Raw genomic sequence first — 55976 nt, forward strand, 5'->3', positions numbered from 1 at the left:
CGCATACACTATAACCAGAGTCGTCCCCATTCTGCGCTGGGCTGGATGACCCCATTCGAATTCGCCGAAAAATCTGCCGGTTGCCAGAATAAGCAACCAACCTGAAGCCGGTTATTCCTGATTATGCATGGATCATATTCGGGGTCAGGGTCAAAATTAATAACTTTATTTTAAAAACCTGACACCCTCAGGGGCAGTTTTTTTACTCATGCAAAATACACACTCGGTAAGGTGCCAGTAATGGTTCTGAGTCATAACATATTGAGATGCCGCTTGTGCAGAAACAAACGAACCGAGAAAAAGCCTTTTCTCTCTTGCTGGTAACATCGGACATTCTCCACGGTGCAAAGTGCAACGCCCATCAATTTCCGGTGCACTTATAGTGTAAAATTGAAAATCAAAACTTGTCATGTAACCTCTTCTTAAAGTAGGATAAGATAAGGACTATGCAACCTAATGACATGAAGAAACTGCCAGTGGCAAGAAATAGTAATTGTAGAGAACTCATTTTTCATCTAATTCTAGTCGTAATATAAAATCAGTTTTTAAATTGATTGTCTTATATTCAGATTTGAGAGATTGATCCACAAAAAAAGGTTGGTAGACGTCTCTCAAGATTCATACAGCTTGGTTCATTAACAATGACTTGTTGTAGAAATGCGGCATTCGCTAAAAAAAGGGACGAGTTAACCTCGGGCAATTGCTTATATATGAGCACTTTATTACGCTTCGTTTAAAAATATCGCTCAGCATTTTTATTATCTGTGTGAACATTTTTCGGATGTTGTGCCAGGCTTGAAGACACCTGAACACAACGGAGAGTGAGATGAATAAAATTGCCTGGGCAGCGATGATGTTGCCTTTAAGCTTCGGGGCCTATGCTGAAACTGGCGGATTCGAAGCGGGGAAAATCCCACCTACGCAGCATAAAGAAGATGCTGGCTACAAAGGATCGGAGGACACCGCAGAAACGCCAGTGAAGCTCATCAAAGACTTCAGACCAAGTGGCTACGCTACGCTGGAAGGCTATATTGTTAAAAAGGTCGAGGGCGATACCTATCAGTTCCGTGACAGCACAGGGACTGTAAACATCGATGCACCTCCCGCTGCTTTCAGAGGCAAAACCTACAATGCTGAGGATAAGGTCCGCGTCAGCGGTAAAGTCTCTGGCAAAGGCGAAAGTGCTCTTCTCAAAGTTACACGGATAGATGAACCTTAATTAGCATACGAGAGGCCCTGCTGCAGTTCTGGGCAGGGTTGAGCAGCCTCACAAAAGTCAAAACTAAATGACTAAATGTTTATCCACAAAAACTTTTACTTCCCAGCCTAAAACTATCCGCTCACCGGATAATTTCATTAAGACTTTCAATTAGCGCCCTTTCTTCCTGCCAGATGCCTTGGATTACATAATGGCATAACTGTTACTCAATCACTGCTAATCTGACTGTCCAAACTGAATACGTGATTTTGATTGTTAAACGTGCTACGAAGGGAGAGAAAACTTCAATCACTAAAGCCGAATAGTTTAAAGTGTCAGGGCTCTGTCCGTTTAGGATCAGCTGTCACAAAAAATAGCTATAAACTTAAATAATATTTAATCATTGCTCAATCTCACCGCTTCGCATGCAATCCCACTATTCCGGTCTAAAATAATTTCATCGCTACCACTTTCCTGTGATATCGATAAAACTCCGTTTGATCATTATTCGCACTGTTTGTGCAAGCCCGGCTCGCCACCAGCTCCGGGCTTTCCTTTTAAATGGGTGTTCCTCATATGCCTATGTTTTTTATCCTGTAGTAAATTTATAACAAGCATATTGCAAGGTTTTAAAGGGGTTATCAGCATCAGAAATAGTTTACAGACAGTGAGCGCTTTGCATCAACTGATGAGGATTTAGCCTTTTAATAGAATTCTTTCCGTACCAGTGCATTTTGTAAGCGTGAAGTGAACTACTTGAACTGACCGTTAGACAATGAAAATGTTGTATGGGATTCTGTTTTCAGGCAGTTACCTTATGCACAACAACATTAATTTCAGAGTCGCTACTGCTTGGCGGCTGATTTTGTGTACGCACGCGTCAATAGTGGAATCATTGCTTACAGTTGAATGCTTGGTGTCTCAAACCAGAAACTACGATTGTCACCCCACAGTTTCCCGCAATTCACTCACTCGCAGTGCGATCTTTTTTCATTCATGGTCTACATTTGTCTGTAAATGAAATGCCTCCTTTAACGAGAAAACAGGTCCATATGAGAAACCTGACGATTCCTGCAATAACTACTGTGCTTTTGCTATCAATAATTTTTCTGGTACTGGCACAATGGATTTCCATGATGTGGTAAAACGTCTTATCATGGCTGCACAATAAAAAAGATAAATGTTTATTAGACACTCTCCGCACAGGCTGAACTCAAGGGCATCCTGTGCTTTTTTTTATAATGCCTGTACAGTTCATTAAAAGGCTATTTTCATGCTGTAAACGCTCGCGTCGAATCAATTCAGTTAATGGCATAGGATCACCCACCCGAAATGAGTTATCACACGTTGTGAGCGTCTGTCTTTTGATCTCTCCGGTACCCCAGACTGAACCACCTACTTCCAGTCATTATTTAACGTCAGGACATCAACTGATCTCACACTTTATTGCCGCTTCGCTAGCGTTTAATCAGTTCCAGTCTATTTTCAATAGGTCGCCTTTTACTTCCCTGTGTAGACGACACAACTCTTGTTGGAAATGTTTGGCATAAATTGATGCCGCCCGGGTGACTGGACTCTCCCGGGCATTTATTTTCTGCATCAGATTGGCGAACTTTCTTGCCCTCTTATGACTAAGACCTCATGCGTCACAACACCTACAATAGCTACCTCTTCGAGCAAATCTTCTTCCAGAATTAGTCCTTCATCCGTTATTACACGGTGCGGATTTTTGTAAAAGTTCCCCCACTCATACATCCCTGACATATCCAGCAAAACAGTATCCCCATCTCCCGGTCGGAGTTGCTCATCAATAATGCAGGTTCGCCCCTGAAACTCGACCACATAACATGTTGAGCTTGTGGGCACTAACCGCTGCAGAGGATTTAGTAAAAATGTCATCTCGCAACGGGCAGGTCCGACAAACGGGTGGTATAGGCCGGCGACAGCATTTCCCGCTTCATAGCCCATGCCTTCTGCACGCCTTGTCCTGCAAACCATAATTTCCCCTTTCCACTCTGGTTAAGGCCGTCAACAACGCGCATCAGCGCTTCACTGTTTGCCTGCGGCTTGAATTCATCAAAGAGATTGAGCCGGGAAACGCCCTGGCTGTAAAAGTCCCCGAGCATAACGCCGGCTTTCATAAAACGGCACCCATCCAGCCAGATGCGGTCCAGTGACTCCATGGCCACACGCACGATGTCCCTCGTGTCATTTGAGGGTGTCATCAGCGTGCCCATAGCTTGGTTACCGTAAAATGTCTCGCCTACCGCATGTGGACTGGTGCGCACAAATACGGCTATCTGTCTGCAGTACTGCCGTTCACTTCTCAGTTTTTCAGCCGCCCGCTCTGCGTAGGCACACACCGCCTGGCGCATATCCTGATATTCCGTAATGCGGGAACCAAACGATCGTGAGCACACAATCTGCTGCTTCGTGGGTGCAAACTCCTCAAGTCCTAGGCAGGGTTCGCCGCGCAGCTCCCGGACGGTTCGCTCCAGTACGACGTTGAAGTGTTTACGGATGATATAAGTGCTCTGCTCTGACAGGTCTTTGGCGGTGACGATGCCCATCGCATTCAGCTTCTTGCTGATACGGCGGCCCACACCCCAGACATCCTCAACATTTACCAGGGCCATAAGCTTTCGCTGGCGATCAATATTCGACAGGTCCAGCACCCCACCCGTCTTCGTCCATTTTTTTGCCGCGTGATTGGCGAGTTTGGCCAGCGTCTTAGTGGGCGCGATGCCTACACCCACGGTCAGATGCGTCTCCTGCTTAACGCGGGCACGAATCAGACGGCCGTAATCCTCCAGCACGTGGCAGTTACGAACACCTGTCAGGTCCAGAAATGCCTCATCGATTGAGTAAATCTCAACGTACGGCGCCATATCCTCGAGCGTGGTCATGACCCGGTTGCTCATGTCGGCATAAAGGGCATAGTTCGAGCTGAACACCTGCACTTTATGCCGTCGGAACTCGTCTTTAAGCTTAAAGTAAGGCGCCCCCATGGGAACATTGATGGCCTTGGCCTCTGCAGACCTTGCGATGACACAACCATCGTTATTACTGAGCACCACAACAGGCTTGCCGCGCAGGTCAGGACGGAACACCGTTTCGCAGCTGGCGTAAAACGAATTCACATCCACGAGGGCAAACATTAGCGACCCATCGTCTTAATGGAATGTCTTACCACGCCGAAGATTTCAAACTGGTCCGGATCGGGTATGGGAATAATAGCGTGTGCCGCATTCATCGGCTTCAGGTGCAGGAAAGGTTTGAGCATCAGCTGTTTGACCGTGAACTCTCCGGAGATCGCAGCAACGATGATGTCACCCTGCTCCGCTTTGACAGAACTGTCGACCACCAGCATATCGCCATCGTTAATCCCGCCTTCAGTCATGGAGTCGCCGCTGACCCGGATAAAATAGGTCGAACTGGGATGACTGACCAGCAGGCTATTGAGGTCAAGCCGCTGTTCAACATAATCCTGTGCCGGTGACGGGAAACCACAGGGCACGCGGGCAATGAAAAGCGGCAGCTCTAGCACGGCGCGGATTTCCGCGGGTCTGAAAAACTCCATAATGATGATCCTGATAATTACTGTATATATAAACAGTAATTGCAAACAGCACGATCGATCAAGTCGCCCGATGCGTCTTTTTGAGAAAGCGTTGGTAAGAAAGGTAATTTAACCGGGAAGTGCGGGAAGGTAAGTATGGCTGACCGGAGGTGCGTTAAGCGAAATTGCGCGCGAACCTGATGAAATTTCCCCCCGATAAAATTCCAGTTCAATCACAGCCGCTTCGGTTAAGTACCTTAAAATTGCATTGATATCCAGTCATTTAAATGACTTACTGGAAATTACTGGAGCTTTATCGCTTTTTTTAACACATCCTACCACTCTGCGTTAATTGTTCTAAGGTATGTGTGCCAGTCATTAACTGGCAGCACAGCAAACAGGATGCGTTTCAATCGAGAGAGACATTCCTTGGCCACTGCTTTTAGCCCGCTTTATGCGGGCTTTTTTTATACTCATCAGCCCGATACCACCCTAAACTCAAAATGAAAATTTTCCCGTTATCTGACAGAGACCTCTTGAGAATTTTCGGTTACAAATCAACCTCCAGAGTGGTTGGACAATCAATTGAGCAGCGTTACCGCACCTAAGGTCCCCCTCTCTTTTTACCCTGTGTAAAAGCCAGCAAATTAAAAATACGGCTCCGCTTTTAGATAGGTGTGAAGTGCACTAAACTTTGCGAGAAAAGTATGTGCTCAAGGACGTGAAAATGAAGTGTTACGCTCTGTGGGTGATTGACTATCACGGCAGTGCGTCCATTTCGTTGGGATGACGAATGGCATATACCGGCTTTTAAACAGCCCACCTGTTCTGATGCAATCAATTTCACTGGGGTGACTTATGGATGTTTCACCAAAATTCGTTGTCGTACTGAATGTTGTGGCCATTGCAGTGTTAGTAATAGGCTTGTCGAAGCATCTGAACTGGTTCTGAAATGCCTGACACTGCGTCTTGCAGGTACGAAACTTCAGGGTAATTCGTTGCTAAGAAGGTTCTTCGGCTCAACGATTGTTAATGAACGCAGAAGGGTGTCATCGATTCAAATTCTTGTGTTCAGACTGACAGGAGATTGAATATGCGATACCTGATCATACCAGCCGTCACGACAATGTTAGTTATGATAATTGTGTTTCTGGCACAAACCCATTGGGGATCCACGCCCTGGTGACTCGACGCACCCGGGCGGGTAAAAAAAATAAAAAAGCAGTTGTCAGCACTCTGCATGAACTGGACTTAATTCTGGTTCATGCTTTTTTTGTCAGAGCATCACTCCCTGCGAACTTAAAGATCTTATCGGCTTAGCCATTTGGATTGAAGAGCTGGAACACCCGTTCCTCACCCTCCCTGGTAGAGATGTCGCGGAATGTCGTCGTATGCATCTCGATCCACTTGTTTGCGGCGCGTAACGTGTAGTGCCAGTTGAGTCGTTCAAGCTCTCTGACGAAGTCAGCGGTGCTGATTGTGTAGCGCCCAAGTGCATCGCGTTTTACCGCCTGCCTGAAGGCCATCAAAATTTCGTAGTCACGTGGCATTTTACGCCCCTAATAATACTGTTTGTGCATACAGTATTATTGAGTTAGGTAGGCGGTTCAAGCCGTTCCGTTTAGATGTTTGGAAGGAGGTTGATTGTTAGAGTAATTTAAGAGCAGACTAGGTTTCGAATGGGGAGAGGCTGGAAAACGAAGGACATAAATGTGCCGCTATTGGCTCGCAAGACTGTCGATGACAATGTCTTTAATCATTTCATTCGCATAGCCCAAGAAAACAGAGGATATCGTAATCATCCAGCCTTAAGCCAACTGTCCTGAACAAATGAACTATGCTGAGTAGTCGTGTACTAAATGGCATGGCATAACAGAACTGAGGCTCACAAGTCCTCATTAACTAACTAAACGACAACAAGGATTTTGATTTATGGATGATGTGGATTTGGCTCAGGAACGTGAAGAAGCGCATTTAGCGGCCTCTTTGTCTGCCCGTAAGCCGCGCCTGGTAAGCCGAAATGGTAACTGCATCTGGTGCACTGATGAGCCGATAGTAGCTAATACTGCCTTCTGTTCCGCTGAGTGTGGCGAGGACTATCATAAGCACCAGCGTGAAATGAAGCAGAGAATAACTGGTGAATAAATATCTTGAGAAGAATTCATCAGAAACACTAACATTCACCTGTGTTGCTTATCACAGGTTATCTGCCATGCGATTCAAAAGCACTATCGTTAAGGCGATGCTTCACTGCCAGCAGGAATGATGTCGCATTGAACGGTAAATATTCTGGTAAGCGACTTTATGCCCTATGGAAAGGGCTTAATTGGGTTTGACCAAAATTAAAATAAAAAATTAATTTAACTGATGAACTTTGACAGATTAAATATTAATTCTACGCTTAATTAGCAACATATCGTTGCATTACCATGGGAAGGAAACAATGAAAAATTTATTAGGCGGGATGTTCATCGTAGCGAGCTTGATTACACTGGCCGGATGTCAGCATGAAAGCCCTGCGGTAGGTAACGATGGCCGCCCACATGCCCCAAGTAATGAGTCGGTACCTGGTGGGCCATTAGGTAAGGGCCCGGTCGGACAACCACAGAGTTAATACAGACCCTTTGACTACAGTGCTTACCGTATGAGTGTGTTTGTTATGCAGGAAAAGCCAACTTCCCTACTTTGGTGATTCGACTCATCATTACAGGCCAGAAATAATTATAAAAGATTATCAAGACACACTCCCCACAGACTGCAGTTAAAAGCAATCTGTGCTCTTATTACTTTCGGTTTGGCAATTTTTCAGTTGCATACTAAGCTGGTCACGTTCCCGTTCCCAACGGGACGCCATCAATTTAAGGCATACCTTCTGCCGCCCGGAAATCCATCCGGGCTTTTTTTCTTCCACCTTGTTGGCTAACCACGACCATGATGCAGTTCATCACTACCGTCCTTTTGCTGGTCTTTAAAGGATATAGTGGCTGCCGACTACACGCTCGATAGCAATTACCTAAAGTCTACACTGATTTATTTTAAATGATTCATGTCTTATTTTAACAGGTTTTTCTTGATAGATGAGTGCAATACCTTCCTGAAAAGTAACACTCCTCCAATAGCAACGATTTAGTGTATTTTGCCACCGCTGCCATACTCCTAAAACCACTGTGGTTTAGTCCAGTTTCCCACTGTCCATCTCGATAATAAAAACTGCCAAATTAATTGACCAGACTAAAAATTGTCTTCAAAGACAACTGTTTGAGACATGAAAAAGCAACCCCTATTCAGTTAAATGACCAACTGACAATTCGCCTAACAAAAATCATTTTTATGAAAGTTCATTGGGATATTATCCCCTTTATTTAGACATCGGAAGAAAGATATTAAACCACTCACTTGGAAATGACATGAAATTAAATAAAATTTTAAACCCCGTGATTGCAAGTATTTTATTGTCTTCACAGGCTATGGCTTATGATACTCATAACTATCATACGCTGTCTCTGGGCCTTCAGAAAGGTAACATTAAGGACTATGGTGATATTCAGGGCTTAAACTTCAAATTTCAGTATGAATCATCATCGAGGTGGGGGGTTGTGGGCTCAATTACGACGCTTAATAATGACCAACAAGGTGAATATCGTGCATGCCAACGCTATAATAAAAATTGCTCACCAAAACAAAACCAGAAATATATAGAGAAATACAAATTAAAACACCGATTAGACAGGAATGCAGAATATTATTCCGCCTTAATTGGTCCAAGTTATCGTATAGATGAGAGATTTAGTGTTTTTGCGATGGCAGGTGTGTCTCATACGAAAGTGGATAACTCGTTAAAACTTGGTCCAGATCACAAGTCACTACAAAAAAACGGATCTGACTCTTCAAATCAGTTTGCGTACGCTGCGGGTTTGAAATTTGATGCTACCAGAAAGATCGCAATTGCGATTGGATATGAAAGTTCTCAGGCTACATTCAATAAGCAAAAACACCGGGTGCGTAGTGAGTTCATCGATGTAGGATATCGTTTCTAATATCTGTATCATTCCCGTGTAGGGTGGGCATTATGCAAGTTTTATTCAGGAAAAGAAGGCCAATCTGCCGAGTCACTTTTTTTCAGATCGTACCTGTAAAGATCCGCAAGATATTTGTTGAATGCCGTCACCCTGCATTTCTCACTTTCTTTTAAACCATATACACCCTGGACCACACTTAAAAGGCGGATTTCCCTTTCTGCCTGTTCGAGTAAGCATTGTTTAAGCCATATTTTTTCTTCTTCCTTCATAATCAGAGCATCTTCTAACAAAACTTTCCAGCTAAAAACACCAGCCTTGCTGACATTCATACGTTTACCCGCTGCTGGCTGGACTGTAAATGCCTGCCATATCTCGTCACTAATGACTTTCACATCATCTGGCCAGCTGTTGCTTGATTGGTATCGTCCTTTTAAATCCATAATAAAAAATGCATTTGCGCTAATGCTGTAAACGAATGTCATCATTAATATCCCAAAGCCTGCCAGTAAAATTCATTTTCATTACTTCCTAGAAATACCTCAAAAAAATCACAACCCATCTTTCGAATCACTCCATTCCATTTACTTTTACCTGAACCACCTTTGAAAGTTATTTGTATGGATAAACAGTCCTGAGGGAAGCGCACTGGAAATTTTATAGAGGTAATACTTTTCAATCTTTTACCTAATCCTCCCTGAATTAATAGCCCGGAGTTTCTATCAGAAAAAATCCAGGCGTGTTCATTGCCTGAGATTTGGGTCTGAGATCCAAGCCACGTGAGTAGATTTTTATCTTTGAGGTTATCTCTGCCCCAGCATTTTCCTTCGATATTACCGTCAGGAAGTAGTTTGCACTCACCTACTTGTAATCCTTTTGAAATTTCCAGAATTCCATCTATTTCCCCGCCCTTCTTAGAGAGAAATTCCTTATCGCTTTCAGCACGTGTATAACTTTCTTGATTCAGAACCCATGAAGTTGCCTCACTGTTCCATACGACCTCAATGAGCTGACCTTTCATCACATCGTCCTTTTGGAGTTCGTTTAGGGTACTAGTGACAACAGGATAAGGAGACAAATTATCAATTAATAATGTAGAAGATGCCGTGTTTGAAGTTTTGGCTCGAAAACAAACACGCATGCCATCTGTTAAAGATTTAATTGCAGGGTTGAATTGCACTTTAAAATTGTTAACAGACCCCGCATCCATACCCTGAGTTAACTTCCCCTGCTGAATGGCTGACACCAGCCCATCTGCGGGCAGAAAGGGCGCACTGGATGCCTGAGTGATGAACGTTGTATCTATGGACTTTGCTCCATAGGGAACGGTGATCACCCAGGCTGCCACGTGACCAGCATCAGGTATGGGGGTGAGTTGCGAGCCCGTGGCAGCAGAAATACCATTTTTTTTACTCACCACACATACACCGGAGCGAACTGTCGCTTGAGCGTTACCCGCATTATTCGGACCGCTGTAAGCCACGGCGGGGTTTGCGGCATTGTAATAGGGCAGCACAACCGGCCCGGAGTCCACATCTCCATAGGCAGCCTTAAGCAGGTAGTTAATGCTATGCCCGGGCGTGGACGGAGCGGTAAGACTGAACGTTTCCAGGCTCACTTTTAAACCCTGCTTCAGGACGGCCATCTTGTTTTCCGCCAGAGAGGAGTAAGGTGTTCCGTCCGCATTTTGCAGACTGTAGATCTGCCCTTCACCGATAACGATATCCATTGGCGGCATGATAGCCGGCTTACAGGATAACCCCTGCATACATGTATCAGTGCCGAGAATGGCGGAAGCGAGTTTCGCCAGCCCGATCATCGCAAACTTATTGGTGTTAAGCAGGTCAGTTTCGAGCGGAATGGCGCCCGGATAAACAATCTGACGATCCATAGTGTCTCCTAAAAAATCACCACCTGTTCGGGTGGCCATGACTGAAATTATTAGTCTGAGTGCAGAAACTACTGCAGATGCACCCAGACGATCGTGCCTTCCATTTTCACTGCTGCGACAGCAGCGTATATCTGGGTATCGACACCTGCGAGATCGGCTCAGGTGGAGGCTCTGCTTCATAACAAATTACTGAACGACCACATGTCACCCGTGGTAGGGGCCGAGCACCAGGTATTAAAGATTGTCACCTTCGTGAATTACGACTGTATGTACTGCAAACAACTCGAACGCAGCCTTGATAAGTTGCTCAAGGCGTACACCCAGGTTGCCGTCACCTACAAGCTACTTTCGTATGGTACTGAAGCCTCAACCGCGGCTACACGAATGGCCCTGACGGTCTGGCCTGAGCAACCAGAGAAATTCCATGCTTTCTACCAAGCGCTGATGGCCTATTCGGAGTGGCGGATGATGCGCGTATTCACTCCGCGCTCCGCATTGCTGGAGTGAGGCTGAATAAGTTCAGTCCAGGTACGTATCACAACACCGATCTGAACAGGGAGTTGTTGAGGAGGCTCTAGTATTCAGGCTCGCCAACAACGTTCATTGCTGACCGCGTTATTTCTGGGGCTGTAATGAAAAGTTGAATACAGCAGTAGATAAGGCGTTGTAGGAAGTGTGAATCGATCTTATGGTTGAGTGGGAAATTTCAAGTGCCATTCCCTGGCAAGCGATCCCTTAGCAAATCAGGCAGACGGATTAGACGGGCGGCGGCTGACGCTGCCTCCTTTTCTTCCTGCTTCTACGGCCCTTTCAGGGTCATTTTTGAAGTTGCCTCCACTGGCTCGGCCTCCGCGTTTACCAGCTTCTCTTGCTCGTTCCGGATTGTTGGCGAAGTTTCCTGCGCCACCTCTGCGTTTTGGTTCATTCATAGTCAGACCTCATTTCAGGGTTCCATAAGATTTAAGGACCAGCCACTTGCAAAGAAAATTTTATTCGAGAACTATGATTTTTCCATAACAATAGCAACAGAAATAATTGATTTAAATCAATGAATTGGCGTTGCTTTAGATGTCAGTGTGTATGGGGGGTGTAGGAAGTAGTTAGGCTCGAGGATAAAAGTGCCCGGAACTGGTGGGTATCCGGGCTGGCACAATTCTGAACCTAAAATTTTAACTCACAGCAGCATCATCACAGGTATTACTAAAGGCTAAATAACTATAGTTTGTATACTGGAATAAGCATGCGAAGCGGTAAAAATGATGAATCACAATGCACTTCTAAAAAGTAAAGATTGATTAATTTGTTCTAAATTAAATAATAACCTAAGAAAATCGATTTTAAGCCATGGCAAAAAAAGCCCCCCGTTATAGAAACGGGGGGTGAAAGGCTCAATAACAAATGGATTTCGTAACAATATTCATTTTAGTCGGCACTTGCAGAAGTGCAATTTTTTTATAAAAAAATGTGTTTTTCCTATTGGAATTTGATGCGCATTGATTCAATCTCTACTCAGTCATGGTCCTCCCATCTTAGAGAGAAATGTGTGTCTATTTTGAGTAAAAAGCTTGAGCGGAATTTCGACGACGCATGCCAGATCATAGGGCAGGTCGCCATTCAGAAAGCCGCGCGTGGAGAAGAAACAAGTCGCAAGTTATTAGTTGAGGAGATAAGTAAACTGGCTTCACGATATAAACTGCTGACAGGTGAGGAGCATCTGGCCATGAGAATGGCAATTGAGTCACTTGAACATCCAGTATAAGGAGCTCAGCTTTTTATGCTTGAAATTGTTGAGATGCTACTCTGATTGGTGATCTTAATTCATATGGCTATCACGCTGTAATGATTTTAACTTGTTGATTTTTAATCAAGCATTTTATTGTATGAGCAATGCAACATCTCATCGAATATTACCATGCCATTTTAAATGGCGAGAATGGAGGCGTCAGTGGCTAATTTGATCGAAAAAAATATGCAGCATACCCTCGAATCAAATCATTTCGTTACTTTGACGTCGCAACAACTAAAAGTTTGTTCGCGTGATGTGACATCGACCAAAAGCAATTTAGCATGGTCTTTAAGCTTGATTTCTCATGAGTCGTGACAGACATTGCTTACTTATAGCTGGCTCAGTTATGTCACTGAGCGCCTAACTGACCTTACTTAAGCAGAGGACAGTTAACCCTTTCTATTAAAATGATGCTGGATGTTCGACGTTACATCATTTCACACATCAGGCCTATTCATAAATGATCAACCTCTTTTCATAGCTCAGAATTGATGATGGATTCGGCTACACTTGTGTATTTTTCGCCGCCTTAGATCGAAACTGTCAGGTAGGGCCAAAAGACGAATTCCTCTCCGTTTTTTTTTTCATTTAGATATTTAAGTGGCTGGTAAAACTGCAGCGGTTCTATTTTATGCATCAGTATCTTAACCATAATGTAAACCATTTGATTTCTTAAACATGAGCTCATTATGTTTTGTTGAGCAGTCATCTTTATGAACGGCTTTGGTCTTAGCACCTCTGAGTCAACGAACTCTGTTACAGGTAAAGCTGGATGTCTCTTTTGAATTCCTTTACGCAGTTCGCACAAGGCATCGATCCAACCGTCACACGACTGGTGCTGGGCAGTTTTGAATTTCTGGATTTAGAAGTTCCGGAACGCATGACCATCTCCGGCATACAGAAGACGGTGCAGCATCAACTGATAGGTGGTCGGCGCATCATCGATGTGCTGGGTACCGAATATGACCCCCTGACCTGGTCTGGCATTTTCACCGGATCGCAGGCGGGTGAACGCGTCAGCGCTCTTGAACGGATGCGGGATGCCGGGCATCCAGTGGTGCTGACGCTGGATGACTACCGTTTTACCGTGGTGATCACTGCCTTCAGCCCGGTCTATGAGTTTGTCTGGCGGCGGCCTTACACCATTGAGGTGGCCGTCGTCAGCAATGATGGCTCCCCGGATAAGGTGGATGCGCTGACCGGCGCACTGCGGGGGCTGATCGACAGTGACCTTGGCCGTGCACTGGGCCTGGCTAATCTGATTAACATCGATGCCGTTACGCAGGCCGTTAAAGACCTGCATCAGGCTGTTAAGCAGGTCACCGACATTGCCCATGCCACGGTCGTGCAGATTCAGGCGGTTGTCAGACCGCTGATTGCTGCCCGTAACATCATTCAACATGAGCTTGCGCTACTGGAAGCCGCTGCAGGTGAAATTACTTCACTGGGCGGCCTGGTGCCAGGCAATCCCATTGCCAGTACCGTCAGCAATCTCCTCCTGCAGTTAGATCACACCACGCGCATTCCTTCTCTTTACCGTCTGCAGGACGTGCTGGGGCGGCTGAATAAAAACGTGAACGCAGGCCAGACGGCTTCGGGCGTCCGGGCGGTGACGCTGTCGGGTGGTAACCTTTATCAGGTGGCGTCAGAACAGTATGGCGACGCGTCACTCTGGACCAGCATAGCTGATGCCGATGACCTGTCCGATCCGCAATTAAGCGGCATTCACACCCTGAACATCCCTACCAGCCCGACGAGTTAGCTATGGATATTAACCATCCCATCATTGAATCCAGCGCCCGCTATGTCAGCGGGCGTTGTCTTTTAAACGGCACTGACGTGCCATTTGTATCATTCAGCGTCGAGAGCAATGCCTTTCGCGGCGCCGGGACGTTTGATCTGACGCTGGCCATCTCAGCACTGCCGGCGGCGATGCAGCTGCTGAACTGGTGGGCGGTCCAGACGACTATTCGGGTTGAGCTGTTCATCTCGATCATCACCCAGTCAGGCGTGGACGAGAAAAGGCACATCACGGGCAACATCGATACCTGGCATTACGAACCGGCGCGGTTTGAAATTTCGGCGGAGGGCCGCGATTTCACCGCAAAGCTGATTGATACAAAGACACCCGGTGAGAGCTTCAAAAACATGACCAGCTCCCAGATAGCTATAACGCTGGCGCACCGTCACGGCCTGAAGCCGATTGTCACCGCAACGACGCAGCGGGTCGGTGAATTTTACCAGATTGATACGGCGCACCTGACGGGAGAGAAGACCGAGTGGGACCTCATCACGACGCTGGCGGGAATAGAGAACTTATCAGTGTCTGTTGAGGGTGACAGCCTACACTTTGGACCAAAGCGTAGCCTTTCCACTCATGACAGTTATGTTATCCGCTGGCAGCCACCAGGCGTGCAGGCGTATCCACAGTGCAATCACTCAGACGACCTGTCATTTTCACGCGCACTGACCATTACCAGAGGCGTGACGGTTGAAGTCCTGAGCTGGAATGCGAAGCGCAAAAATAAGCAGTTAATGGTGTCCTACCCGCGGCCAAAAAAAACACCGCACCCGGAAAAGCTAGGTCCGAGACGCAGGTCTACAGGGTCATCCGTAACGGATTGACGCCTGAGGATGCCCTTGCACTGGCACAGTCGATTTACCAGCGATAGTCCAGCACGAGATGACATTCAGCGGTTCAACCGCAGGTGACAACCTGCTCATGCCAGATACGCCTGTGCGTATTGAGGGCACGCACAGCCCGTTCGACCAGGTTTACCACTGCGATCGGGTGCGACGTACGCTGAGCTGGGAAACCGGCTACACCATGCATCTGTCCGGTAAAAATCACAGCCCGGCACTGGCGGCCGAACGGTGAGGGCGCTGCTGAATATCATGGCGGCCACGGCGCGCCAGAGTGAGGCAGGCGAAAGCGGGACGCGACAGGGCACTGTCACTGCTTATTACCCAGATAACTATGCCGTGAAGGTGCAGCTGCAGCCAACGGGCGAAGAGACCGGTTGGACATCCAACCGGGTAAGAGCCATCCGGCTCGTGGCGCCGCGCTGCATCCGCAGCGGTCGGCAATAAAAAAAGCCCGTGCAAAAGCACAGGCCTGAGAGGGTTAAGCCGGGTCGGGTGCCGGCTTGTCTGTTACGGGTGGCGGCATGGCGCGGATACGCCCCTGCTCATCCGTCCAGCGGAGTTCGCTGTTGATGAGGCCGCGGCGCTGTATCTCGTTAAACAGGGTTTCGTCTGACAGGGCGCGAGCCTTGTGCATGCCCACCAGAAAATCTGCAGAGGCTTCAGCCAGCGTGGTGGCACCAAAGTCACTGAAGATGGTGACGTGGCCACCGGATGCCTCGCCCGTCCATTCCGCCAGATACTGCAGGGCCAGCCGGGTCGCATCAGTAAGGTCACACACCATGCGCTGAAGGGCACTGGTACCCGCTTCGTTATCCGCCAGTGTCTGCACCACGGTGCGGTGGCCGGGTTTGATCACCAGCAGTTCCGCACCTATCTGGCGCATCTTCTCCTCGAGGTCGAGGATGTCAGTGCGCCACGCCTCGATGGCTTTACCGGTGTGCTCGACGTAACGCAGGTCGGCATCGTCTTCCTCAGACATGATGGCCGAGGCCGCGCCCACCGAGATGGGCGCATCGCCCAGCTTTTTGCCAAACAGTACCGGCACGCGGGCGACATGCAGAATGGTCTGCTGGTCGCTGCGGGACTGCCAGTGCTCGACGTTAAGCCAGGCCAGCTCCGCCAGCGGCGGCCTGCCGTTCATAAAGCCCCGTTTGTCGCCATAGACAGGGACAAAGGTGATTTTCTTCAGGCTGGTGGTGCCTTCTTCGTGCATCTGCCACTCAACCGCGCCTGTGGTCTCATTGCGCTTCTCACGATAAACACGCCAGCGACCGGGACTGAGCACCCTGACCTGCTCGATGTCTTTGACGCTGAATTCGTTTTCAGGGTCACGCTCACTCACGGTCTCGACAAAGCGCAGCAGGGTGAACGTCTCCTGACCGTTTACGCGTTCGGAGTCATAATCCAGCAGGCTGTTGGCCGCCACCTTCACGAAGTATGGCCGCAGTCCACGCTGACGCTCCTCCGCCAGTGAAAGTGACTTATCCGCTGGTGGATGCTCAACCAGAATGCCGCAGAGACCGTAAGCCATGGCCTCTTCACAGATGTCCGCCAGGAAGGAATGCAGGTTGGTGCCCTGCAGATCGATATCCGTGAACATCTCCCGGATGCGCGCCGGCACGACCTTTTCATCCCAGGTCACCGGGCGGGGAAAGGGTTTGCCGCTGAGCACCTCCACCGTGCGTGAGAACGCCGGGAACAGCGTGGCCACCGCCAGGCGGTTCTTATAGAACGCGTCCTCTTCATTGGGCCATCGGGGCAGGAACGTTTTGCCCGCGAGGCGCATGGCGGCTGTGCCACCCAGGAGTGCGGTGATCATGGGCCAACATCCGGCCATTGACTCAATTTTTGGCGATCGCTTGCGGACGTCGTTGCTCATGGTGGTATTCAGTTATGCAGAGAAGGAACGGACCGTAGTGCCTTTCGGCTGGAACAGTTCGGTAATGGCCCAGACCAGCGCATCGAGGCGGTCGGGAGATTTTCTGGCCGTGGCGGGTACATACGCCAGCAGCTGGTTCTCGAGCTGGTACAGGTTGCCACGGTGGGCCACCCGGCCCTGCTCATACAGAGCGGAGATAGGTTCAGCACGGGCAAACTTGCCTTTACTGGCATGGACGCGAATGATGCGCCCGCGAAAGCCTGCATTACGCAGCGTATCTTCGGCCATGTCACCGCCCTGATTGGTGTCAATGACTATCGCTTCAGCGTGATGCTCTTCATATGCCCGGATGGCCCGCTTTGCCCAGCCGTTAGGTGAGTACTTGCCGGAGTAGTCTGCATCCGCGGAGAAAAGCCTGTCGTTGCCGCGGCCATAGCTGCTCGCCACGACAATACCGGTTTCGTCACTCTCTTCACTGTTGGTGGCCTGCGGGTCGATGGCTACAACATTACGCGATGGCTGCAGTGCGATATCCAGCGCACGTGCGCCGGAGACCATCGCTTCAGTCCAGAGTGCCCCTTCGGCGTTGAATCGCCGCGGTCGCTGCATGTACTGCGCTTCAGCGGTGCGCCGGTGCGAAAACAGGGAGACACGGTGTGACTCGTTATGCTTGTACGGCCACAGCCAGCCGTCAGGCAGGCCATGTTCGATCGGTATCGCGTGTGAGTTTTCCGGATACTGCGCTGAATAGGCCTCGCTGTTATCAATCAGCACAGGCAGGTTCAGGTGGTGCCAGCTCTCACCACTGCCGCCCCGCAGCAGGTAGCCGCTCAGGTCGTGATAGTGAATGCGCTGCATGATAACCACGATTGGCGTGGTCTCGATGGCCAGACGGGAACGAATGGTTTCGTTGAAGCGTGTGTTGACCCCGTCGCGGATGATTTCGCTGTAGGCGTCGTCAGGCTTTACTGCGTCATCAATAATGAGCGCGCCCTGCCAGCCAGGCTCCATATGTCCGGCACGAAAGCCGGTAACCTGGCCTGCCGCAGAGGAGGCGTAGACCCCACCGCCGTATTCGGTCCACCACATCGCTTTACTGTCGGCATCATCGCGCAGCGCCATCGGCCACATGGCCTGATAGGCAGACGACTTAACGATGCTGCGCGTGGTCGATGAGTTCAGTAACGCCAGGTTGTGGGAATACGAGAGGTGCATGAAGCGGGCGCGGCGGTTCAGCGCCAGCCCGCGGCCCATCATGTTGATGGTAGCCAGTTCAGTCTTGGTGTAGCCCGGTGGAACGTTGATGATAAGGCGCGGTATCTCGCCATCAATGACCCGGTCCAGCGTCTGCTGTATGACCTGGTGGTGTGGCGCGACTATCATCCTGCTGCCGGTGCGCTGCTTGAAGAAGTAGCGGGCGAAGTACATCACGTCTTCTTCGCACTCTATGTGCCTTGCAGCGGTCTTGTAGTCAGCAGTCGTCATCCTCTAGCATTTCCCGGCGCGCCTGCCGGTATTCCTCGCGGGAGAGCAGTTTAACCTCAACCGGGCCACCGTCTTTGCCCGTCAGCGCATGAGTGGACTGTTCGCGGAAGGCCTGCACGGCGATGTGCTTACCCAGCAACTCCAGATTCTTCACTTTGTCCGGCCACTTAATTTTTTTTAGGATGTTTTCAGTGGTGGTTTCGTCGAAATTGGTGATGGTCGTCAGCACGTCCAGACCGCTCAGAGTTGTGCGCCACACCTTAGGCCACTCGTGGACCTGTTTGAGTCCGCAATCATCCTTCAGTATGTCGAGCACATCCATCTCATCAATCTCAACCAGACGGCGCAGCACGTAATCTGCATTTATGTCTACCCTTTCATTGCGCGCTGATTTAAGTTCAATGATGCGTTTTGCGATGTCAGGTTTTGACAGGTTCTCGGAACCGATGCGGTTAGCAGTTTTTGGGCTGTAACCTGCCCGAATAGCAGCCTGCGAGGCGTTCAGATCAAATAAGTACTCGCGACAAAACATGTCTTGTTTTTCAGTGAGTGACATCCGAAGCCTGCCGCTTTGAAAAACTTCCAAAAAATAATTTAACTTTAATCATATTTTCAGAACGTATAAAAGCACAATAACGGACTAAGGAGTTTCGAACATCAGGGTCGAGGAGGCTCCTCACTTGGAAATTCAGTGTCTGCGTCATCATCATCTTCGAGTGGCCGATCATTACCTGGGGAAATATCGAAGGATATCTGAATTTTATAAAAAAAGGATTGTTCAAACATTTAATCCTCCACCTCTGAGTATCATAACGAAAGTATACTTACGATAACCAAGAAGAATCCTGTCAATCTTAAGCCAGAGACAGGCGTACCGAAGTTTAACTGAACCTGAATTGTCACTTCGCTAAACCAGATTTGATATAACTTTAAACAACTGCTTTTAATTACCGATTCCCACTCAACCTCTTACGATAGTAAATGGCTGTATGTAGACGACTCTTTATTCTAAAATTGGCGTGATTTATCACTTTTGCCCAACGGGGGTCGACGGTGTTACGGTTATACGCCTTAAGTGCATCCAGTAAAGTGCACCACTGACGTGCCTGGTAAGATTTGTCATCTCCCAGATTAAGTCGCATATGCTGTATGGTAGAATCAACCTGCTTTTTTGCTTCCGAAAGACCCAGACCCAACTGATGAGCTGCGGCTGTTTTTCTTATCTCAACAACGTAAAATTCCAGATCAAATCCGTTTTCTTTCACAAAGCCTACCCCTCACTGCTACTGGTTTCGAATATTAATAGCAGAAGAAATCACAAAAGAAAGCGAAGCGGTAAATTTAAATTTAATCGATTTAAACTTAAGTGTTCAATGTACGCCTTTTGACAGAGGCATTTTACTCCCTAGGAATTAATTAGTTCAGCATTCTGCATTGACAAACTTAAACCTTAAAGAATTGATTTAACTGTAAATAACTTAAACTATTCTCTCTAATATCGGCAAGGCTCTTTTTATGAAATAATGCTGCAAGTTATGGAAGAGTTCCTTAGGCAATAAAATAATAATGTACAATTGATGCCGTGTTGTATAACTTTGAGCCGCGGTTATAGCCGCAAGTAACGAATGATGCTTTGCATCGCCTCTGAAGGTGTAGTGATTTCCACTTTTAGAGGTTATTTTTTAATTCTTATAATTGATTTTTAAGTTATTTTACTAAGCGGATTTAAAAAGATTAGACCTCGCCGTTATAATCACACCTACAAACTTTAAGTTCGCTAAGAATCCTCAGCCGCATACTGGATAAGATACCGGTTGTCATAAATTTAAACGAGCCGCCAGAAGCGGCTCATTAATGCTGGCTCATAAGTTATGATTTACCATCATCCTGCTTGCCATCACCTTCATCAGGTAACGGTTCGTTATCGCCCGGCTTAGGGTTAACTTTATCTGGATCTGTATCTGGTTGTTCTGACATATCTGCCTCCAGTCACCCCAAATGGGTAAACTTTATATTAGCTGTTACTTCGACCACCTAAGTAATTCAGAGGCAGAACTGCGAGTGCGGAGAAATATTAAACATTGTTTGTTCCAGGCGTTTGGCTTATTCCCCCTGAGTGGCGTAGCGCTGTAAACAAAGTCATGGTAGATGCCGCAACAGCTCAAATCAGCGTTTGTTTTAAAGGAATTCTTTTCGCACCCAGTTACAATCTGGCCTGTCCGGTTGATAATTATTCAACACATCAAGGTTGATCGTTTTCTGCTGAAGTATAACTGTTTGCTCAACCGGCATGCATGATTTTGAATCCGATCTGATGTCGCCGTACAGGTCCAGACAACTGTTCCATGAGGCAGAAAGGTGAACGTATTCAGCAGCAATATCATCAATCAAAGACATATCGATCTCACCAGAATCTCCGCGAGAACTCCTCTTCGCCAGTTCAACAACATGACTCAGGTAAGGCATGAGATTGTCCGGAATAAGCTTTTCATACAACCTGTAATTCTGGTCGAATTTACAGCCATGCTGTTCAGCCACTTTCAACATTGCAATGAAGGCAACAAACTGCAAATGCCCCTTTACCGTACGTACATTTCTGGCGAAGCATCGCCAGCGCTCAGACCCAACATAAATGAAGGGTTCATTGAGTAGCTTCGCCATCTTTCCGTTTTTAAGCATCAGCAGTTTTTGGTTCACACGGGTTTTAGCGTAGCTAAACGGAAAATATATACTGTAAGTACTGATATCTTTGGTTTCACGCATAACCTCAGCATATCCCCCACCAATGTCAGCGTGAGCACCAGCAATCGTAATTTCCGGGAAACTTACTTGAAGCGAGTGCAGGGCAAAGTTATAACGACACTCGTGCATAGCATTAAGCTGAAAAGCATTTCGCGCAACGTTTTTGTCCACTTTAACCTTCAGATTGCGGGTGTATATCCTGTCATGAAACTCATGCTCGAAAACACTCTTATCAAAAAAACTCCCTACCGTATCGAATAACCCCAGGAAATTCACCACAGGCGCATCAATAAAATCACGATCAGATTTCTTTTCCACACCTCTCAACATATTTGCCAAAGATTCATCATTTTCCGCGACGAGATTAGTAAAATGACGGGCCAGCACACCTCCCCGGCTGAATCCAAAAACATCAAATTCAATACATAAAGGCTCACTGTCATACCCGGGTGCTGACAGAAACTGCATCAATTCTTTTTCGATACGCTGAAGACACAGTTCCATCTTTGAATCCGGACCGTAACCTATCACGTCAAATAGAGCCTCATCACCCGTCAGGATGGAATAGAGATCGTCCGCCTTATTGTCCAGAGTGCCAATACCTTCAACATAAACTTTCAAGTAGGACGACGATTCATCATCCGGGTTACAAATGCCGTAATGTTTGTTCAACCGAAAAATATTTGTGACATTAAAAGTTCATCAGGACTGAATTTTAAGGCATTGCCATTATTACCTGTGCCGTCAAAAAAGACGCCCATGCGGATAACGCGCGGATCTGCAACATTGTTCAAGGGAGAATTCATTATTTTAGGACCTGACTGGATATGGAAGAGGAAGTGAAATCAGCAAACGAAAGCGCCGTTACTCTATACGGTTATCTTTGTGCCTTCCGTTATTTCGGATTTTTTCACTCTCGCGGATAGCCGCTTTATCGTTGTTGCATGTCAGCAGTGACGTCAGCAGTCTTTCATTCAGGACAAGGCTGTCACCCCAGGTAAAGGGTTCAGGTATGTCAGGCACCGGACAATCTGCCAGTAACGCTGCCGGGATGGGACTTGGAGTCGTATCAACGTGCCGGATTTCGGTGCGCACGCAGCTGCTCAACTGCGTCAGGAGGCACAAGCTGAGCGGCACAGTCGTTGCTTTTAACCAGCCTCCTGATAACCACCACCCTGTGCTCACTTTCTTCCCGCTGCCTCTGATTGTCATGCTGAGTCGCTCTCGCCAGGTCATTCATGAGAAGGGTCGTTTTAATGAAGTTTCGGGCAATTGCTTCAGCAGACTTTTTTTCTGACAGCACCTGCTCGTTTGTGTGAATAAGCTGAGTCACGGAGACATGTTGTACGGTGACGGTAATCCCCAGCGCGGCAATGATGGCCACCAGCATGAGAACCAGCAGTAGCGTGAGTTTAAAACGGCTGGTTACTGGGACCATCTTTCACCCCGGACAGCCAGAATTCGATCTCCCTGCGGTTAATCAGACCAGTGCGCTTTTTCCCGCCTGCGAATACCCATCGATGCAGTTCTTTCCGTGCTCCGACGTCATCCCCCGCGTTAAGCTTCTTCAGCAGGGTCGATGAGGCAAAGGCCGTGAGCCCGATGTTATAGGCAAAACTGTAAAGCGCAGCCCGCTCATACTCATGAAGCGGAACCTGCACCAGACTGTCCACCCCCTGCTGTATCTCTTTCAAATCGGTATTCAGCAGGCGGTCACAATCGGACTCGGTGTAGGTTTTTCCTTTCACGATATCTGCACCGGTATGCCCGTCACACACGGTCAGAGCGCCCGCCACATCCCGGTAAGGGGTATAGCGGCGCCCTTCCAGCCCATTTTTTCCGCCCAGTAAGGTTGCAGCAATGGTGAACGCTCCTGCGCCGGCAATTGCCAGCAGACGTTTTCGTAAGGATGGTGAAATGGCCATGGTTCAGTGACTGACGTCCCTGCAGGTGCAATGGCTGGCTTTGATCTCAGCCATTGTCGCCTTACGCCGGTAATACCAGTTGATGATGCAGGTCAGCGTGGCGATGCTGATGCCCGCCAGCACGCCCAGGGCGCTCCACTCTTCCGGACTCAGTAAGGTGAGAATGTTGTGGACGATCGCGCCCGCAGATGCGCTGTAAGCGACACCTGTAGTCAGTTTGCTCATAAGGGTCTGCCGGAGAGAGAGGTAAGCCAGGGAAGGGAGTCATGACCCGACGTGGGGTAACGTGGTCGGGAAATAAAAAAAGCCCCGACGGTGAAGTCGGGGCTTAAGCATTTGTTGAAGGGTAATAACCCATATTTAGAGCCATTCTACCCCAAAAAGTGCAAAAGTAAATAGCGAGCGATAACATCGCCAGCTTGTGTATCGTGCACTACTTAGTGATAACCGAAAGGTGCTTCTCCGCCCAGGCCTCTTCCCTGTAGAGTTCTGATATCAGAAACGCCAGCAACTGCTTGACGCTTTTGTTCCAGGTATCCTGTGAAATGGATTCAGTAACCTGGCACACTGCGCTGAATACCACCGCTGAAGCGATCCGCTCAAACCCATGGCCGGCACAGCGCTGGCAGTGCTGATAAACGGGCACGCCCTGCATCTGCGTTTTCAGGCGATGGACAGACTGGCCACGACCTTTGCAGTCTTTACAGGCTGCTCGCATCATTCCTTTCCCTCCGCACTTACTGCAGCGCTTACCCTTTTTCCAGCCCGTGCTGTTACAGGCATGACATGGCAGCTCTGTATCCGGGCTTCGCGCATAATCCAGAAACGCGTAGTTTGCGAGGACTCTGATAACGGCCAGGCGTTCTGAATCCACCAGCTTTCTCAGAGCCGGATAGAAAACGGACCGGTTTAAACCAATAGCGGTGAGCAGACGCACGGTGCGCTCTTTGTCCTGATGACTGAGATTCATTTTTCCGCAGAAGGCTGAGTAGCCGAGAGGTGCGCGCCTGAGCGTCATTCCCAGTGCAGCCATGATATCTGTACCTGAAATGTCATCAGGCGAACAGGGAGACGAAACAACAGAGGGTGAGGCTGAACGGGGACAATGGTACTTAACAACACTTCCAAGTTTCATAGGGATGACTCTGTGCCGGTTAACCAGCCGGCACTATGAGTAAAGCCTGATTCATTTTTCTGAATGCGCGCATTCACGTTTTGCAGAGTGAAAAATGAATTTCTACACAAACTTCTCCTTAGGTAGTTCGTCCCTGCTCTTTCGGGTCACGCGGCACCACAGCGCAATCAGCGCTTCCCCGGTGTGGTGACGAGGACTGGCCCCTTTTTTCCATCCAATCAGGGTGGAGGCGACGACGTCCAGTTCTTCAGCGATATCCTGCAACGAGTAGCCTGACCGGCTCATGTCTGATAGGATACGAAACCAGTCGATTTTAGAGATGTTGATAATTGGCACGCTGCTTCCCCCTGAACTTCAAAGCCTGAGTAATTCTTTCAGATTTCTGACACCGAGTTTGTTGGCGCAGTTCTTGCGATGCTGGTAGAGCGTCTTGGTTGAGATGCCCATCCAGGATGAATGGCAGACGGCGTCGATGCCATTCAGAAAGCCATCTATGACAGAAAGCTCACGCATCGACATTTTGAAGCTTCCCCGAACAGAGCATTCCCGGCTCATATAATACTCCACAAGGAACGAGAGATAACTTACTGGCATTGACGCATCCAGGATATGCTCCAGCTCACAGACACGCGCTATCAGGTTTCGTTTACGTTTGTTCAGCAATTCGTGACTGTCAGTGAAGATAAGTACATTACCGTTGGTCTTTCTGAGCAGCGTTAAAAAGGTGCTGAACCAGGTCGGGAAGAAATCGTCAGTACCCAGGCAAAGAATAGCAAGACGGAACGGACCTGAATGCTGTTCAGGGATTCTTATCCATAAGTCATGATCGTTTGCTGAGTAAACAGGGACAAAATTTCGTTTCATGCATTCAGTTTCAATTAAATGAAAGAGACCATAGCGTAAAATATTATCTATGCCTATCACCACAACACATTTATTACCACCCGCCATAACATTAATTCCATAACCAGATTAATCAGTTAAGTTAAGCCCTCCCTTGGGCATCCATTATTACTACTGTCTTTTCACCGAGCACTCAATGCAAACTTTACTTAAAAGAAAAGGTTACAATCAGCACTGTGCATCTAATGCGCGGCACATCTAACTAAAATGATATTTTATATCACTCAATAAGATTAACTTTCAGATTCTGATTTAGAATTTTTTCTCATTCACCTCCCCTTTACCTCACCTCTCTGAATCACAGAAAGTAAACTTAACCCGCCGCAAAATCCCGCAATACCGCTTAAAGGAACATCAGGTCTAATCGATATTTGATAATTTTTTGGAGAACCCCATTTAGCAATCATTACACAATTGGGGCATAGCAACACTGAACGTCAAAATATGAAAGATAATTCAGGAAAATGAATTCACGCCTGCCTTAAATTTTCAGTATCTCTTGTCAGTAATGTTCACTTACCTACGCAATTTAAAATATACACATACCATTCCATTGAGCGTTAGTTGATAAAACCCCACGGCATTAATGATATGTTATTACATAACAGTTAAGGGCGTTTTTAACAGAATTCTTCTGGTTACAAACGCGATCCACAAACAGGGAGACAGCATGGGAATTTATAAGAGAAGCGAGTGTGTCAGTGTTTTGGCTGTAGTCGCCATATCACTGAGTATCATCATCGCTATGCTGGACAGCACGATTGCAAATGTTGCTCTGCCAGTGATTGCGCGTGAATTCGACGTGACAGCTTCAGCGTCAATCCTGATTGTGAATGCCTACCAGTTTGCTGTCGTGGCTTCTCTGCTGCCTTTGGCTGCGCTGGGTAAATCTGTCGGCAACAAACGTGTATTTGAAGCCGGTGTAGTGTTTTTTGCGATTTCATCTCTGGGTTGCGCCCTGTCTGAAACGCTCAATATACTGACCGTTTTTCGCGTCATACAGGGGTTTGGTGCAGCAGCAATACTGAGCGTGAATGCTGCGCTGATTAAAGAGATATACTCGACCCGGTTACTGGGCCGCGGGCTGGGGATCAATGTGATGATCGTGTCGGTCTCGGCTGCAGCCGGTCCGTCGATTGCATCCGCTATCCTGTCCATTACCAGCTGGCACTGGTTGTTTATTATCAATATCCCGATCGCCATAGCGTCTCTCATACTGAGCGTCTTCTTTCTCAATAAGCGTAAACCTTCAAGAGCAGAGTTTGACAGAAAAGGCGCGGCACTCGTCTTTAAGCTCGGGACGATGTTCTCATTTTTCGTCATGGGGCTGACTAAAGAGATACCAGCTATGGCAATGGTGAGCTTTGCCGCCTGTATGCTCATCCTCACAGAGCTTTATCAAAACCAAAAGCATAAAGCAGACTAGGTCCTCATCCCCATCGCGTTGCTCAGTAACAAAACCCTAGCCCTTTCACTGATGATGTCCACCCTTTCCTACAGCACGCAGCTATTAGCTTACGTATCGTTGCCTTTCTATTTTCATAACATACTGCACCGTGACGTGGTCGAGACAGGTCTGCTTCTCACAGCATGGCCCCTTGCCACAACGGTGACGTCGCTGGCTGCGGGTGAATTGCTCAAGAGGTATGACTGCAACTTTATTGCTTCTGTCGGACTGGGCCTGCTGCTGGCTGGAATGGTGCTAATGGCCATATTGCCAGTGATGCCGGTCAACACAGACATCATCTGGCGAGTGGCGCTATGTGGTACAGGATTTGGTCTCTTTCAGTCACCTAATAACTTCCTGATAATGACATCAGTGAGCAGCGAAAACACCAGCGTGGCCAGCGGCCTGCTCGGAAGCTCGCGCTTACTGGGTCAGATTACTGGCTCGGCCATGGTCGCAATATTTCTGAACCTGAATGAAGCTCAGGCAACCTCCCGAAGCATTTTAACAGGTGCAATAATATGCTCGTTTAGTTTGATATTAAGTTTTTCAAGGCGAAGCACGGATGGTCGAACTAATAATAAAAAAAAACAGCTTAATCTTCGATTTAAAATAAAAATTACCCATGTATAAAGTCAGCAGTAAAAACAGGGACCTTACTAACTTAAATAAAAAGTCATGCTATTTTCCGCTCATTATAAAAAATTGTTAAAGAAACCCCACTCAGAATTCATAGAATGAAAATTATTATTCTTGAGTTTTTTATAAAAACCCAGCCAGCCCATGACATTCAAAACATCATATTCGAGTTAATTTCAGGGTGACGAGATATGGCTAACCCCCTAAGTAATATATCAGGAAAAAGCAAAGGTAAATAGACCACTTAGATCAGAGTGGCTCGAATTATTATCCGTAGCAAAAAAAACAAACAATCAAAAAATCAAAAACCATCCCCAGAATAACCTATTTAAACTGAAAAAGAAAATTTCTCAACTCCTTACTAAGGCTTCACAAACAGCCCCTACGAGACATCAACCCGATCATTCTTCCGAAAGCACTTTAAGCTTATCATTCAATAAAAAATGAGTTGGATTTTTTATGTATACTGCAAAATATAGATTTATTATTTAGTTGTAACTTTACCTTCCAGACACCTAAACCGGGTTTAAGAAAAAGATTGAACATAATCGTGAAGAGGTTATGATAATTAGGAAACATTCACCCTCATATTGTAAACTAATGTCATCTGAAAAAAATTTACCTAAACTTACTCGTGAACGAGGAAGACCACGTGTCTTTGACATGGATGAAGTTTTAGACAAAGCCATGATTGTGTTCAGACAAAAAGGATACCACGCCTCTTCAATATCTGACCTGGGAGATGCGATGAGCCTCACTGCAGGAAGTATATATAAAGCTTTCAGCGATAAGCGGACCCTTTTTCTTCGAGTATTTGAACGGTATATCGCCATCCGTAACGCTGATTTACGCAACAGATTACAGAGATTCTCTGATGGTAAATCTAAAATAGAAGAGTTACTTCAGTTCTATCTCGATTCAGCGGTAGAAATTGAAGGACGCAGAGGCTGCCTTGTCGTTGGAAGCACCGTAGAATTACAGACTCTTGATGAAGAGTTATCAGACCTTGTGAGACAGGCAGTTGCGCGTAATCAGAGCTTTCTTATCTCATTGATCGCAGAAGGCCAAAATGACGGTTCGGTTTCTTCTGAACTTGATGCGGAGACTGCCGCAGGCTTACTTTTGTGCGTTGCATTTGGTATGCGTGTGGTTGGAAAAATACAGGATGTGACTAATGGGGAAAAAACGATTAAGATGGTTATGAAAGTTCTTGAGTGATTGATTTGCCACATTAGGAAATGCGCATTTCCTAAATAAGACAGATTGCCACCCTATCCCCACAATGGTAAGACAATTCAGGTTGAAGGTGGTGTTCAAGTGCAGGATGACCATGATGAGCTCAGTGAGCGAGTTTTGATTCTGATTAAGGTGACGGCTTGTGAATTACTTAAGCCAGGTGAAAGCATCAATTTAAGTGAAGTGATTGGCGCGATATACCGGATATCTTTACGTACTCAATGTCCAGAGGTCAAAAGGGTTTGCGAGGAGGCAATTCGAAGGCTGACAAAGAAACTAAATTAATCGTTTTAATGTATAAACTCTCAATCTGAGCAACAGGAAATAAGTATGCGCATAAAAAATTTATTAATTAAACCACCTGGAAATGGGCAGTTGTTTTTAAAAGAACAAGCTTTGATTTCTGAAAAAGAAGCTCTTGGCTCACTGGTGACTGAGATTCTTATGAACGGAAAACCCTTGAGCCGTAAAACGTTATGCCTTGAGGTCCTGAAAAAGTTAGATGGTAATGAAGATGTAAATGAAAAAATGATTTATAACAGCATATTCAAAAAACTGTTGGCGGGATAGCTTTAGTTAGTACAAAATTACTACTATTGCACCCCGCCATTGTAGCTCTATACTTTTCACTAAAAACATGCGTTTTAAAAATTGAGTCATTTGGTCCAATTTAAGTCTTGTTACCCGGCTCAAAATGGGCATCTGCCTAATCGTTAGTCGAATACTTCAGAACATTGATTGCATTAACTGTATTAATTTTTACTATAGAACTGGCTCATTCTACTTATAGCCTTGCATATGGATTTAACTCAGTTAGATGAACAGTTCATTCAGGACTCCCATTAAATTCAGTGCTCAGTAAGATAAAATTTTTTAAATGTACTATTAATTACTTTTCAGAAAAATCATTGAAGTGAAAGATTAACCATTGAATTCAGAGATATCAGCCGCTGGTATATGTTCTCATTTCATCATAACTAAGCATCGTTACGAACATCTTCATACTGTCAATATAATAAATATATAATTCTTCTTTCGTGCAAAAATAATTTATCGCTCCATAATTAGAATGTCTAAACATGGAGAACAAAGATGAAGAATCCGACTCTGCTACAGGCATTCCACTGGTATTACCCTGAAGGTGGTAAACTCTGGCCCGAACTCACCGAGCGATCGTCAGATTTAAAGGAATCTGGAATAAATATGGTCTGGTTACCCCCTGCCTATAAAGGCGCCGGGGGCGCAACTTCTGTGGGATACGACACTTATGATCTGTTCGATTTGGGAGAATTCGACCAGAAAGGTAGTATTTCAACAAAGTATGGTACTAAAGAAGATTTACTCAGAGCTATCAGCTCATTGAAAAATAATGATATTGCCGTTTTATTAGATGTTGTTGTTAATCATAAAATGGGGGCTGATGACAGGGAGGCAGTTCAGGTCAATAGAGTGGACGAAAACGACCGCACGATAATTGACGAAGAAGTTGTTAATTGCGAAGCCTGGACACGCTATACCTTTCCAGCCAGAGCGAGTAAATACTCTCAGTTTATATGGGATTTCAAGTGTTTCAATGGTGTAGATCACATAGAAAACCCATCAGAGGATGGGGTATTCAAGATAGTTAATGATTATACAGGTGAAGGTTGGAATCAGCAGGTTGATGAAGAAATGGGTAATTTTGATTACCTTATGGGCTCAAACATAGATTTCAGAAACCACGCAGTAACTGAAGAAATCAAATACTGGGCACGCTGGGTTATGGAACAAACGGGTTGCAACGGTTTCAGACTTGATGCAGTTAAACATATTCCCGCCTGGTTTTATAAAGAATGGATCGAGCATGTGCAGGCTGTTTCAGACACCCCTCTGTTCATTGTGGCAGAATACTGGTCTTTTGAATTAAATAAACTACAACAGTATATTGAGCAGGTTGAAGGGAAAACAATGCTCTTCGATGCACCTCTTCATATGAAATTTCATGAGGCATCAAAACAAGGTAGTGATTATGATCTGAGTAGAATTTTTGAAGGTACATTAGTTGAAGCCGACCCTTTTCATGCGGTCACATTGGTTGCGAATCATGATACTCAGCCCCTCCAGTCTCTTGAAGCCCCTGTTGAAGCCTGGTTTAAACCGCTGGCGTATGCGCTTATCTTATTGAGAGAAAATGGCGTTCCCTCAGTATTTTACCCGGACCTCTTTGGAGCAGACTATGAAGATATGGGTAATGATGGTGAAACCCATCGTGTTGACATGCCAGTCATAGATAAACTCGATAAGCTACTGCTGGCACGTCAGCAATTCGCGCATGGTGTTCAGACGTCCTGGTTTGATCATCCAAACTGCATTGCATTCAGCCGGAGTGGTACGGCGGAACAACCAGGATGCGTTGTGATAATGTCAAATGGTGATGATGGGGAGAAAACGCTTAATCTCAGTGAATCCTTAGCTAATCGGGTCTGGCGAGATTATCTTTATAACTCCGATGAAGTTGTTAAAACTAATGAATCGGGAGAAGGCGTCTTTAGATGTAAAGCAGGTAGCGTAAGTGTCTGGGTGCTCGAAGAATTTGCTTCCTGATTCACTATTTTTAAAACCTGAATTGATGTGCCGGCAGAATTCATACTGCCGGCAAAATTTATTTGGTGGAAAGCTGATATTCAGGGTGTTTTCCTGCCAGCAGTAGTAAAAATTCGTATTCTCCCTGACTGAGTTGAGCAGGTTTCGAAAGCGACTCCTTCATTTGCCACACTCTCAGACTCAGATTAAATCTTTCGGCTGCATTAGCCTGTGTCATACCCGCTTCAATGCGTAAGCTTCGAATATCATGCTGGACGGACATTACCGGTACAAAGTTGTTTTTCATCATAACTTATCTCTGGCGTTGGTCTTTGGTGTGTGTAATGGTCAAAGAAACTTTATAAAAAACTCCACTTTCAAATATTTAATGCTCATAAAATCTAGTTATGGAAAATTAACGCTTCGCTTATATTTTCACCCGCCTCGCTTAATCCCCGTCTCTATATCAGAAACATCCCATAAATAGTTTTAGACATTTAATAGGGAATATTCTGCTTTTTAGTTTAATCAAATCATTCAGAATCTCACCCCCAGTTAGCCCCAATTAAATCAGAAAAATTTTTTCATATGAGGTTAGTCATGAAAGACCCGATTCAACGTCGCATCCCCCATGATTTGACGCAGGTAATAATTAACGAGCACTGGCAAATAACCTACTGGACTCTTACGCTCCAAACCACTCAGGAAAGGCTGACCAGAGCTATCAGGGAAGTAGGTTCAAATACAGAACAGATACGTGCATGGCTCAGGGATCATCCCCCTCTCATAACACCCAAGACCATGATTTAATTATCTGTAATTAAATGAGAGTTTATTAGCAATTAAATCAGTTATCCCATGGCGTAGGTTAATGTGTCTCATACTTGATTGGTTGCCGGTAATGCGAAATGAATGATGGTCTTAGCCATGTCTTCGGTTCTGCTATTGAGCCTGACGGCTGAGCTTGCAACATGCCTGACCAATGTGGAATTTTGCTGTGTGACCCGTTCGAGATCGGTTACTGCCTGCGTCACCTGAATGATCCCTTTGCTCTGTTCATTTGAAGCATAAGATATTTTCCTGATGAGTTCATCAACTAAAGAAACGCATTGGGTCAACGCTTCCATAGTGTTCCCGGCACGATCTGCGACCTCTTTGCCTTCATTCACACGAGAGAGAGTTGCATTGATTAACCCTTCAATTTCTTTGGCTGCACTTGCGCTGCGCTGCGCAAGTGTACGAACTTCTGTAGCAACAACAGCGAACCCTCTGCCCTGCTCTCCTGCCCGTGCTGCTTCAACGGCAGCGTTTAACGCCAGAATATTTGTCTGAAATGCGATACTGTTAACTGTGGCGGTAAACTGCCGTATTTTTTCGGCTTCTTCGGTAATACCATTCATCATGAGTCCAACTGAGTTCACCAGCGTTTCGCCTTCTCCGGTTATGTATGCCGCTTTCTCTGCAAGACTGCTTGCTTCATCAGCACTTAATGCATTTTGCTGAACGTTTGCACTCAACTGGGTAATACTATGGGCTGTCTGCTCTAAGGAAGATGCCTGTTGAGTAGTCCTGCCAGAGAGGTCAGTATTGCCCGCTTCGATGTCTTCAGCCTCACGCTTCAGCAGGTCCGTATTTTTCTTGATGGAAAGTACAGTTAACAAAAGACTGTCTTGCATGGTTTTCACCAGTGGTACCAGCTGCCCTACACAATTTCTACCCAAATCTTGCAATGGATTAGTCAGTTCGCCGGAAGCAATTCCTCTGAAATGTTCCCTTAAGATTGTCAGAGGCTCAACGAGGTGCACGACCAGAAAACGGTCGCAGAACACCAGTAACACAATGATAAATAATGAGGCAACGGTGAAAGCTATCTTGAGTTTTTGACGATCATCATTGAATGCATTCTCTTTATCAGCCAGTTTCTCCTGGAGGAATTCCAAACGCTCTTTTGATACTGAATTAAAATTTATATCAGAACCTGTCAAGGCTGTTCTAAATTCATTCCAGTCTGGTGTAGCAGGAACTTCTCCTGCCAGGGTTCTCTTTAAGGAATCGTCACCTGAATTCATCACATTACCTGCTCGGGTCAGAAAGATAAGTTGAGCAACCAACTTTCCTTCACGCTGCGTTTGTTTATGTAGATCTCTTAAGATTTCTGAACCATATAACCCAGCAAGAGCAACAACAATAAAAGCTGCAACAAGAATGCACTGCACTACCCGGCGAATAGTAAAGTTTGTAAGAAATTTCATTTAATTACCTGGTGTTGTGATTAATTTAGAAAAAAATAGTAACCATAAAAATTATTTTCGTAGCGTGCTATTAGATTGCGCGCAAGTGCGTTCTCAGTTAGAGTCTGGCAGGCATTTAAAAAAAAGGAAATATTCCAGCAAAAAATATTTTTCTCAAACAGATAGACCCTTTTAATTAAACTAAAAAAAACAGGACGAACTCGATTGACCGTCTTATGATGGTGAAAGAGACAACAAAATGCTTAGTCTTCACTCAGTTTATAGCTTCTCCTTCCGGTCGGTTATTTTTCTTACACTTTTACGTTCCGGTTATTAGACCCGGCACGGGGGATTTATGAATAAAAATTTAAATGCTATTAATGAACGTCATAAGCGTGCGCTTGAAGCCCTTCTCGCCCCTGATGAAGAAAGGGACAATGTCCTGAGGAAATTTGTACATTTAGTCAATCAGGCGCTGGGTATCCCTGGGAGCTTCATTTCAGTTTTAGATGAGGAATTTCAATACATCCGAGCCTCGCATAATTTCTCACTGAAACACTCAAAAAGAGAAGAGTCTTTATGCCAACATGTTGTTGATGACGACAGCGCTCTCATCATTTCAGATACATGGCTTGATGCTCGTTTCGTAACCCACCGCTTTGTTACGGGTGAACCTTACATACGTTTTTATGCAGGCGTTCCGCTTAAAGATCGAGAAGGCCATGTATTAGGTACTTTTTGTGTAACTGATGGGGAACCACATCCCTTCAGCGATACGCAACTCGCTACGCTAAAACAGCTTGCTGAGTTGGTAATGTCATTTCTGGAAGCCTGGCATGCCACCGGTTTTAATGACCCTGTTACTCGCTTGCCAAACCGCTCACGACTAATCAGCGATATGCAGTCGCTCGCTGCAGAGGGAGATAAGTTCAAGCGTCGTCTGATTATTATTGATTGCCTGAAAATGGCTCATGCTTATGACTTAGCTAAAACAGTTGGAATGAAGCCGGTTGAAGAACTTCTCAGGGATATAGCTGTAAAATTGCCTCGCCGGTTACGTCCTCAAAACGGTGAGATGATCTATGCGATTTCCACTGGACGCTTCGCCATTCTGGTTCGCGACGAAAGCCGCCTGGACGCCTCGTGGATTGCCGGGCGTATGGATGGCATCTGTGCAGAATTAGGTAATGGGATATCAATTACCCTCACTTCCCATGCGGGCCAAACGGATTTTACGGCAATTTCATCCAAAGCCTATGATGTCGTTCGCCGTGCTTCGGCTGCACTTGAGGAAGCGATCGATAAAAATTTACCTTCAGTCATTTATAAAGAGTCAGAAGAAATAAAACGTTCGAATGATTTTACGCTTATGAATGAGCTTTCTGATGCAATACGTTTTGATAAGGGCCTTTACCTTGTATATCAGCCTAAAACTTGTCTCAAATCGGGTCAGCCCGTCGGCCTTGAGGCGCTGATACGTTGGACACATCCTGTCAGAGGTGAACTCTCACCCGCGGCATTTGTACCAATGGCTGAACAAACGGACCTACTGCATGAGATGACAGAATGGGTGATTGACACGACGATAGCCTGCCTTAAGCGACTCAATCGACAAAATATTCAATTGCCCGTCACAATAAACGTCAGCCTGAACGATTTCGCAAAAAGCAATTTTGCTGATCTACTGGAATCGAAAATGCTTGAGGCCCGATTACCTAATAACCTACTGGGAATTGAATGCCTTGAAACTGAGCGGATTATTGAAAATGCACAGGCACTATCCGGCTTGCATAGACTTTATGAAAAAGGGTTTAACATATCTCTGGATGATTTTGGGGCAGGTTACAGTAACATCAGTTACCTGCGACGTATGCCGCTGGATGTAATAAAACTTGATCGCTCACTCATATCAGGTGTACTCAAAGACGCCTCATCGCTCGTCATAGCGCGCAGTATTATCAAAATGTTAAAAGAACTTGATTATACGGTGCTCGCGGAGGGTGTAGAGGACGCTGAAGTAGCCACTCTTATGAGTGATTTCGGTTGCGACCAGGCTCAGGGGTATTTTTTTGCTAAGCCGCTATCTGATCCTGAACTGGACATATGGCTTCACAGACGCTTGTGGAACTGAAAGCACAAGTTCAGTTAACGATACGCCTGCTCCGGCTTAACAGCGCATGACTCCATTAACAGTGTTGCTAATGTTCATTTTGAGAGATTATGAGATTCATCCTAATCGTGTTCATCACCTAAGCGCACTATAATGTTATAGTTTAATACAGATAATTAAGCACCCCCTAGGGGGATGAGTAAACTTTAAGAATCGGTCATAAAACCAACTTTTAAATCCAGCTTTCAACCCGCTATTGCGGGTTTTTTCTTGGTCGTAAAAACTTCAAGATAATTTTAACTTGCTCACACAATTCGTCTTTTTTAACTGAATCTTATGATTAACGACTGAAAGCACAAAAGAAATTGAAATATTATTTAACAGCATGAAAATTCGAATTTGCATATAGCTGTTATTTCCCCCCCCTCCTTTGTTGCTTGAAGGTGCGACATAATCAAAAATTTCATTGCATGTAACCAAAGCACTGGTTAAATTATTAAGGATTTATTGCGAAGGATGGCTGATATGAAACTTGCTCAGAAATACTTTAGATTGTTGTCAATAATCAAAGAGAGAGGATCAGTCCCCTCTTCTGTCAAACCCGTTGTGAAAAAGGAGTTGTCAGATATGGGGCTTGTTGAGTTTCTTTTGGGCGATGAATGGATGCGTGAAAAAGAGCGATACAAACTTACTCCGCGCGGGAGAGAAATACTGGATGATTATGACCTTAGTCTGGCTGCAAATGCGTTTAAAAGTACCTGTCAGGGAAAACGTAAGTCCATTTAAAAGTTATTGATCAATGTATTTCATAAAGTATCCAGAGATAGCCTTACACTCCCCTTAATAGTTAAATACCAGTAAGGTAGTACCGATCATCGTAAACAAGTCTCCAGAAATCATACTAACTAAAAACTATCGAGAATAATAAAAAGCTATTTTTGCTCAAACATATTAAGGATTTCTGCATAATATATTGCTTCCATTGGACATGTGACATTTTCAAGCCTTAACAATAGTCGCGATATCATGGCACGTCTGTTGACACAACGGCGCTCACGTAGCAATTCATGCACCAGTTCACCAATCATAATTTCTGTTGGGGGCAACACTACCCTTTGACTATTTTTATCGCTTTCATCAAGATAATGAATATTCATCTCATTTCCAATAAACTCAATTAATAGTTCATATACTATAGATTATATGCCCAGACTTGCCTTATTGAAATCAGGTCATATTTAATTAAATTTTAAATAATTGATATACTTCACATATTTTCGATTGACTTATTAAAATCATTCCATACCAATCAAACAACAACTACCTCTTATTCAATCACTGAATAAGCAAAACATTGAATGCTTAATTGATTAAATTTAATATTTGGCCACAAAAAATCTTATCTCGACTGAACATCATAATGCCAGTTTCACTTCAAAATCTTTTTTAATTGATTTTAGCAAATTCCAGTTGAGCTAACTCCTACAAATTTCCTCTATGCATTGCTGTAAAGCTTCTTTAGCAACATTGATACCTGATTCAGCTTTGAAGTGAATCCAATGTCGGAAAGGCTTAATTTTTTTATAGCCTAGGAAGTACTTTAACGTTGTAACTTGGAATGTAAAAACACCGCCACTTCTGGCGGTGTTTTTAATTAATGAGGTATTTCTGATACTTCTTTGACTTCCTGCTTATTAATCTGTTGCTTAACGCCGTTAGCATCAGTGTAACCTAGCAATCCTGCTTCAGTCTCTTTAGGCTTACCATCGCTGACAATTGTTCTACCATCATTAGTATGAATGGCATAACTTGTCCGGGTACAGCCAGTTAAAGCCGACAGCGCGATAAGCGCGGCTAACATTGAGAAAGTGATTTTTTTCATGGACTGTTCCTTATCAATTATCTAATTCACTCATGTTGGTGATTTTATCGCGGTTGATTTGTTCAGTTCGTCCTGACTGGGCATCTTTGTAAGATACTAAACCCGTATCACTGTCAATTTGAGGCTTACCATCTGTCACGATGGTACGACCGTCTGTAGTCTTAATAGCCTGATTTGAAGAACAGCCCGTAACTGAAACTGCGAAAGCTGAAGCAATTAACAGGAAACCTATGCCTTTTTTATTCATTACTAATCCCTCTTTTTGAAAAATTTTATTCTAACTGTTCAATAATAGATGGTTTTCAGCAATCTGCGTCAGTATTGTGCTCATACCCCACGATATGCAAAAGAGACATGCAGGCTAGGGTGTCCGTTTTTTATCTTTTTCACGATCCAGTCTGCATTCAATACATTAAAGTACCATCAAATTCTGATAGTAATTTAACTTGCATCTGGCGGTGGTTCGTCTTAATGAGCTTTAAGCAGGTCTGATACGACGGAAGTTAGCTATTTGTTGAGTAAGAGACTACCAGAGTTGAGTTAGAGGGCAAGTCGTGACACTAACCTGTTCGAAAATTTGATTTTTCCATTATGAGCATATCTATATGCTGATTCATGTGCTAATGGGTGATCATTCTCATATTGTTTGGATCTCAGGATGAAGATGTAGAATTTTAGAATGCAAAAAATTAACTTACGCTAGGGTTTAGGGACTGATAGTGTAGATTGGTTGAAACGAGGAGCAACCAGTCTTCAGTTATGTAATTCAGGCTACGCTCACTGGCTTCATCCACAGACCTTTTTTTTCTGAAAGAGCCCTGGTGATCGGTTCAGAAAGGTCGACCTCGCATGTGAGCTTATCAGACTGCCAATAGCGTTCGAGTGTCAGCCTGCCGGTAAGGTCACATGTACAATCCATGGTTGCTAAAATTTTATGCCGGGCCACATTACCCTGCATAGTCGGTACAGAACATACGACTGCCGAAAAATAGAGCTTCTCATCGAACAGTATCCACATACGACACGCTTCATGCTCAATGTTCCCGAGCATTTCGAAACGACGGTAAACCGTACTGGTGCTGTAAGACATAGGGATGACGTTCATTTTTATGAATCACTCAGGTGCGAATAGTAATATTTATGAACACGTTGACGAGTATTCACCCGACACGATATGTTTAGAATATTTTTTTGAATCTTTCTACCCCTTCAATACTACATGGCGATTTTTTAATCAGTTACTTATACTTAACACCTGCCATACCCATTCAAACAAGCGTGTAAAATATCACTCTTTTTAAGTCATGCAGCCGCTTTTGGAATAGTTTTAATACAACTATCGGTGACATCCTAACACTGGCATAACCCTCCAATCTCATCGTTCCAGCAATTTTTGATAAGTGTTGAATAGTGAACTTCTCACTGAAAAAGGTAAGTCTGATATCTGCATCTTTCTCCAGTCATATTTGATAATCGAAATGACTGCACTGTTTGTGGACTGGTAGCTTAGGATAATTCTCATTCAGTCTACATGCGCGTCAAATAAAATATCTTAGAGCATAGTTATTTCGCGGGCTTTTAAAGATAGAAGCTAATCAGGGAAAAAATTAATTTTTGACAAACCAGTATTATGAACTAGTTTCAATCCGGCCGGGATTGTTCCGGCTTTGGGTGAAATGGAAACTGAATCTTTTCCCGGGAATTGTCCCGGGATTTTTTTTGCACTTAAAAAACTGGCTATTTTTTACCCATTCCATGATCGTCTGGTAAAGGAAACCAATGCGATACCCGATACTGCCTGAATGTAGCGTCGCCAGGCATGAGAATATGAGTAAAATTATTAAATGCTGCCTCATATTTTCCGCTACCCACCCCCTCATCCGTACATATGGCGACAACCTGACCGTCTGCGGGCTTTTCTAATTCATAATCAATCCAGTTCATACATTCTCCAGTTTAGCTGGCTTAAATATGGACTGGCTTTCCGCTTCACGCAAAGTGAAGGTCAATTTTAAGATAAACGGAAAACCGAATTCTGATTTTCGTGCCTGTGGGCGATAACCACACTCTCAGTTACTCGGGGTGAATGTGATGTGCTGAAAACTTATTCGCCGTGGGTGCTATGATCACAATATGTAAAATCCTCTTTACGGAAGGGCTTCGCTTTACGCATATCACAGACTAAAGCGACATGGATTGTTGCATTTCTGGGGCATCGGGAGGCAACGGGCGCCGTACTATTACGGAAGAATGAAAATACGCGAAGGAGATGGCCATGATCTGGATTGAACAGGGTTTGTATCAAAGGGTGGAAGAGTTGCCAGGCGGCCCGCGGCCTCTGCCGATGCTGAGCGGGTTCAACCTCACAACGGCCTATCGGGCGCTGGGGTGCTTTAACCCGTCGGAAACGTCAGATGCCTATTTCATTCTTTCCAACGATCGCGATGAGGTCTGGTTTATCTGTAACCGTCATCTGCGAACCGTTGTTATGCGCCATGACTGCACGGCATTCCGTTTGCCGCTCTCTTCCCTGGACGAACGTTTCGTGACCGGTGAACGCCCGGTGTTACCCCTCAGGCTCAGCGATTAAACAGCATTCTGAGAAGAACCTTCAGATGTTCTCTCTCGGCCTCATCGTCGGCACCGTCGAGGCGCCCTATCAGTTTCAGGCACAAGGCGGTGCGCGTCAGCCGCCGCTCCTGACGCAGGATTTCAACGGTGATGCGGCCCAGCAGCTCAATCTGGCAGGGGTGAGTGACCTGGCTGAAATAGCCGGTCAATCCGGCTTCTTTTTCCGGCGGTAGTCCGTCCTGTCGCATCAAATACCCGTGCGTAGTGAATGAGGTCGGGCGCAAAGTAACCGATGCACAGGCGCGTGTACAGCAGTAATCCTGCGGTGCTCTATCTTTTAAACAGCACCAACCGTTATTGCAGACGATTCAGCGGCATAAATTAACGCTCCGGTTATCAGGGAGGCTAAGTGAACAGAAAAGTAACGGCGGACGACAGCATGCTCATTACCCTGCCCGACACCAGCTTCAGCCAGGTGCTGAATCCGGAAGACACCAACCGGGCCGACACCCGCGCATTTCTTGCCCGTGACGCAGAGCCTTTTAAGCTGCCCGGGTTTGTGACGCCGTTCGGCTACACCCTCTGGCAGAACAGAGCAGAGCGACAGTTCAGGCTGGTCACGCAGGAGCCCGAGCCGCAGACCGTGTATGCGGTGCGGCTGGAGGAAACCGAAGACTTCACCTCGCCGGAGCGCGCCTGCATACAGGTTATGGTATGGCGCACCCGCCAGCCTCAGCATGAGGGGGCGGTGCACGGCCTGGCGCGGCGTTTTTTCTGCCATTTTCTGCATCGCTGGTCGATCATCATTACCGACAGCGCGCAGACCAACGCGGCAAAAGTGATGTGGGAGGGGATGGTGGCCTGGGCGCTGCGCGACCCGGAGCACTACGTGTACGTGTGGGACGGCACAGGTGAATCGGGCTGCCTGCACCCGGTACGCAGCTGGCTGGCGTTCTGCGGCCACTGGGCCGCCTTCTGCTGGGGCGCAGAACCTGAAAGCCACCTGCGCAGACGGGTTGTCATCAGCACGCACCCCCTTAACGCTGCGCAGAAGTAATACGAATGCGGCACGGCGCGCCTGCAGAACAACTCTCCACCGGAGGGATGTCACGCGCCGTTCCGCACACACAGCCTGGCGCATATCGCTGAAGTCGCAAGCGTGAGGGTCCAGCGGGCCCGCATTTCAGATTCAGCCACCCAGTATTGCGTGTCCGCCATCATGGTCCTGAAAAAAAGTTTCCTGAAGGCGGGCAGCCCTGTACAGACGTGCCACACTATAACCGTCTGAAATACAGGACAACTCTTATCTGAGGAAGACATCATGACAACAGCAAGACGCGGGGGAGCCGGAAACTTTGCGGCCGACCCGGCACGCGCCTCTGAAGCGGGCAGCAAAGGCGGCGCCGCCAGCGGCGGTAACTTCAAAAACTGTCCCGATCGCGCGCGCGAGGCCGGTCGTAAAGGCGGACTTATCAGCCGGCGGAGCCCAAAACCTGAAGTTTAAATAAAACCACCCGGACGCGCGCCGGAAGTAAATTTTATCCCGGCGCGCTTAATTAGGAAATATACATTTCCAAATCATCTCTGAGGTTGAAGTAGAATAATCAACGAAACCTGCCCCCTGATTTTTATGATATGTGGCGCATATTAATGGCCAGTAACCTGCAGGCTTATCATCCATATTTTTCAGGCCATGTTAAATCCTCTTCTGAGATTAAATCCCGAAACATTCACATGCTCAGTCTGCATCTCAGGATGAAAACGATTTCAGACTACACATAAGTTTTATTCAGTATTTTCCGATATTTACCTCTGATAATCTGTCAGGCATCTGAATTCAGGGTGTTTTTTATTGCTGTGCGGCTGAGCGTAATTCTGACTGACGGGATAATGCGCGGAAATTATATAAACGGAACCGGTTTTCAGTCCGTTAAGTGACTACACTGAAATACCTTAATGAAGCGGAGGGAGAGCAAAGCATGCCTGATAATGACCATGACCAGAACCAGATGATTATTGGCGAAGCGGCAGTTCATCTGGCGATGAATAATGCGGACATTTCCGTTGGCTCGCTTATCCGCGAGTTGGCTGAGATGGCTGCCGCCGAGAAAAATCCTGCGCGCTGCGTGCAGATAAGAGGGGCGAAACGCTGGCTCCGCGGGTTTGAGTCATTACCGGGTAACCGGGACGAGCTGAGATGGATTACCGCATCAGGCCGCGGCTCAGCGCACTGAAGACATCCCCCGTCTGTCCGGTGGCACCGGACAGGCTTCTTTCCTGTACCCCGGCCCCTGAGCTGAGCACGCTGTTCTGACTGTTGTACAACCCCTTCGTTAACCCGCTCATCATTCGCGCGCTGATACTCACCTAAGTTACTGTTTAGTAACGCCTAGCACTTTTTGCAAAAAAACATAAGCTGTACAGCAACACAATTGCTGTACAAGTTTGATTTGGTTGTATAACTTTACGGTCAGACAGAGCCGACTACATTTTAACCATTGAGAGGTTCACCATGCGTCAGAACGTTACGAAATTCCCGGACTCCGCCAGCGATATTGCGCACTACTTCAGCAAAGCATCGGCGCCGACCCAGCAGGAAACGCTGGGGCAGATTGTCGTCGAAATCCTGCGCGCAGGCAAGAACCTTAACCGTAAGGCCATCTGTACCAAACTGCTGCGCCGCCTTGAAGTGGCAGCAAGTCTGGAAGAAGAGCGTCATTACCAGACTTTAATCGGCATGCTGTTTGAACGCTGAGTTATCCCGGCGTAAAGAGGCTAGGCCCGCAGCATGCATTCAGGACCGCCCGGAATGCCCGTCCTGCCACCCTGCCCGGAAGGCACGAACCGGAAGATGCGGGTATGAATAATGCAGATTTAACTCGTCTGGCCGACGTTGTGCTGGGAGAGGCGGTGGTCGCGCTGCTGAGCAGCGAAGATCACATCAGCGCAGACGGCGTGGCACGGCAGCTTCGCGCTATGAACAGCGACGAGACGAACCCGGAAAGGCGTGAAGCTATAGCCCTGGCGCTGGGCGAGGTGAAGAGCGAGTTTAACCAGTCGCGTGAAAGTCGCGACGCCGCCGTGCTGGCATTTGGCGCCTTGAACGGCACGGGCGGCAGCAGTAAGAATTAACTGTAGCGGATTAACTAAAGGACGACTTTCCGTATTAACTGTAAAGAGGCAGGACGCCCGCAGGATGCGGCCCCCCAAGGGGGGTGGCCGTTTTATTTCAGGCATTGAGCCTGGCCACTTCTGCCCGCAGGGCCTGACGGATAAAATCATGCAGCTAAACGAACAACACACCTCTACAGAAGCAAGCATCATTCAGCACTTCCGCAGCGGCGGCGACGCACTGGCTGCAGAGACTGCCGTGCTGGATGCTGTTATCCGCGACATCGTCATTCACGGTAAAAAGGTGACCAGCAAAGCAATCATTCTTTACCTTATCGCCGAGCTTGAGAGCACTTCAGACGTAGTTGAGCTCGACATACTGCGCAGCGCGCTGGAGATCGTAGTGGGCAAAACGCCAGACGACGAAGGCTTCTGAGGCTACTTCTGCTGATTGACGTGCGCGGCGGCCATCGCAGACGGGGAGTCAAATCCCCCCTGCGAAGCCCATACAGAGCAGCTGACGGCGGCGACAAGGCTTATAGCAATCCAGACTTTCACAGACATCTCCCGGTTTAAAAGTTTCACACTTCTTAGTGTGGCACGTCACCATCAGTGCGCCAGGGTGTATGTCAGAACAGGAGGAATCTGAAGGTCAGTGCATCTGCTTAGCCAACAGCCTGATGGCTTTGTCGCAGCTTTCGCATATTACGCCTGCGCCAGCCACTTCGCCCATGCTGTGCAGGGCGCTGGTGATTTCGTGAAGGGTGAGATACTGGTCCGGCTTAAGAAGGCGCGCCACGACCGTTCCGATAACGGCGTAGATATCTTCGGCGGTGGTGTCATCATTCATATGACCTCCGTCCGTAGGGTGGATAAGCGTACAGTATAGCAGAAATACACCGTGCCAGATAACGCAGCTCTTAAGAAGTCAGTGTAGCTTCTGCTCTGTTGGCCCGGCAGCCCTTCCCAATCCGGACTTTTCACCGTCGCGAAGACGCATTTCCCGCCGTACTTCTTCGATAGCACGCAAACCCGCGCGAATCCGATCTTCATCCGTTTCATGTTCAATGGCCGACCGCAGGCGATCCGTGAGTGCCGCCCAGCTTATGGCCACTTCTTCATCCAACAGCGCCGTGACTGCCTCACCAATCATGATGTCGGCCATTTTTTCTTCAAAGTCATTTTTCATAGGATTATCCGGCAGCAGGTTTCGGGGGAAGAGCTTACCACAGCCGCACCAGCCCGCACACGACCAGATAAAAGGCCCTGCAAAAACTTTAACGACATAACGTGCTCCGGAAGCATTTTACTTCTGCGCCGGTATTTTCTTTCTGAGGCCGCGCTGCTCAGAGGCGGACGGTGTGATATTCGGTGCCGATGCCCCCCTGTCAAGGCGGTAAAGACAGACGTCGCCACGCTCCGCCAGGCTAACCGGCCAGATCATCGCCGCGTTACCATCCTCCACGTAAAGCTCGCCCAGCGGCTGTACAACGGCCCAGGGCTCACCCAGTGAGCGACGCAACTGCAGTAATTCCTGCGCCATCGTTACGACTTCCGCGTCATGGCTGTCCGGATTACTGGCGATTTGGCTGAGCCGGTCTTCGCTGATCATCGCTGCTTCCCCCTGTCCGTTATTGCCTGTTGCACTGATAGTCCGCCGGCGTATTGCCGGACACGCCCCACTTACGCATGATGCAGAAATATGCGGCGCTGAAAGAGGGCTGAGTGATTGCCTTTACAAAATTTTTACGCTTAATTCCGTGCTGACAGCTTGCAGAGTCCGCAACCAGTTCTACGCTGGGCAGACCAGTGAAAAGAGTACCGATTTTAAAACAATAAAAGGCGAAGAAAAATGATTTTAAGTGAATTTATGGTGAAGGTGAACCGCTGGCCTGACATGCATTTCACAGCAATTGAAAGCGAGCAGCGCGAGGCCGGCATCGAGATTTATGCCATCGATTACTCAAATCAGACTAAAAGCCGGCTGCTGATTTACCGCACGCCGGATGCGCAGCATGCGTCGGCCATGATGACGCATTTCCGCACCTGGCTTGAAAAGGCCAACCGCGGCAGGACCCTGCGGCAGGAAAAGGCTGATGTGCCCGCGGCCGTTATGGCCACGCAGCTTGCGCCTCACCGTGCCGCGTCCTGTTAATCATACGGGGCCCGCGGGCCCCTGTTCCGTTCCTGCGCTCAGACGGCCTCGCGGGTCTCCGGCCAGGCCACGGCCGCGCCTTCTGCGGAGAACAGGGCACCCTGAAAATCAGTTACCCCAGCTGCCTCCAGCCACATCCACTCCTCCGGCTGTTCGATACCCGCTGCGATGACATTAATCTCCAACGCTGAACAACAACGGAGCACAGCGTGTACCACCGCCTGACGCGGGCCGCTGCGGTGAATATTGCGCACGATCGCTGCGCCGATACGCACGCGGTCCGGCTGAACGTGCGCCAGCAGGGACAGTCCGGCTGACCCGTCACCAAAGTTGTCGATAGATATACTGATACCGGCCTGCTTCAGTTGGCGCACTGCCTGAGAGAATGGCTCCAGCTGAGAGATAACCTCAGTTTCACTGACGCCGAGTATGATTTGCTGCGGCACCAGCTCAGCGCGGTCAATTGCGCTGATGAGCCGGCTGACGGCATCCGGAAGGTTAACCAGCGTCATGGGCAATATGCTGACGTATAGCATGATGTCGTCGGGACACGATCTGCCTGCCTTATTCAGCGCTTCTGTGACGACGCAGAGGTTATAGGCATACAGCGCCTCGCCGGTCAGTCCGTCCGGGGCATCATCGGGTATGGCCTCAATGGCTGTGACTTCACGCCCTAGCGGGTCAACAACCGGGCGGAAGGTGACGCCCATCGCCGGGAACGGTGGTCCATTTTCATCCGGCACAAAGTCCCAGTAATCGGCAGGCAAAACCTCGAAGTAGTTTTCCTTTTCCCGGGCTTCCACGAAGGTTCGTAAGAACTGCAGGCCCCGATCATCGTAAGTCAGACGATATTTAGACGTGCCGCGGTCAAGCACCGCCTGCAGCACACTGCCGCTGTCATGGAGGCGCAGGTCAAACAGCTCCATGCCATGGTTGCCGAAGCGGCGCGATGGTGAGTAGTCGCGCATAAGCTCAACCACATTGTGGTGACGCCGGTCAGCGCAGATGCGACCATAGATGTCCAGCACGCCCTCCTCCGGGCCTTCAAGAATCTGGAAGAAGTGCGTGCCGTTGAAGAGTAGGATCCCCGTGACCTGATGCCGGGCATTGAGCAGGCTGGCTTTCTCCACCATACCCGGCAGGATGCTGATGGGTATCTCATCGGCAAGATGGCTTCGGTAAATAATTGTTGTAAGCATTTCTGGCTCCGTATTACCGCAGATTGTCACAGGCACCATAGCAGTTGGCTGACCATTCTCAAACCGGACCGGCAGTCACTCTCAACACTCGGCGATTGCATCGAAAAGACATCCTTAACCCCGTTTGTTCCTGACTCTGCTGTCAAATCATGCTGGTGCCACGCTCTGCGAATTTATCGGGTACAAAAGCAAAGCATCTGTACACCAAGTAATAACTGTCAATTTGAGTGCCTACGACAAACATTTACCCCAAGTGCGAATAAACAGCACTCGCCCTGAGCGCCGCGAAAGGCACAGGGCCATGGCCAGCATGCTAATAATTACGCAGGCAATATCTGATAGATGGAACAGCCTGATTTGTTTGTCAGCAAAACTTTTTCATCAGGTCATGGTTAATTCTTAGCGGATCCCTTAAGTAGATTTTGTTGCTCAAGGGGTCTAACTCTTTCAGTAATTGATACAAATTATTACGAATATGCCTTTTTTCAGAATATCCTACGGGCAATATTACCATCTGCGACTACAGTGTGACGTGAGGCTGTCATCAACGTGAAACGGAGGTAGTTAATTTGTCTAATCATCACGACGGGAAAGGGCACGTCATTATTGGCGAAGCGGCATTAAGCCTTGCTCTGGGTGAAAAGGAGATAAGTGTGCATTCGCTTATTGCCGAACTCGGGCACATGGCGCAAGCCGGCGGTAGCGATAACAGGCTCACGGAAATATCGGAAGCCAGAAGCTGGCTGAAAAGCTTCCATGAGCCGGATCAGGCCGTCCGGTACCTGCCGTACCTGCAGACCTTTGCAGACCTGAACGACGAGAAGAACTGACGCCAAAGGACGTAGTCCGGCTCTGGCCGGAAGACGACGAAGAAGATGACCTCACCGGTATCGCCAAGGCGTAAACCGGCCGGAGAACTTGTCAGGGATGACACCTTCCTGGAATTACAGGCTTATCTCGCTTAAAAATTAATTCCACTGCCTGATTTCCACACATACAGTATCTGCTTTAATCAGAAGGAAACAGTGTATGTCCCAGTTTTATTACCTTCTCAACACTGGACAGCAGTACCAGTTACACGCCAGAGGATGCGTATGTCTGGAAGATCATCCGGAACGTAAGTTTCTGGGATCTGCCCTCACCTACCGGCACGCTTATCAGATCGCATCGCAGCGTATGAATGTATGGGCCTCCATCTGTCGTCTGTGCATCGATGACAGCATGTCCGATACGCGTGACAATGGGCTAACACTTCACGCGCGATAAACCTTCTTAATTTTTAAGCCACATTTCGGATAATTATTTACACTCGGTAAAGCATTGCACCTCAACTCAACGTTAGCTATTTATAGGTCCTGGAAATGACCATTTCATGCCATTGCATTCATGATGCAGCTAAAACGCTGCCAGGTTACGAAGATGAGGCACCTGGCGGCGATAAGAATATGCTACCTGACCGTGGGACCCTTTACTGATTAAACCGCCATCAGGCTTTTTTCCGCGCATGTTTATCAGCACCGCTTATCGCGATATACTGTATATATCCCCAATAAGCGGAGCGCTTCTGAAAAACGGAAATGAATTAGAGGACCTTATGCACCAGGCTGTGGCGGTCGCTCTGAAACAACTGCTGCGCCCAGATGGGGCTGTACATGTGCATGAACTCATCGCTGCCCTCTGGCGCCTGAAGGAGTCCACCCCGGACAAATTAATGCGCGACTCCTGTGAGCGAGCCATTAGATTACTGGCAAAAAAACTAAACTGAAATTATGCGGCGCAGGCCGCATTCAGACACCTGGGCCGTTCCGGTTATATCCCACAACCAGTTGAAGCAGGACGCGCAGGGTTTCCTGCTTTTCAGCGTTATTTTCAGCCATGAGCTGGTTCATGATATGCCGCATCAGGGTTTTATTATTCACCGGCGTCCCCCAGTTAATGAGGCTGTGGACCATCTCGTCCAGCGCTTCTTTCTGTAATGCGTAACGGTCACCTTTTACCAGAAGGTATGCTTGTATGTTTGCAACCGTATTGGTTTCTCTCATGCTGTGATGATCTCTGACTGCTCGTACGTTGTTCGTTGGCTTTTATTGCGCGTTGGCGGGATAAGAGAGTTTACGCATTATCGCCCTGCAACCACTAATCTCTGCCTGTGTGGGTGAAGTATATGGCAAAAAAAATATCGCGGGCTAAGCAGGCGAAGATTCAGAATGGATGGTGAAACAGGTTCATAAAACCCTGGTTCCCAAAAATACTAAGGCGACAGGCATGAACTTACCTGCCGCCACAATATGTTGTTTACGCACGTCATCGTCATCCGCCAACAGGCGGATGGTACTATCCTGCGAAGCTGAGCCTGAATGGCCTGCATCAGTCAACATCCAGTTATCTTTGCCAGTTGGTTTAGCGCTAACACTAAGGTGTTCGCGCAACCACTTGATGGCTCCCTTAATAGACAGCTCTCTTAAGTGACTACTATCGGCCTGGAGCATCGAGGACAATTCTGAGATAAGCGCATCGACGGTTGTATCCTGTTCACGCACGGCAAGATTGACAGCTGCTTCACCAATAATTGCGTGACCGGTCATTTCTTCGCTGTACAACACGTTTATATCTCGCTAAATAAGTTGAAAAGTTTCAGCACCACATAATTATTATAGCATCGACTTATTTAATCATCATATTTGCACGATAGGTTATGTCTATTTAAGGATGCAACTCAAATGATGGAGCCTAACCTAACATCCATAACTTTCTGAAAAATAGAATTGTTTTAGAATCCATGAATCCATATTATTGCTCATCTGCAAAAAGGGTAGGCGTGAAGAGGTTTAAAGTTTTTTATTGTATCACACTCATTTACGACATTAAGTAACACAAATTACAGAGGGCTAGCGTAAGCTACTGAATTTGATGCCTTGCATCATTTATGATGAGATTGAACTCTCGTAATAATTCAAAATTTTCCTGTAGCAGAATAACGCTAACTCCCATGATGAAATAGCAATTCATGGATTAGTTGACCTCATACGTCCTTAATAATATTGAAATAAAATTCAGGCTCCTCTAACTACGGGTTACGGTGGGGTCAGGGCCAAAGCTCTATTTGATCTGAGCTTAAAATTCAGGTGAGGTATCTTTTGGCGAAAGCCGGCAAAGCCGTCAATGTAGCTGACAAAGTCTGTCATTCAGCCAGGTATGAGTCTTTGCCAGCTATCATGTACATAATGTGGTAATGGGAGCTGCTTTACTCAAATACCCTTACCTGAAATGTTATCTACGGTGCAGGTATCCATGTCTCTGCTTCGCTATCATCAGGATAATAATAGCCATTAGGGATGGATTGCAGTTCAATCAGGCTGCCCCATGGAGTCTGAAAGTATACGCTGGCATTATTTTCTGTATCTTCATGACGCGAGTTTCCATGTATTTCTGAAAGGAACCTTCCTCCCGCAGCTTTGACCCTTTCAACCGCATAATTTATATCGTCCACGTAAAGAGAGATGTGATTCCAGCCAATATCCTGCAACCTTACGGGTTGCTCTTGTTGTTCACTTTTTATCTCAAAAAGTTCAATATTTGGACCATTACCAATCCGTAACAGGCGCTGCTTGATAATCATAGAACCAGAGCTTAAACCCAATTGTTTCTCTGTATCCGCCCCCTTTCGTGGATCATCATTGTCTGTCAGGCCGTCATAAACAAACTGTGCTTCCAGCGCCTTCTGTAAAAAATCCGTTGCCTTTTGCAAGTCTGGAACGGTAAGTCCTACATGGTTTATGCCCCTGCTTGGCGCGTGCGTCGGTATATTCTCCATACATATCCTCCAGTTAGAATTCGGATAACCCCTACTGAGAGTAGTACCTTTCTGCCCAGTGATCGGCACCATAAGTCAATGACAGCACTTTTATGCAAAAGAAAATGTTTAGCCAATCATTTGAGGTCAATAAATGCTTCTTGAAAAGCTCAGGTTGCTTGAATGCAGCCTTAACGGTGACAAACGCAATGACCGGGATTGGCTCGAGCATCTTCTTCACCCTGAATTCCGGGAGATTATACGATCAGGCATGATGGTCAATCGCTCAGACACGATCATGTCGCTATTGAGCGAGAAAACTGCAAGTCCAATCTTAAGCAGCGATTTCCGGCTAAACATAATGGGTAGAGGTAACGCAATACTACTTTACCGTACGTCTGATGCTGACGGTAGTCGCCCTGTGTTACGTTCCTCATACTGGATACGTTCGGAAAAAGGCCTGTGGGCTCTGTTTTATCATCAGGGTACTCCCGTAGCAAGTGGCGCTTAGTTTAATAAGCTCACATTTATTTTCGAGTATGATGCCCGGCATCCTCGAAAAAAAAATGAGTTTGGCTGCGCTTATTTACCTGCAGAAAGCCTGGTAGCCATATTGTGCTTTATCTGGTACTTGATGAATGAATCCATTGCATTAATTCGGCACCCAATTGTGAGCTTTTTTTGCTCGAGCTTTGCGACGGGCTTGAGAATTTACACAATTCCCCCCATGCCATATGTGTGCAGGCTCATATTGCAGCCTGCGCATTGCACATTAAATTGTTAATGGTTTTCTGTTGTTCAAACCGCTGAAAGTGAGGCTTTTATATTTCATAGAAAGGATAGCTAACGTGTGCTGAAGAAGTTATGGCAAATCATTGTGACTAAATCTGTATGTATCTGATTAACATCCAAAACAGACAGACACTAAGCAGGAACTGTATCGTTCGGACGGCCCATCCTGGATAGCACCATGAAGGCCGTTCGCGTTCATCAGCCTGCGCAATAGCCGGTTCTGGATTCTGTTATCTTTTATTTGGCCTGAGTTCTAGCCAGATGAACGCTATCGCGGATACTACGGCGAAAATTTTCAGTGTTACGTGATCGGCCATGTCTGAACTAATCGTCATTTAAAGAAAAAGCCAGTCCATTACTGCGATCAGGCCGACAATCAGTGCCAGGAACGCCGCTTCACTCGAAAAAGCGTATTTGCTGGAACGTTCTTCATTATGAATGTGATGAAACCGTGCCAGCGCACAATGTGTATTCGGAGCGTTTAATTCTTCAGATTGCTTTGCGTATCCCCATTCCCTCAGACAGGCAGCTCCACTGGCATCATTTTTCTCCAATACGTTCACATGATCCCCTTTTTTAAAAAAACAATACTCTGGCATGGTATCCCTCCCTAAAGCAGTGTGGTATTGATGAATAACATAGTCGAATAAGGCCAGAATGGTAGAGTAATGTCTGAACTTATTGAGTCAGACTATCTCCCTTTTTAGCCGTCTTGTTTTCTTGTTGGTAGCTTTACTACATGACACGTCACCCGGCTCCATGCCGTCAATAATGTGTTATCGAATTACCCACATAGAGTTCAGGTTGTTAGTCATTACCCGCCAATCTAGTAAGTTAGATGCAAACCAATCCCTAGTTTCTGAAATAGTATGTGTATCGTCCTCAGAAGTTAATCAAGCACCACGAAATACTTCTGGTATCGCATAGTCAGTATCCAATACCACTGTGAAATCCTGTCGTCGTGAAGGCCTTGACGGAACCCGCTTTCGCCCCTCCCTATGAACCGTGCGAGCTTCGTCTCCCACTGCTTCTGTGTGTGCTACACGCCCTCTTCCGCCCAGTAAATTACGAACTAAGCAATTTCAAAATCAGTGGCTTCGTGGTTCAGTGGAATCCCAATATACTGTGTGTTTTCGAGGAACTTCTCGGACGGTATCAAGGCACTATCGAGCCTGAACTTTTTGGGTTGAACAGGATTGTTCGTATAGCTACGAAGCGGTTGCTGTGTGGGTGGTTTAATGGTCACACAGGTTGCAGTAGGACCGTTACGCCAGTGCGTAACGGATTGGGTCAAGTTGAGCATCACTTCGAGGTCTGGAGCACTGAGTGGGGGTTTTTATTTTTGACGAAGATGATTTTTCCGGCGAGGAGTTCTGGCTGTTTGCCCCACCCGGCCTCAGGACGCTTCGGCTCACTGGGTTGGATTTATCCACAGGCCCAAAATTTTCCTCGCGCGCGTTGTGTGTTGTTTTATGTTTTGATTTTAGTGTCTTAGATCTTAAAAAACTAAAATGGGTGTGCGCGCGCGAAGGTATAACACAAGCGAGGGCCTCAGAGGCGTATCGCGTTTCGGGGTGCGATTCTGGATGCGTTACGGGCTGCATTATGCCCCGAGTGCCCCCTGAAGCATCAAGCGTTAGGGGTGCGTCACGCTCGTAGTGACGGATGAAACTTCTATCGTAACGCATTGTATTGACTGCCGTTGGCCTTCAAACAGACGTTCAGGTTTGCTCATCATCACCTTCCTCTCAACCCCGTCAATGATGATTGAACCTAGTGACGTTACAGCACCTGTCTCATCATAAGTGAATTCAACAGTGGTAGTTCCCGGATCATACTTTGGCCCATGCTTTCACCAGACGACCATAGTTGAGAGGGCCATCAGTTTCCTTAAACGTTGCATCTGCCTGTATTTCTACTGTCGAATAGCACCAAGAGACTTTTTTACAACACCATCCTTGGCGTCGTTATTTGGGCCATAAAGCGTTATGCGTTTCCCCCTTTTTGTCGTACTTCGCCCACCCCGCCGCCACCATTGCTTCGCCAAATCCAGGGTAGTCAGCTAGGTCATCCAGATAACTAAATTTGACGTTATTAAACACGCTATCTGGTACAAATTCTTTTGCTTCAGTCCATATGGCAAGAAGCGAATCGCTAGCAACACTTCTATAGACCTTGCGTGTGAGTGTGTCTGACTGGTGGCCATCAGATGAAACCTCTAACGGGGTTTACCCTTTGGTGGATGAGCAAGCATGGCCTTCGGCGCATTTAGCTTCCTCCCCCTCTCACATGATGGGTAATACCTCCCAGCCGTCCGCTGAGGTGGGAAGCTGGGACCTGCTGGGCCTGCTTTTTCTGGCGGTGCTGATCCTGGCCTTCGTGACGGGCGCCACGCTGGCGCGCCTCGCCGTGGCCTTCGGGCTGCGGCGTAACGTGCGCACGGTATTCTGCCTGGTACTGCTGTGTGAGGGCGCGCTGCTGCTGGCCACCTCGCTGGTTGAAATCCGCTGGTACAGCGTCCGCAACAACGGCGAGGTGCTGGTCACGCTCGCGCTGCTGATGGGCCTGCATAACGCCACCTCTACGCAGCTTTCCGGCGGGCGGGTCAGGTCAACGCACGTGACCGGGACCCTGACCGATGCCGGTATGGCGCTGGGCTCCTGGCTCCGGGCGTCGGTGAGCCGGCGCGAGGCGACCGACGCGCCCGTGCACCGGGCGCTGCTCTGCACGCACCTCGTGACCATCGTCTCATTCCTGTCGGGATGCGTGGCCGGCTATTTTCTCTTTTTCCGGTTTGGCTTCAGCGCCATGGCGGGGCTGGCCGGCCTACTCATCCTCACCGCGCTCGGTGGCATTGTCCGCACGCTGCATCGGACCGGATGGCGTTTCAGGTAGCGGCCGGCACATTCAGAGAGTGCGGTCACGTGCAGATAAAAGCCCCCTGACAGTTTATCACTCTGGATACACGGGCCGCTCCGTCAGACGATTGAGCACCAGTCAGGGAATGCGATGGATCGCGCAGGCACCTGCTGAAAGTCCTTTTATCTGCCATCTTTGAGTCTACCTGCTTATCTTTCCGGGGAAATTATGTCACTGCGCTCGCTTCAGGCTCTTTGCTTGGTAAATTTTTTTATGGCAGACGTTAGGGACGGCCTAGGGCCGTTTCTGGGGATCTTTATGACTGAGCATCACTGGGAGCCGGAGTCCATAGGCTGGGTAATGACGTCAGCAGGCGTGGCCAGCCTGCTTGTCACTTTACCGGCGGGCTTGGCAGCAGACGCGGTTAGAAACAAACGGCAGATGCTGGTCACCGGCACCCTGACCGTTATTCTGGCGACGATCATGCTCTGGTATTTTCCCGGACCTGCCGTGACGGTGGTCTCTCAGGTTATGACCGGGCTGGCGGCCGCGTTCATTGCTCCCCTGATGACCGCCATGACGCTGGGCCTGACGGGGCCCGAAAAGTTTGGCCATCAGACGGGGAGGAACGAAGCGTTCAATCACGCGGGAAACATGACGGCGGCCGTGGTGGCAGGGGCCTCTGTCTGGTACTGGGGAACCGGGGCCGTTTTTGTGCTGATGACGGTCATGGCCCTGCTGGCCACGGCCTGTGTTATGGGGATCCGTGAGCGCGACGTTGATAACCGGCTTGCCCGCGGGATGAATGCGGACTCCGGCAACGCAGCCCTTCCGCGCCTTTCTGTGCTCCTCCGTGAGCCCGCGCTGCTCATCGGCGGCATTACGGTTCTGCTGTTTCATCTGGGCAACGCGGCTCTACTGCCCATGCTGAGCGTCCGGGTGGCTGCTTCACCTGAGGCGGGAATAAACCCGGGCGTGTTTGCCGCGGCCACCGTGATTATTTCACAGGCAGTGATGATTCCGGTCGCGCTTTACGCCGCGCGCCGGGCGCAGAACACGGGCTACCTTCCTCTCATCACTGCGGCCCTTTGTATCCTGCCCATTCGGGCTGCGGTGGCTTCCCTCGGCAACGGCATAGCGTTCATGCCCGCTATCCAGATACTAGACGGGATGGCGGCCGGGCTTCTCGGAGTTGCCGTGCCGGGCTTTGTGGTCAGGGTGCTTGACGGTAAAGGGCACACCAATGCCGGCCAGAGCTTTATGCTGCTTATGCAGGGAGCCGGCGCTGCCCTAAGCCCGGCCATGACGGGCACGCTGATTTCACACTACTCTTACTCCGCCGCGTTTGCCGTGATGGGTGCGATGGCCGTGCTTGCGCTAATCATCTGGGTGGGGGGGCAGCGTGCATCACTGCTGACGACAGTTGTGCCGGAATCTCTGTCCGGACAAGAAACCTGACCCGCGCTTGGCCTCGTATTTGCTGCAAAATTCGGAGGCGTGTATCTGTCGGCCAACGAGGATTCATGCAAGGGTCTCCTACTCAGGATGGAGAGTGCTGGTCGGAGCTCTGTCTGCGCAGCCCGCCTGATCTTTTTCAGCCGGAGAATGTCTGTCATTCCTCCGATGAATTATGCCGTTAGTACCGGGGCTATTAACTTGCTTCAAGAGCTGTCATCTGATTGATCATGCTTTGCCCCTGCCTTTCCAGCAGACTGACTTTCTCCTGAAAGGCCAGACCTGCGATTCCTCCTTTGCAGCATGCTCCCAAACATTCGAGTAAAAATTCTGTTTTTCTCTGTTAAATGATGCCCTGTCATAGCCCGCGCTGGCGCTGGTTGACCCTGCCTCGAAATTCTGCTCCATTGAGAAATAGATTTTCGGCATGATATTCACCCCCCGAGCGGAGGTTGTGCCGATGAAAAAGTCACGATTCACCGAAGAGCAGATTGTCTTTGCCCTGAAGCAGGCTGAGCTGGGTACGCCCGTACCGGAAGTCTGCCGCAAGCTGAGCATCTCCGATGCCACGTTTACACCTGTCGCAAAAAGTACGGCGGGATTTCTCCTTCTGAACTGAAGCATATGCGGTAGCTCGAAGAGGAAGACCTACGCCTGAAGAAGCTGGTTGCCGATCTGAGCCTCGACAAGTCCATTCTGCAGGACGTGCTGGCAAAAAAGAGCTGTCGCTGGCACGCCTGCGCGAGTGGGTTAGGGACTTCCAGTGAAA

64 protein-coding genes and 2 pseudogenes (1 of these 66 running past the window's edge) are annotated in these 55976 nt (G+C 47.5%); 31 read left to right on the forward strand and 35 right to left on the reverse strand.

The features are described from left to right. The coding region (locus tag F3J38_RS28395; protein ID WP_167137164.1) for an integrase core domain-containing protein at positions 1–105 on the forward strand (105 nt) is incomplete at its 5' end. Positions 106–165: 60 nt separating this feature from the next. On the opposite strand, the gene F3J38_RS20260 is transcribed toward F3J38_RS28395, so the two are convergent. Continuing rightward, on the reverse strand, positions 166–411 hold the full coding sequence (locus tag F3J38_RS20260) for a hypothetical protein (protein WP_167141358.1): 246 nt from the start codon (positions 409–411) through the stop codon (positions 166–168). Between the two features lie 415 nt (positions 412–826). On the opposite strand from F3J38_RS20260, the gene F3J38_RS20265 reads away from it, so the two are divergent. After that, on the forward strand, positions 827–1219 hold the full coding sequence (locus F3J38_RS20265; protein ID WP_167141360.1) for a YgiW/YdeI family stress tolerance OB fold protein: 393 nt from the start codon (positions 827–829) through the stop codon (positions 1217–1219). A gap of 1874 nt (positions 1220–3093) precedes the next feature. Here F3J38_RS20265 and umuC read toward each other — a convergent pair. Beyond that, the gene (gene umuC, locus F3J38_RS20270) at positions 3094–4356 is read right to left on the reverse strand and encodes a translesion error-prone DNA polymerase V subunit UmuC (RefSeq protein ID WP_167141362.1); all 1263 of its coding nucleotides are present in this window, start codon (positions 4354–4356) and stop codon (positions 3094–3096) included. Further along, positions 4356–4778, reverse strand: a complete 423-nt coding sequence (gene umuD, locus F3J38_RS20275; protein ID WP_167141364.1) for a translesion error-prone DNA polymerase V autoproteolytic subunit — start codon at positions 4776–4778, stop codon at positions 4356–4358. The genes umuC and umuD overlap by 1 nt, the downstream gene beginning before the upstream one ends. A gap of 837 nt (positions 4779–5615) precedes the next feature. Here umuD and F3J38_RS28515 point away from each other — a divergent pair. Beyond that, entirely contained in the window at positions 5616–5708 is a 93-nt protein-coding gene (locus F3J38_RS28515; RefSeq protein WP_505538583.1) for a hypothetical protein, read from the forward strand. 365 nt (positions 5709–6073) lie between these two features. Here the strand turns inward: F3J38_RS28515 and F3J38_RS20280 are convergent, their stop codons facing one another. Continuing rightward, positions 6074–6307: a DNA polymerase V gene (locus F3J38_RS20280; protein ID WP_167141366.1), complete on the reverse strand. Its 234-nt coding sequence runs from the start codon at positions 6305–6307 to the stop codon at positions 6074–6076. Positions 6308–6689: 382 nt separating this feature from the next. On the opposite strand from F3J38_RS20280, the gene F3J38_RS20285 reads away from it, so the two are divergent. The 3 genes from F3J38_RS20285 to F3J38_RS20295 all read left to right on the forward strand — a co-directional run bounded on the left by F3J38_RS20285 (position 6690) and on the right by F3J38_RS20295 (position 8794). Next, the gene (locus F3J38_RS20285; protein ID WP_167141368.1) at positions 6690–6902 is read left to right on the forward strand and encodes a DUF2116 family Zn-ribbon domain-containing protein; all 213 of its coding nucleotides are present in this window, start codon (positions 6690–6692) and stop codon (positions 6900–6902) included. Positions 6903–7200: 298 nt separating this feature from the next. Beyond that, positions 7201–7371 carry a hypothetical protein gene (locus F3J38_RS20290; protein WP_167141370.1) on the forward strand — a complete coding sequence of 57 codons (171 nt, stop codon included), beginning with the start codon at positions 7201–7203 and terminating at the stop codon, positions 7369–7371. Between the two features lie 793 nt (positions 7372–8164). Then, positions 8165–8794, forward strand: a complete 630-nt coding sequence (locus F3J38_RS20295; protein ID WP_167141372.1) for an Ail/Lom family outer membrane beta-barrel protein — start codon at positions 8165–8167, stop codon at positions 8792–8794. A gap of 41 nt (positions 8795–8835) precedes the next feature. On the opposite strand, the gene F3J38_RS20300 is transcribed toward F3J38_RS20295, so the two are convergent. Together F3J38_RS20300 and F3J38_RS20305 are read right to left on the reverse strand one after the other, a co-directional pair. After that, complete coding sequence (locus F3J38_RS20300) at positions 8836–9261, reverse strand: tail fiber assembly protein (protein WP_167141374.1); 426 nt, start codon at positions 9259–9261, stop codon at positions 8836–8838. Beyond that, on the reverse strand, positions 9261–10664 hold the full coding sequence (locus tag F3J38_RS20305) for a gp53-like domain-containing protein (RefSeq protein WP_167141376.1): 1404 nt from the start codon (positions 10662–10664) through the stop codon (positions 9261–9263). The genes F3J38_RS20300 and F3J38_RS20305 overlap by 1 nt, the downstream gene beginning before the upstream one ends. Before the next feature lie 201 nt (positions 10665–10865). Between F3J38_RS20305 and F3J38_RS20310 the strand changes: the two genes are divergently transcribed. Further along, a complete protein-coding gene (locus F3J38_RS20310; protein WP_167141378.1) occupies positions 10866–11171 on the forward strand; it encodes a thioredoxin domain-containing protein in 306 nt (101 codons plus the stop codon). Positions 11172–11407: 236 nt separating this feature from the next. Here the strand turns inward: F3J38_RS20310 and F3J38_RS20315 are convergent, their stop codons facing one another. Then, positions 11408–11593, reverse strand: a complete 186-nt coding sequence (locus F3J38_RS20315; RefSeq protein WP_167141380.1) for a con-10 family general stress protein — start codon at positions 11591–11593, stop codon at positions 11408–11410. Positions 11594–12207: 614 nt separating this feature from the next. Between F3J38_RS20315 and F3J38_RS20320 the strand changes: the two genes are divergently transcribed. The 4 genes from F3J38_RS20320 (at position 12208) to F3J38_RS28140 (ending at position 15328) form a co-directional block, all read left to right on the forward strand. Then, a complete protein-coding gene (locus F3J38_RS20320) occupies positions 12208–12423 on the forward strand; it encodes a DUF2767 family protein (protein WP_167141382.1) in 216 nt (71 codons plus the stop codon). Between the two features lie 799 nt (positions 12424–13222). Next, positions 13223–14212 (forward strand): hypothetical protein, encoded by a 990-nt coding sequence (locus tag F3J38_RS20325; RefSeq protein WP_167141384.1) that lies wholly within the window; start codon positions 13223–13225, stop codon positions 14210–14212. 2 nt (positions 14213–14214) lie between these two features. Beyond that, entirely contained in the window at positions 14215–15075 is an 861-nt protein-coding gene (locus F3J38_RS20330; RefSeq protein ID WP_240156042.1) for a type IV secretion protein Rhs, read from the forward strand. Between the two features lie 97 nt (positions 15076–15172). Next, complete coding sequence (locus F3J38_RS28140; protein WP_240156043.1) at positions 15173–15328, forward strand: hypothetical protein; 156 nt, start codon at positions 15173–15175, stop codon at positions 15326–15328. A gap of 246 nt (positions 15329–15574) precedes the next feature. On the opposite strand, the gene F3J38_RS20335 is transcribed toward F3J38_RS28140, so the two are convergent. The 12 genes from F3J38_RS20335 to F3J38_RS20385 all read right to left on the reverse strand — a co-directional run bounded on the left by F3J38_RS20335 (position 15575) and on the right by F3J38_RS20385 (position 25213). Beyond that, entirely contained in the window at positions 15575–16774 is a 1200-nt protein-coding gene (locus F3J38_RS20335; RefSeq protein ID WP_369411022.1) for a DUF4055 domain-containing protein, read from the reverse strand. A gap of 213 nt (positions 16775–16987) precedes the next feature. Then, positions 16988–18460 carry a phage terminase large subunit family protein gene (locus F3J38_RS20340; protein WP_167141386.1) on the reverse strand — a complete coding sequence of 491 codons (1473 nt, stop codon included), beginning with the start codon at positions 18458–18460 and terminating at the stop codon, positions 16988–16990. After that, the gene (locus F3J38_RS20345) at positions 18447–19016 is read right to left on the reverse strand and encodes a terminase small subunit (RefSeq protein WP_167141388.1); all 570 of its coding nucleotides are present in this window, start codon (positions 19014–19016) and stop codon (positions 18447–18449) included. Before F3J38_RS20345 ends, F3J38_RS20340 begins: the two co-directional genes overlap by 14 nt. Before the next feature lie 1622 nt (positions 19017–20638). Beyond that, positions 20639–21823, reverse strand: a complete 1185-nt coding sequence (locus F3J38_RS20350) for a T6SS phospholipase effector Tle1-like catalytic domain-containing protein (protein WP_167141390.1) — start codon at positions 21821–21823, stop codon at positions 20639–20641. Between the two features lie 47 nt (positions 21824–21870). Next, positions 21871–22008: a hypothetical protein gene (locus F3J38_RS20355; RefSeq protein ID WP_167141392.1), complete on the reverse strand. Its 138-nt coding sequence runs from the start codon at positions 22006–22008 to the stop codon at positions 21871–21873. Positions 22009–22066: 58 nt separating this feature from the next. Further along, positions 22067–22387 carry an Rz1-like lysis system protein LysC gene (lysC, locus tag F3J38_RS28490; RefSeq protein WP_444505527.1) on the reverse strand — a complete coding sequence of 107 codons (321 nt, stop codon included), beginning with the start codon at positions 22385–22387 and terminating at the stop codon, positions 22067–22069. Then, the gene (locus F3J38_RS20360) at positions 22272–22640 is read right to left on the reverse strand and encodes a hypothetical protein (protein ID WP_167141394.1); all 369 of its coding nucleotides are present in this window, start codon (positions 22638–22640) and stop codon (positions 22272–22274) included. Before F3J38_RS20360 ends, lysC begins: the two co-directional genes overlap by 116 nt. Next, positions 22615–23127, reverse strand: a complete 513-nt coding sequence (locus F3J38_RS20365; protein WP_205298351.1) for a lysozyme — start codon at positions 23125–23127, stop codon at positions 22615–22617. Before F3J38_RS20365 ends, F3J38_RS20360 begins: the two co-directional genes overlap by 26 nt. A gap of 3 nt (positions 23128–23130) precedes the next feature. Further along, on the reverse strand, positions 23131–23352 hold the full coding sequence (locus tag F3J38_RS20370; protein ID WP_167141396.1) for a phage holin: 222 nt from the start codon (positions 23350–23352) through the stop codon (positions 23131–23133). Between the two features lie 208 nt (positions 23353–23560). After that, positions 23561–24262, reverse strand: a complete 702-nt coding sequence (locus tag F3J38_RS20375; RefSeq protein ID WP_255463819.1) for an antitermination protein Q — start codon at positions 24260–24262, stop codon at positions 23561–23563. A 102-nt stretch (positions 24263–24364) separates the two neighbouring features. Then, the gene (locus tag F3J38_RS20380; protein WP_167141400.1) at positions 24365–24598 is read right to left on the reverse strand and encodes a hypothetical protein; all 234 of its coding nucleotides are present in this window, start codon (positions 24596–24598) and stop codon (positions 24365–24367) included. An 18-nt stretch (positions 24599–24616) separates the two neighbouring features. Further along, on the reverse strand, positions 24617–25213 hold the full coding sequence (locus tag F3J38_RS20385; RefSeq protein ID WP_167141401.1) for a helix-turn-helix transcriptional regulator: 597 nt from the start codon (positions 25211–25213) through the stop codon (positions 24617–24619). Between the two features lie 622 nt (positions 25214–25835). Between F3J38_RS20385 and F3J38_RS20390 the strand changes: the two are divergent. The 4 genes and pseudogenes from F3J38_RS20390 to amyA all read left to right on the forward strand — a co-directional run bounded on the left by F3J38_RS20390 (position 25836) and on the right by amyA (position 31070). Then, positions 25836–27245, forward strand: a pseudogene (locus F3J38_RS20390) (MFS transporter). Between the two features lie 606 nt (positions 27246–27851). Then, positions 27852–28469 (forward strand): TetR/AcrR family transcriptional regulator, encoded by a 618-nt coding sequence (locus tag F3J38_RS20395; RefSeq protein WP_167141403.1) that lies wholly within the window; start codon positions 27852–27854, stop codon positions 28467–28469. 348 nt (positions 28470–28817) lie between these two features. Then, positions 28818–29057: a biofilm development regulator YmgB/AriR family protein gene (locus tag F3J38_RS20400; protein ID WP_167141405.1), complete on the forward strand. Its 240-nt coding sequence runs from the start codon at positions 28818–28820 to the stop codon at positions 29055–29057. 522 nt (positions 29058–29579) lie between these two features. Continuing rightward, complete coding sequence (gene amyA, locus F3J38_RS20405; protein WP_167141407.1) at positions 29580–31070, forward strand: alpha-amylase; 1491 nt, start codon at positions 29580–29582, stop codon at positions 31068–31070. A 58-nt stretch (positions 31071–31128) separates the two neighbouring features. Here the strand turns inward: amyA and F3J38_RS20410 are convergent, their stop codons facing one another. After that, positions 31129–31356 (reverse strand): hypothetical protein, encoded by a 228-nt coding sequence (locus F3J38_RS20410; RefSeq protein WP_038650089.1) that lies wholly within the window; start codon positions 31354–31356, stop codon positions 31129–31131. Positions 31357–31649: 293 nt separating this feature from the next. On the opposite strand from F3J38_RS20410, the gene F3J38_RS20415 reads away from it, so the two are divergent. Then, entirely contained in the window at positions 31650–31859 is a 210-nt protein-coding gene (locus tag F3J38_RS20415; RefSeq protein WP_045814373.1) for a DUF3606 domain-containing protein, read from the forward strand. Positions 31860–31927: 68 nt separating this feature from the next. Here F3J38_RS20415 and F3J38_RS20420 read toward each other — a convergent pair whose 3' ends face one another. After that, a complete protein-coding gene (locus F3J38_RS20420) occupies positions 31928–33301 on the reverse strand; it encodes a methyl-accepting chemotaxis protein (protein WP_167141409.1) in 1374 nt (457 codons plus the stop codon). A gap of 334 nt (positions 33302–33635) precedes the next feature. Here F3J38_RS20420 and F3J38_RS20425 point away from each other — a divergent pair, with 334 nt between their 5' ends. Both F3J38_RS20425 and F3J38_RS20430 read left to right on the forward strand, forming a co-directional pair. After that, positions 33636–35411: a GGDEF and EAL domain-containing protein gene (locus F3J38_RS20425; protein WP_167141411.1), complete on the forward strand. Its 1776-nt coding sequence runs from the start codon at positions 33636–33638 to the stop codon at positions 35409–35411. 495 nt (positions 35412–35906) lie between these two features. Further along, a complete protein-coding gene (locus F3J38_RS20430; protein WP_167141413.1) occupies positions 35907–36176 on the forward strand; it encodes a hypothetical protein in 270 nt (89 codons plus the stop codon). 146 nt (positions 36177–36322) lie between these two features. On the opposite strand, the gene F3J38_RS20435 is transcribed toward F3J38_RS20430, so the two are convergent. From F3J38_RS20435 to F3J38_RS20455, 5 genes are all read right to left on the reverse strand, one after another. Then, positions 36323–36547 carry a biofilm development regulator YmgB/AriR family protein gene (locus tag F3J38_RS20435; protein ID WP_156149332.1) on the reverse strand — a complete coding sequence of 75 codons (225 nt, stop codon included), beginning with the start codon at positions 36545–36547 and terminating at the stop codon, positions 36323–36325. A 497-nt stretch (positions 36548–37044) separates the two neighbouring features. Then, positions 37045–37272, reverse strand: a complete 228-nt coding sequence (locus F3J38_RS20440) for a YgdI/YgdR family lipoprotein (RefSeq protein WP_038646791.1) — start codon at positions 37270–37272, stop codon at positions 37045–37047. A 13-nt stretch (positions 37273–37285) separates the two neighbouring features. Continuing rightward, entirely contained in the window at positions 37286–37519 is a 234-nt protein-coding gene (locus F3J38_RS20445; RefSeq protein WP_039334005.1) for a YgdI/YgdR family lipoprotein, read from the reverse strand. 519 nt (positions 37520–38038) lie between these two features. Then, positions 38039–38362 carry a hypothetical protein gene (locus tag F3J38_RS20450; protein ID WP_167141415.1) on the reverse strand — a complete coding sequence of 108 codons (324 nt, stop codon included), beginning with the start codon at positions 38360–38362 and terminating at the stop codon, positions 38039–38041. Between the two features lie 647 nt (positions 38363–39009). Beyond that, positions 39010–39216, reverse strand: a complete 207-nt coding sequence (locus F3J38_RS20455; RefSeq protein ID WP_045814180.1) for a hypothetical protein — start codon at positions 39214–39216, stop codon at positions 39010–39012. 331 nt (positions 39217–39547) lie between these two features. Here F3J38_RS20455 and F3J38_RS20460 point away from each other — a divergent pair, with 331 nt between their 5' ends. After that, the gene (locus F3J38_RS20460) at positions 39548–39862 is read left to right on the forward strand and encodes a hypothetical protein (RefSeq protein ID WP_167141416.1); all 315 of its coding nucleotides are present in this window, start codon (positions 39548–39550) and stop codon (positions 39860–39862) included. Here F3J38_RS20460 and F3J38_RS20465 read toward each other — a convergent pair. Further along, on the reverse strand, positions 39852–40091 hold the full coding sequence (locus F3J38_RS20465) for a biofilm development regulator YmgB/AriR family protein (RefSeq protein ID WP_045816981.1): 240 nt from the start codon (positions 40089–40091) through the stop codon (positions 39852–39854). The genes F3J38_RS20460 and F3J38_RS20465 overlap by 11 nt on opposite strands. A 161-nt stretch (positions 40092–40252) precedes the next feature. Between F3J38_RS20465 and F3J38_RS20470 the strand changes: the two genes are divergently transcribed. From F3J38_RS20470 to F3J38_RS20495, 6 genes are all read left to right on the forward strand, one after another. Next, positions 40253–40900 (forward strand): hypothetical protein, encoded by a 648-nt coding sequence (locus F3J38_RS20470; protein WP_167141418.1) that lies wholly within the window; start codon positions 40253–40255, stop codon positions 40898–40900. A gap of 264 nt (positions 40901–41164) precedes the next feature. After that, positions 41165–41347 (forward strand): con-10 family general stress protein, encoded by a 183-nt coding sequence (locus F3J38_RS20475; RefSeq protein WP_045816983.1) that lies wholly within the window; start codon positions 41165–41167, stop codon positions 41345–41347. A gap of 475 nt (positions 41348–41822) precedes the next feature. Continuing rightward, complete coding sequence (locus F3J38_RS20480) at positions 41823–42077, forward strand: hypothetical protein (RefSeq protein WP_167141420.1); 255 nt, start codon at positions 41823–41825, stop codon at positions 42075–42077. A 278-nt stretch (positions 42078–42355) separates the two neighbouring features. Then, positions 42356–42598 (forward strand): regulatory protein YcgZ, encoded by a 243-nt coding sequence (ycgZ, locus tag F3J38_RS20485; protein WP_167141422.1) that lies wholly within the window; start codon positions 42356–42358, stop codon positions 42596–42598. A gap of 104 nt (positions 42599–42702) precedes the next feature. Continuing rightward, positions 42703–42975, forward strand: a complete 273-nt coding sequence (locus tag F3J38_RS20490) for a hypothetical protein (RefSeq protein WP_167141424.1) — start codon at positions 42703–42705, stop codon at positions 42973–42975. Positions 42976–43123: 148 nt separating this feature from the next. Then, positions 43124–43390 carry a biofilm/acid-resistance regulator YmgB/AriR gene (locus tag F3J38_RS20495; protein WP_167141426.1) on the forward strand — a complete coding sequence of 89 codons (267 nt, stop codon included), beginning with the start codon at positions 43124–43126 and terminating at the stop codon, positions 43388–43390. A gap of 216 nt (positions 43391–43606) precedes the next feature. On the opposite strand, the gene F3J38_RS20500 is transcribed toward F3J38_RS20495, so the two are convergent. The 3 genes from F3J38_RS20500 to F3J38_RS20510 all read right to left on the reverse strand — a co-directional run bounded on the left by F3J38_RS20500 (position 43607) and on the right by F3J38_RS20510 (position 44566). Next, positions 43607–43804, reverse strand: a complete 198-nt coding sequence (locus F3J38_RS20500; RefSeq protein WP_045834441.1) for a hypothetical protein — start codon at positions 43802–43804, stop codon at positions 43607–43609. A gap of 78 nt (positions 43805–43882) precedes the next feature. Continuing rightward, a complete protein-coding gene (locus F3J38_RS20505) occupies positions 43883–44143 on the reverse strand; it encodes a hypothetical protein (RefSeq protein WP_167141428.1) in 261 nt (86 codons plus the stop codon). A 117-nt stretch (positions 44144–44260) separates the two neighbouring features. Next, a complete protein-coding gene (locus F3J38_RS20510; RefSeq protein ID WP_205298352.1) occupies positions 44261–44566 on the reverse strand; it encodes a hypothetical protein in 306 nt (101 codons plus the stop codon). A 240-nt stretch (positions 44567–44806) separates the two neighbouring features. Here F3J38_RS20510 and F3J38_RS20515 point away from each other — a divergent pair, with 240 nt between their 5' ends. Further along, complete coding sequence (locus F3J38_RS20515; protein WP_167141430.1) at positions 44807–45109, forward strand: hypothetical protein; 303 nt, start codon at positions 44807–44809, stop codon at positions 45107–45109. Between the two features lie 38 nt (positions 45110–45147). Here F3J38_RS20515 and F3J38_RS20520 read toward each other — a convergent pair whose 3' ends face one another. Further along, on the reverse strand, positions 45148–46308 hold the full coding sequence (locus tag F3J38_RS20520) for a diguanylate phosphodiesterase (protein ID WP_167141432.1): 1161 nt from the start codon (positions 46306–46308) through the stop codon (positions 45148–45150). Positions 46309–46877: 569 nt separating this feature from the next. Here F3J38_RS20520 and F3J38_RS20525 point away from each other — a divergent pair. Together F3J38_RS20525 and F3J38_RS20530 are read left to right on the forward strand one after the other, a co-directional pair. Beyond that, on the forward strand, positions 46878–47138 hold the full coding sequence (locus tag F3J38_RS20525) for a hypothetical protein (protein ID WP_167141434.1): 261 nt from the start codon (positions 46878–46880) through the stop codon (positions 47136–47138). Between the two features lie 199 nt (positions 47139–47337). After that, positions 47338–47574, forward strand: a complete 237-nt coding sequence (locus tag F3J38_RS20530) for a hypothetical protein (RefSeq protein WP_167141436.1) — start codon at positions 47338–47340, stop codon at positions 47572–47574. A 521-nt stretch (positions 47575–48095) separates the two neighbouring features. Here the strand turns inward: F3J38_RS20530 and F3J38_RS20535 are convergent. From F3J38_RS20535 to F3J38_RS20550, 4 genes are all read right to left on the reverse strand, one after another. Then, positions 48096–48350: a biofilm development regulator YmgB/AriR family protein gene (locus F3J38_RS20535; protein WP_167141438.1), complete on the reverse strand. Its 255-nt coding sequence runs from the start codon at positions 48348–48350 to the stop codon at positions 48096–48098. Positions 48351–48533: 183 nt separating this feature from the next. Beyond that, entirely contained in the window at positions 48534–48911 is a 378-nt protein-coding gene (locus F3J38_RS20540; protein ID WP_205298353.1) for a hypothetical protein, read from the reverse strand. Positions 48912–49582: 671 nt separating this feature from the next. Then, positions 49583–50122: a VOC family protein gene (locus F3J38_RS20545; RefSeq protein WP_167141440.1), complete on the reverse strand. Its 540-nt coding sequence runs from the start codon at positions 50120–50122 to the stop codon at positions 49583–49585. 1106 nt (positions 50123–51228) lie between these two features. Beyond that, positions 51229–51492: a hypothetical protein gene (locus F3J38_RS20550; RefSeq protein ID WP_167141442.1), complete on the reverse strand. Its 264-nt coding sequence runs from the start codon at positions 51490–51492 to the stop codon at positions 51229–51231. Positions 51493–53182: 1690 nt separating this feature from the next. Here F3J38_RS20550 and F3J38_RS20555 point away from each other — a divergent pair. From F3J38_RS20555 to F3J38_RS20565, 3 genes and pseudogenes are all read left to right on the forward strand, one after another. After that, entirely contained in the window at positions 53183–53788 is a 606-nt protein-coding gene (locus F3J38_RS20555; RefSeq protein ID WP_167141444.1) for a YoaK family protein, read from the forward strand. A gap of 192 nt (positions 53789–53980) precedes the next feature. Beyond that, positions 53981–55210 carry an MFS transporter gene (locus F3J38_RS20560; RefSeq protein WP_167141446.1) on the forward strand — a complete coding sequence of 410 codons (1230 nt, stop codon included), beginning with the start codon at positions 53981–53983 and terminating at the stop codon, positions 55208–55210. 457 nt (positions 55211–55667) lie between these two features. After that, a pseudogene (locus F3J38_RS20565) lies at positions 55668–55976 on the forward strand (IS3 family transposase); it runs 707 nt beyond the window's last position.

The organism is Candidatus Pantoea formicae (assembly GCF_011752625.1).
Lineage (GTDB): Bacteria > Pseudomonadota > Gammaproteobacteria > Enterobacterales > Enterobacteriaceae > Pantoea > Pantoea formicae.

Bases quoted from the DNA above. Each gene is read 5' to 3' on its own strand.
- F3J38_RS20260 (WP_167141358.1), bottom strand. From the start codon at position 411: ATGACAAGTTTTGATTTTCAATTTTACACTATAAGTGCACCGGAAATT.
- F3J38_RS20535 (WP_167141438.1), bottom strand. From the start codon at position 48,350: ATGAGAGAAACCAATACGGTTGCAAACATACAAGCATACCTTCTGGTA.
- F3J38_RS20555 (WP_167141444.1), top strand. From the start codon at position 53,183: ATGATGGGTAATACCTCCCAGCCGTCCGCTGAGGTGGGAAGCTGGGAC.
- F3J38_RS20495 (WP_167141426.1), top strand. From the start codon at position 43,124: ATGCAGCTAAACGAACAACACACCTCTACAGAAGCAAGCATCATTCAG.
- F3J38_RS20400 (WP_167141405.1), top strand. From the start codon at position 28,818: ATGCGCATAAAAAATTTATTAATTAAACCACCTGGAAATGGGCAGTTG.
- F3J38_RS20515 (WP_167141430.1), top strand. From the start codon at position 44,807: ATGATTTTAAGTGAATTTATGGTGAAGGTGAACCGCTGGCCTGACATG.
- F3J38_RS20355 (WP_167141392.1), bottom strand. From the start codon at position 22,008: ATGAATTCTCCCTTGAACAATGTTGCAGATCCGCGCGTTATCCGCATG.
- F3J38_RS20465 (WP_045816981.1), bottom strand. From the start codon at position 40,091: ATGCGACAGGACGGACTACCGCCGGAAAAAGAAGCCGGATTGACCGGC.
- F3J38_RS20285 (WP_167141368.1), top strand. From the start codon at position 6,690: ATGGATGATGTGGATTTGGCTCAGGAACGTGAAGAAGCGCATTTAGCG.
- F3J38_RS20450 (WP_167141415.1), bottom strand. From the start codon at position 38,362: ATGTCTTACAGCACCAGTACGGTTTACCGTCGTTTCGAAATGCTCGGG.
- F3J38_RS20475 (WP_045816983.1), top strand. From the start codon at position 41,165: ATGACAACAGCAAGACGCGGGGGAGCCGGAAACTTTGCGGCCGACCCG.
- F3J38_RS20560 (WP_167141446.1), top strand. From the start codon at position 53,981: ATGTCACTGCGCTCGCTTCAGGCTCTTTGCTTGGTAAATTTTTTTATG.
- umuC (WP_167141362.1), bottom strand. From the start codon at position 4,356: ATGTTTGCCCTCGTGGATGTGAATTCGTTTTACGCCAGCTGCGAAACG.
- F3J38_RS20520 (WP_167141432.1), bottom strand. From the start codon at position 46,308: ATGCTTACAACAATTATTTACCGAAGCCATCTTGCCGATGAGATACCC.
- F3J38_RS20345 (WP_167141388.1), bottom strand. From the start codon at position 19,016: ATGTCACTCACTGAAAAACAAGACATGTTTTGTCGCGAGTACTTATTT.
- F3J38_RS20410 (WP_038650089.1), bottom strand. From the start codon at position 31,356: ATGAAAAACAACTTTGTACCGGTAATGTCCGTCCAGCATGATATTCGA.
- F3J38_RS20545 (WP_167141440.1), bottom strand. From the start codon at position 50,122: ATGGAGAATATACCGACGCACGCGCCAAGCAGGGGCATAAACCATGTA.
- F3J38_RS20430 (WP_167141413.1), top strand. From the start codon at position 35,907: ATGGCTGATATGAAACTTGCTCAGAAATACTTTAGATTGTTGTCAATA.
- F3J38_RS20510 (WP_205298352.1), bottom strand. From the start codon at position 44,566: ATGATCAGCGAAGACCGGCTCAGCCAAATCGCCAGTAATCCGGACAGC.
- F3J38_RS20300 (WP_167141374.1), bottom strand. From the start codon at position 9,261: ATGATGACATTCGTTTACAGCATTAGCGCAAATGCATTTTTTATTATG.
- F3J38_RS20375 (WP_255463819.1), bottom strand. From the start codon at position 24,262: ATGAAACTTGGAAGTGTTGTTAAGTACCATTGTCCCCGTTCAGCCTCA.
- F3J38_RS20550 (WP_167141442.1), bottom strand. From the start codon at position 51,492: ATGCCAGAGTATTGTTTTTTTAAAAAAGGGGATCATGTGAACGTATTG.
- F3J38_RS20490 (WP_167141424.1), top strand. From the start codon at position 42,703: ATGAATAATGCAGATTTAACTCGTCTGGCCGACGTTGTGCTGGGAGAG.
- F3J38_RS20325 (WP_167141384.1), top strand. From the start codon at position 13,223: ATGTCTCTTTTGAATTCCTTTACGCAGTTCGCACAAGGCATCGATCCA.
- F3J38_RS20310 (WP_167141378.1), top strand. From the start codon at position 10,866: ATGTCACCCGTGGTAGGGGCCGAGCACCAGGTATTAAAGATTGTCACC.
- F3J38_RS28140 (WP_240156043.1), top strand. From the start codon at position 15,173: ATGCCAGATACGCCTGTGCGTATTGAGGGCACGCACAGCCCGTTCGAC.
- F3J38_RS20340 (WP_167141386.1), bottom strand. From the start codon at position 18,460: ATGACGACTGCTGACTACAAGACCGCTGCAAGGCACATAGAGTGCGAA.
- F3J38_RS20480 (WP_167141420.1), top strand. From the start codon at position 41,823: ATGCCTGATAATGACCATGACCAGAACCAGATGATTATTGGCGAAGCG.
- F3J38_RS20420 (WP_167141409.1), bottom strand. From the start codon at position 33,301: ATGAAATTTCTTACAAACTTTACTATTCGCCGGGTAGTGCAGTGCATT.
- F3J38_RS20505 (WP_167141428.1), bottom strand. From the start codon at position 44,143: ATGAAAAATGACTTTGAAGAAAAAATGGCCGACATCATGATTGGTGAG.
- amyA (WP_167141407.1), top strand. From the start codon at position 29,580: ATGAAGAATCCGACTCTGCTACAGGCATTCCACTGGTATTACCCTGAA.
- F3J38_RS20500 (WP_045834441.1), bottom strand. From the start codon at position 43,804: ATGAATGATGACACCACCGCCGAAGATATCTACGCCGTTATCGGAACG.
- F3J38_RS20295 (WP_167141372.1), top strand. From the start codon at position 8,165: ATGAAATTAAATAAAATTTTAAACCCCGTGATTGCAAGTATTTTATTG.
- F3J38_RS20330 (WP_240156042.1), top strand. From the start codon at position 14,215: ATGGATATTAACCATCCCATCATTGAATCCAGCGCCCGCTATGTCAGC.
- umuD (WP_167141364.1), bottom strand. From the start codon at position 4,778: ATGGAGTTTTTCAGACCCGCGGAAATCCGCGCCGTGCTAGAGCTGCCG.
- F3J38_RS20370 (WP_167141396.1), bottom strand. From the start codon at position 23,352: ATGAGCAAACTGACTACAGGTGTCGCTTACAGCGCATCTGCGGGCGCG.
- F3J38_RS20290 (WP_167141370.1), top strand. From the start codon at position 7,201: ATGAAAAATTTATTAGGCGGGATGTTCATCGTAGCGAGCTTGATTACA.
- F3J38_RS20365 (WP_205298351.1), bottom strand. From the start codon at position 23,127: ATGGCCATTTCACCATCCTTACGAAAACGTCTGCTGGCAATTGCCGGC.
- F3J38_RS20360 (WP_167141394.1), bottom strand. From the start codon at position 22,640: ATGGTCCCAGTAACCAGCCGTTTTAAACTCACGCTACTGCTGGTTCTC.
- F3J38_RS20415 (WP_045814373.1), top strand. From the start codon at position 31,650: ATGAAAGACCCGATTCAACGTCGCATCCCCCATGATTTGACGCAGGTA.
- F3J38_RS20440 (WP_038646791.1), bottom strand. From the start codon at position 37,272: ATGAAAAAAATCACTTTCTCAATGTTAGCCGCGCTTATCGCGCTGTCG.
- F3J38_RS20445 (WP_039334005.1), bottom strand. From the start codon at position 37,519: ATGAATAAAAAAGGCATAGGTTTCCTGTTAATTGCTTCAGCTTTCGCA.
- F3J38_RS20385 (WP_167141401.1), bottom strand. From the start codon at position 25,213: ATGGCGGGTGGTAATAAATGTGTTGTGGTGATAGGCATAGATAATATT.
- F3J38_RS20455 (WP_045814180.1), bottom strand. From the start codon at position 39,216: ATGAACTGGATTGATTATGAATTAGAAAAGCCCGCAGACGGTCAGGTT.
- F3J38_RS20395 (WP_167141403.1), top strand. From the start codon at position 27,852: ATGTCATCTGAAAAAAATTTACCTAAACTTACTCGTGAACGAGGAAGA.
- F3J38_RS20265 (WP_167141360.1), top strand. From the start codon at position 827: ATGAATAAAATTGCCTGGGCAGCGATGATGTTGCCTTTAAGCTTCGGG.
- F3J38_RS20280 (WP_167141366.1), bottom strand. From the start codon at position 6,307: ATGCCACGTGACTACGAAATTTTGATGGCCTTCAGGCAGGCGGTAAAA.
- ycgZ (WP_167141422.1), top strand. From the start codon at position 42,356: ATGCGTCAGAACGTTACGAAATTCCCGGACTCCGCCAGCGATATTGCG.
- F3J38_RS20425 (WP_167141411.1), top strand. From the start codon at position 33,636: ATGAATAAAAATTTAAATGCTATTAATGAACGTCATAAGCGTGCGCTT.
- F3J38_RS28515 (WP_505538583.1), top strand. From the start codon at position 5,616: ATGGATGTTTCACCAAAATTCGTTGTCGTACTGAATGTTGTGGCCATT.
- F3J38_RS20315 (WP_167141380.1), bottom strand. From the start codon at position 11,593: ATGAATGAACCAAAACGCAGAGGTGGCGCAGGAAACTTCGCCAACAAT.
- F3J38_RS20435 (WP_156149332.1), bottom strand. From the start codon at position 36,547: ATGAATATTCATTATCTTGATGAAAGCGATAAAAATAGTCAAAGGGTA.
- F3J38_RS20530 (WP_167141436.1), top strand. From the start codon at position 47,338: ATGTCCCAGTTTTATTACCTTCTCAACACTGGACAGCAGTACCAGTTA.
- F3J38_RS20305 (WP_167141376.1), bottom strand. From the start codon at position 10,664: ATGGATCGTCAGATTGTTTATCCGGGCGCCATTCCGCTCGAAACTGAC.
- F3J38_RS20460 (WP_167141416.1), top strand. From the start codon at position 39,548: ATGATCTGGATTGAACAGGGTTTGTATCAAAGGGTGGAAGAGTTGCCA.